The organism is Flavonifractor sp. AGMB03687 (assembly GCF_017811815.1).
Taxonomy (GTDB): Bacteria; Bacillota; Clostridia; order Oscillospirales; family Oscillospiraceae; genus Flavonifractor.
The window spans coordinates 1-55,291 of sequence record NZ_JADKZI010000002.1 but is presented as its reverse complement, the minus strand read 5'-3'; the positions used below and the strand labels follow the sequence as shown (position 1 = coordinate 55,291).

58 protein-coding genes, 4 tRNA genes and 2 rRNA genes (1 of these 64 cut by a window edge) are annotated in these 55,291 nt (G+C 60.4%); 30 read left to right on the top strand and 34 right to left on the bottom strand.

Features of this window, described 5'->3' with window-relative positions; genetic code table 11:
• From J9789_RS03525 to J9789_RS03505, 5 genes are all read left to right on the top strand, one after another.
• On the top strand, positions 1 to 511 hold the 3' portion of the coding sequence (locus J9789_RS03525) for a CTP synthase (protein ID WP_209342423.1). Its footprint begins 1,097 nt before the window's first position; the window shows 511 of its 1,608 coding nt (coding positions 1,098–1,608); its start codon lies off the left edge, out of view; the stop codon is at positions 509 to 511.
• Between the two features lie 235 nt (positions 512 to 746).
• On the top strand, positions 747 to 2,078 hold the full coding sequence (gene glnA, locus J9789_RS03520) for a type I glutamate--ammonia ligase (protein ID WP_209342421.1): 1,332 nt from the start codon (positions 747 to 749) through the stop codon (positions 2,076 to 2,078).
• Positions 2,079 to 2,119: 41 nt separating this feature from the next.
• Positions 2,120 to 2,656, top strand: a complete 537-nt coding sequence (locus J9789_RS03515) for an ANTAR domain-containing protein (RefSeq protein ID WP_209342419.1) — start codon at positions 2,120 to 2,122, stop codon at positions 2,654 to 2,656.
• Positions 2,657 to 2,771: 115 nt separating this feature from the next.
• A complete protein-coding gene (gene gltB / locus J9789_RS03510) occupies positions 2,772 to 7,310 on the top strand; it encodes a glutamate synthase large subunit (protein ID WP_209342417.1) in 4,539 nt (1,512 codons plus the stop codon).
• A 2-nt stretch (positions 7,311 to 7,312) separates the two neighbouring features.
• Positions 7,313 to 8,770, top strand: coding sequence for a glutamate synthase subunit beta (locus J9789_RS03505; RefSeq protein ID WP_209342415.1), 1,458 nt, complete (start codon positions 7,313 to 7,315; stop codon positions 8,768 to 8,770).
• Between the two features lie 41 nt (positions 8,771 to 8,811).
• On the opposite strand, the gene J9789_RS03500 is transcribed toward J9789_RS03505, so the two are convergent.
• From J9789_RS03500 to J9789_RS03480, 5 genes are all read right to left on the bottom strand, one after another.
• Positions 8,812 to 9,561, bottom strand: coding sequence for a hemolysin III family protein (locus J9789_RS03500; protein WP_209342410.1), 750 nt, complete (start codon positions 9,559 to 9,561; stop codon positions 8,812 to 8,814).
• Positions 9,562 to 9,812: 251 nt separating this feature from the next.
• Positions 9,813 to 11,252 (bottom strand): DUF4340 domain-containing protein, encoded by a 1,440-nt coding sequence (locus J9789_RS03495; RefSeq protein WP_209342409.1) that lies wholly within the window; start codon positions 11,250 to 11,252, stop codon positions 9,813 to 9,815.
• Entirely contained in the window at positions 11,252 to 12,703 is a 1,452-nt protein-coding gene (locus J9789_RS03490) for a GldG family protein (RefSeq protein ID WP_209342407.1), read from the bottom strand. Before J9789_RS03490 ends, J9789_RS03495 begins: the two co-directional genes overlap by 1 nt.
• On the bottom strand, positions 12,703 to 13,521 hold the full coding sequence (locus J9789_RS03485; RefSeq protein WP_209342405.1) for an ABC transporter permease subunit: 819 nt from the start codon (positions 13,519 to 13,521) through the stop codon (positions 12,703 to 12,705). Before J9789_RS03485 ends, J9789_RS03490 begins: the two co-directional genes overlap by 1 nt.
• Positions 13,518 to 14,588, bottom strand: a complete 1,071-nt coding sequence (locus tag J9789_RS03480; RefSeq protein ID WP_209342403.1) for an ABC transporter ATP-binding protein — start codon at positions 14,586 to 14,588, stop codon at positions 13,518 to 13,520. The genes J9789_RS03485 and J9789_RS03480 overlap by 4 nt, the downstream gene beginning before the upstream one ends.
• A gap of 190 nt (positions 14,589 to 14,778) precedes the next feature.
• Here J9789_RS03480 and J9789_RS03475 point away from each other — a divergent pair, with 190 nt between their 5' ends.
• The 4 genes from J9789_RS03475 to J9789_RS03465 all read left to right on the top strand — a co-directional run bounded on the left by J9789_RS03475 (position 14,779) and on the right by J9789_RS03465 (position 17,446).
• Entirely contained in the window at positions 14,779 to 15,246 is a 468-nt protein-coding gene (locus tag J9789_RS03475) for a response regulator (RefSeq protein ID WP_348633626.1), read from the top strand.
• Positions 15,247 to 15,453 (top strand): winged helix-turn-helix domain-containing protein, encoded by a 207-nt coding sequence (locus J9789_RS17370; RefSeq protein WP_348633642.1) that lies wholly within the window; start codon positions 15,247 to 15,249, stop codon positions 15,451 to 15,453.
• Complete coding sequence (locus J9789_RS03470) at positions 15,450 to 16,679, top strand: HAMP domain-containing sensor histidine kinase (RefSeq protein ID WP_209342401.1); 1,230 nt, start codon at positions 15,450 to 15,452, stop codon at positions 16,677 to 16,679. The genes J9789_RS17370 and J9789_RS03470 overlap by 4 nt, the downstream gene beginning before the upstream one ends.
• 101 nt (positions 16,680 to 16,780) lie before the next feature.
• Positions 16,781 to 17,446: a zinc ribbon domain-containing protein gene (locus J9789_RS03465; RefSeq protein WP_209342399.1), complete on the top strand. Its 666-nt coding sequence runs from the start codon at positions 16,781 to 16,783 to the stop codon at positions 17,444 to 17,446.
• Positions 17,447 to 17,503: 57 nt separating this feature from the next.
• Here the strand turns inward: J9789_RS03465 and J9789_RS03460 are convergent, their stop codons facing one another.
• The 4 genes from J9789_RS03460 to J9789_RS03445 are packed head-to-tail and all read right to left on the bottom strand — an operon-like array spanning position 17,504 to position 21,289.
• Positions 17,504 to 18,508 (bottom strand): ABC transporter substrate-binding protein, encoded by a 1,005-nt coding sequence (locus J9789_RS03460; protein ID WP_209342397.1) that lies wholly within the window; start codon positions 18,506 to 18,508, stop codon positions 17,504 to 17,506.
• 38 nt (positions 18,509 to 18,546) lie between these two features.
• Positions 18,547 to 19,299: an ATP-binding cassette domain-containing protein gene (locus J9789_RS03455; RefSeq protein WP_209342395.1), complete on the bottom strand. Its 753-nt coding sequence runs from the start codon at positions 19,297 to 19,299 to the stop codon at positions 18,547 to 18,549.
• Between the two features lie 2 nt (positions 19,300 to 19,301).
• A complete protein-coding gene (locus J9789_RS03450) occupies positions 19,302 to 20,279 on the bottom strand; it encodes an iron chelate uptake ABC transporter family permease subunit (protein WP_348633625.1) in 978 nt (325 codons plus the stop codon).
• Positions 20,276 to 21,289 carry an iron chelate uptake ABC transporter family permease subunit gene (locus J9789_RS03445; RefSeq protein WP_245185053.1) on the bottom strand — a complete coding sequence of 338 codons (1,014 nt, stop codon included), beginning with the start codon at positions 21,287 to 21,289 and terminating at the stop codon, positions 20,276 to 20,278. The genes J9789_RS03450 and J9789_RS03445 overlap by 4 nt, the downstream gene beginning before the upstream one ends.
• A gap of 360 nt (positions 21,290 to 21,649) precedes the next feature.
• Here J9789_RS03445 and yaaA point away from each other — a divergent pair, with 360 nt between their 5' ends.
• Complete coding sequence (gene yaaA / locus J9789_RS03440; RefSeq protein WP_209342394.1) at positions 21,650 to 22,399, top strand: peroxide stress protein YaaA; 750 nt, start codon at positions 21,650 to 21,652, stop codon at positions 22,397 to 22,399.
• A 1-nt stretch (position 22,400) separates the two neighbouring features.
• Complete coding sequence (gene bcp, locus J9789_RS03435) at positions 22,401 to 22,859, top strand: thioredoxin-dependent thiol peroxidase (protein ID WP_209342393.1); 459 nt, start codon at positions 22,401 to 22,403, stop codon at positions 22,857 to 22,859.
• Between the two features lie 34 nt (positions 22,860 to 22,893).
• Here bcp and J9789_RS03430 read toward each other — a convergent pair whose 3' ends face one another.
• The 3 genes from J9789_RS03430 to cysE form a co-directional block, all read right to left on the bottom strand.
• Complete coding sequence (locus tag J9789_RS03430) at positions 22,894 to 23,466, bottom strand: ECF transporter S component (RefSeq protein ID WP_209342392.1); 573 nt, start codon at positions 23,464 to 23,466, stop codon at positions 22,894 to 22,896.
• A 151-nt stretch (positions 23,467 to 23,617) separates the two neighbouring features.
• Complete coding sequence (cysS, locus tag J9789_RS03425) at positions 23,618 to 25,030, bottom strand: cysteine--tRNA ligase (protein ID WP_209342390.1); 1,413 nt, start codon at positions 25,028 to 25,030, stop codon at positions 23,618 to 23,620.
• A 13-nt stretch (positions 25,031 to 25,043) separates the two neighbouring features.
• Positions 25,044 to 25,730, bottom strand: coding sequence for a serine O-acetyltransferase (gene cysE, locus J9789_RS03420; protein ID WP_209343697.1), 687 nt, complete (start codon positions 25,728 to 25,730; stop codon positions 25,044 to 25,046).
• A 341-nt stretch (positions 25,731 to 26,071) separates the two neighbouring features.
• Between cysE and J9789_RS03415 the strand changes: the two genes are divergently transcribed.
• Positions 26,072 to 26,419: a PadR family transcriptional regulator gene (locus tag J9789_RS03415; protein WP_209342388.1), complete on the top strand. Its 348-nt coding sequence runs from the start codon at positions 26,072 to 26,074 to the stop codon at positions 26,417 to 26,419.
• Positions 26,406 to 27,764: an FtsW/RodA/SpoVE family cell cycle protein gene (locus J9789_RS03410; protein ID WP_209342386.1), complete on the top strand. Its 1,359-nt coding sequence runs from the start codon at positions 26,406 to 26,408 to the stop codon at positions 27,762 to 27,764. The genes J9789_RS03415 and J9789_RS03410 overlap by 14 nt, the downstream gene beginning before the upstream one ends.
• A 140-nt stretch (positions 27,765 to 27,904) precedes the next feature.
• On the opposite strand, the gene J9789_RS03405 is transcribed toward J9789_RS03410, so the two are convergent.
• The 7 genes from J9789_RS03405 to J9789_RS03375 all read right to left on the bottom strand — a co-directional run bounded on the left by J9789_RS03405 (position 27,905) and on the right by J9789_RS03375 (position 33,359).
• Positions 27,905 to 27,981 (bottom strand) — tRNA-Pro (locus J9789_RS03405).
• A 101-nt stretch (positions 27,982 to 28,082) separates the two neighbouring features.
• Positions 28,083 to 29,084: an NAD(P)H-dependent glycerol-3-phosphate dehydrogenase gene (locus J9789_RS03400; RefSeq protein ID WP_209342384.1), complete on the bottom strand. Its 1,002-nt coding sequence runs from the start codon at positions 29,082 to 29,084 to the stop codon at positions 28,083 to 28,085.
• Positions 29,081 to 29,770: a glycerol-3-phosphate acyltransferase gene (locus tag J9789_RS03395; protein ID WP_209342382.1), complete on the bottom strand. Its 690-nt coding sequence runs from the start codon at positions 29,768 to 29,770 to the stop codon at positions 29,081 to 29,083. Before J9789_RS03395 ends, J9789_RS03400 begins: the two co-directional genes overlap by 4 nt.
• A 5-nt stretch (positions 29,771 to 29,775) precedes the next feature.
• Complete coding sequence (gene der, locus J9789_RS03390; RefSeq protein WP_209342380.1) at positions 29,776 to 31,098, bottom strand: ribosome biogenesis GTPase Der; 1,323 nt, start codon at positions 31,096 to 31,098, stop codon at positions 29,776 to 29,778.
• 16 nt (positions 31,099 to 31,114) lie between these two features.
• Positions 31,115 to 32,482 carry a DUF512 domain-containing protein gene (locus J9789_RS03385; RefSeq protein WP_209342371.1) on the bottom strand — a complete coding sequence of 456 codons (1,368 nt, stop codon included), beginning with the start codon at positions 32,480 to 32,482 and terminating at the stop codon, positions 31,115 to 31,117.
• Between the two features lie 137 nt (positions 32,483 to 32,619).
• Positions 32,620 to 32,817 carry a 50S ribosomal protein L32 gene (gene rpmF, locus J9789_RS03380; protein WP_209342370.1) on the bottom strand — a complete coding sequence of 66 codons (198 nt, stop codon included), beginning with the start codon at positions 32,815 to 32,817 and terminating at the stop codon, positions 32,620 to 32,622.
• 41 nt (positions 32,818 to 32,858) lie between these two features.
• A complete protein-coding gene (locus tag J9789_RS03375) occupies positions 32,859 to 33,359 on the bottom strand; it encodes a DUF177 domain-containing protein (protein WP_209342364.1) in 501 nt (166 codons plus the stop codon).
• A 187-nt stretch (positions 33,360 to 33,546) separates the two neighbouring features.
• Here J9789_RS03375 and J9789_RS03370 point away from each other — a divergent pair, with 187 nt between their 5' ends.
• The 8 genes from J9789_RS03370 (at position 33,547) to J9789_RS03335 (ending at position 40,294) form a co-directional block, all read left to right on the top strand.
• Positions 33,547 to 34,509 carry an RluA family pseudouridine synthase gene (locus tag J9789_RS03370; RefSeq protein WP_209342361.1) on the top strand — a complete coding sequence of 321 codons (963 nt, stop codon included), beginning with the start codon at positions 33,547 to 33,549 and terminating at the stop codon, positions 34,507 to 34,509.
• Between the two features lie 163 nt (positions 34,510 to 34,672).
• The gene (locus tag J9789_RS03365) at positions 34,673 to 35,842 is read left to right on the top strand and encodes an ABC transporter ATP-binding protein (RefSeq protein ID WP_209342359.1); all 1,170 of its coding nucleotides are present in this window, start codon (positions 34,673 to 34,675) and stop codon (positions 35,840 to 35,842) included.
• Positions 35,832 to 36,680 (top strand): ABC transporter permease, encoded by an 849-nt coding sequence (locus tag J9789_RS03360; RefSeq protein WP_209342357.1) that lies wholly within the window; start codon positions 35,832 to 35,834, stop codon positions 36,678 to 36,680. Before J9789_RS03365 ends, J9789_RS03360 begins: the two co-directional genes overlap by 11 nt.
• Positions 36,677 to 37,537, top strand: a complete 861-nt coding sequence (locus J9789_RS03355) for an ABC transporter permease (protein WP_209342356.1) — start codon at positions 36,677 to 36,679, stop codon at positions 37,535 to 37,537. Before J9789_RS03360 ends, J9789_RS03355 begins: the two co-directional genes overlap by 4 nt.
• A 75-nt stretch (positions 37,538 to 37,612) precedes the next feature.
• Entirely contained in the window at positions 37,613 to 38,692 is a 1,080-nt protein-coding gene (locus J9789_RS03350; protein WP_209342355.1) for a spermidine/putrescine ABC transporter substrate-binding protein, read from the top strand.
• Positions 38,693 to 38,803: 111 nt separating this feature from the next.
• The gene (locus J9789_RS03345) at positions 38,804 to 39,199 is read left to right on the top strand and encodes a thioesterase family protein (protein WP_209342354.1); all 396 of its coding nucleotides are present in this window, start codon (positions 38,804 to 38,806) and stop codon (positions 39,197 to 39,199) included.
• 1 nt (position 39,200) lies between these two features.
• On the top strand, positions 39,201 to 39,686 hold the full coding sequence (locus J9789_RS03340; protein ID WP_209342352.1) for a YbaK/EbsC family protein: 486 nt from the start codon (positions 39,201 to 39,203) through the stop codon (positions 39,684 to 39,686).
• Between the two features lie 23 nt (positions 39,687 to 39,709).
• Positions 39,710 to 40,294, top strand: coding sequence for a DUF308 domain-containing protein (locus J9789_RS03335; protein WP_209342350.1), 585 nt, complete (start codon positions 39,710 to 39,712; stop codon positions 40,292 to 40,294).
• Positions 40,295 to 40,328: 34 nt separating this feature from the next.
• Here the strand turns inward: J9789_RS03335 and J9789_RS03330 are convergent, their stop codons facing one another.
• The 7 genes from J9789_RS03330 to J9789_RS03305 form a co-directional block, all read right to left on the bottom strand.
• Positions 40,329 to 41,009 carry an LrgB family protein gene (locus J9789_RS03330; protein ID WP_209342348.1) on the bottom strand — a complete coding sequence of 227 codons (681 nt, stop codon included), beginning with the start codon at positions 41,007 to 41,009 and terminating at the stop codon, positions 40,329 to 40,331.
• Entirely contained in the window at positions 41,002 to 41,367 is a 366-nt protein-coding gene (locus J9789_RS03325; RefSeq protein ID WP_209342346.1) for a CidA/LrgA family protein, read from the bottom strand. The genes J9789_RS03330 and J9789_RS03325 overlap by 8 nt, the downstream gene beginning before the upstream one ends.
• A gap of 170 nt (positions 41,368 to 41,537) precedes the next feature.
• Entirely contained in the window at positions 41,538 to 42,197 is a 660-nt protein-coding gene (locus J9789_RS03320) for a TIGR03936 family radical SAM-associated protein (RefSeq protein ID WP_209343695.1), read from the bottom strand.
• Complete coding sequence (locus tag J9789_RS03315; protein ID WP_209342344.1) at positions 42,190 to 44,025, bottom strand: TIGR03960 family B12-binding radical SAM protein; 1,836 nt, start codon at positions 44,023 to 44,025, stop codon at positions 42,190 to 42,192. The genes J9789_RS03320 and J9789_RS03315 overlap by 8 nt, the downstream gene beginning before the upstream one ends.
• 174 nt (positions 44,026 to 44,199) lie before the next feature.
• Positions 44,200 to 45,198, bottom strand: coding sequence for an SLC13 family permease (locus J9789_RS03310; RefSeq protein WP_348633624.1), 999 nt, complete (start codon positions 45,196 to 45,198; stop codon positions 44,200 to 44,202).
• A 3-nt stretch (positions 45,199 to 45,201) separates the two neighbouring features.
• On the bottom strand, positions 45,202 to 45,324 hold the full coding sequence (locus J9789_RS17365) for a hypothetical protein (protein ID WP_348633623.1): 123 nt from the start codon (positions 45,322 to 45,324) through the stop codon (positions 45,202 to 45,204).
• A gap of 141 nt (positions 45,325 to 45,465) precedes the next feature.
• The gene (locus tag J9789_RS03305) at positions 45,466 to 45,672 is read right to left on the bottom strand and encodes a DUF6514 family protein (protein ID WP_209342342.1); all 207 of its coding nucleotides are present in this window, start codon (positions 45,670 to 45,672) and stop codon (positions 45,466 to 45,468) included.
• Positions 45,673 to 45,942: 270 nt separating this feature from the next.
• Here J9789_RS03305 and J9789_RS03300 point away from each other — a divergent pair, with 270 nt between their 5' ends.
• The 7 genes from J9789_RS03300 (at position 45,943) to J9789_RS03275 (ending at position 49,785) form a co-directional block, all read left to right on the top strand.
• On the top strand, positions 45,943 to 46,698 hold the full coding sequence (locus J9789_RS03300) for a S24 family peptidase (RefSeq protein ID WP_209342340.1): 756 nt from the start codon (positions 45,943 to 45,945) through the stop codon (positions 46,696 to 46,698).
• Positions 46,699 to 46,829: 131 nt separating this feature from the next.
• Positions 46,830 to 47,126, top strand: coding sequence for a helix-turn-helix transcriptional regulator (locus J9789_RS16945; protein WP_245185052.1), 297 nt, complete (start codon positions 46,830 to 46,832; stop codon positions 47,124 to 47,126).
• Positions 47,081 to 47,320, top strand: coding sequence for a hypothetical protein (locus J9789_RS16940; protein ID WP_245185051.1), 240 nt, complete (start codon positions 47,081 to 47,083; stop codon positions 47,318 to 47,320). Before J9789_RS16945 ends, J9789_RS16940 begins: the two co-directional genes overlap by 46 nt.
• A complete protein-coding gene (locus J9789_RS03290) occupies positions 47,321 to 47,560 on the top strand; it encodes a hypothetical protein (RefSeq protein WP_209342338.1) in 240 nt (79 codons plus the stop codon).
• Positions 47,561 to 47,698: 138 nt separating this feature from the next.
• A complete protein-coding gene (locus tag J9789_RS03285; protein ID WP_209342336.1) occupies positions 47,699 to 48,541 on the top strand; it encodes a stalk domain-containing protein in 843 nt (280 codons plus the stop codon).
• A 43-nt stretch (positions 48,542 to 48,584) separates the two neighbouring features.
• Positions 48,585 to 49,172 carry a sigma-70 family RNA polymerase sigma factor gene (locus tag J9789_RS03280; protein ID WP_209342334.1) on the top strand — a complete coding sequence of 196 codons (588 nt, stop codon included), beginning with the start codon at positions 48,585 to 48,587 and terminating at the stop codon, positions 49,170 to 49,172.
• A complete protein-coding gene (locus J9789_RS03275) occupies positions 49,156 to 49,785 on the top strand; it encodes a hypothetical protein (RefSeq protein WP_209342332.1) in 630 nt (209 codons plus the stop codon). The genes J9789_RS03280 and J9789_RS03275 overlap by 17 nt, the downstream gene beginning before the upstream one ends.
• A gap of 40 nt (positions 49,786 to 49,825) precedes the next feature.
• Here J9789_RS03275 and J9789_RS03270 read toward each other — a convergent pair whose 3' ends face one another.
• The 3 genes from J9789_RS03270 to sfsA form a co-directional block, all read right to left on the bottom strand.
• The gene (locus J9789_RS03270; protein ID WP_209342330.1) at positions 49,826 to 50,521 is read right to left on the bottom strand and encodes a GNAT family N-acetyltransferase; all 696 of its coding nucleotides are present in this window, start codon (positions 50,519 to 50,521) and stop codon (positions 49,826 to 49,828) included.
• Between the two features lie 82 nt (positions 50,522 to 50,603).
• Entirely contained in the window at positions 50,604 to 52,325 is a 1,722-nt protein-coding gene (locus J9789_RS03265; protein ID WP_209342329.1) for an ammonium transporter, read from the bottom strand.
• Between the two features lie 193 nt (positions 52,326 to 52,518).
• Positions 52,519 to 53,199, bottom strand: coding sequence for a DNA/RNA nuclease SfsA (gene sfsA / locus J9789_RS03260; RefSeq protein WP_209342328.1), 681 nt, complete (start codon positions 53,197 to 53,199; stop codon positions 52,519 to 52,521).
• An 85-nt stretch (positions 53,200 to 53,284) separates the two neighbouring features.
• Here sfsA and J9789_RS03255 point away from each other — a divergent pair, with 85 nt between their 5' ends.
• Positions 53,285 to 53,914, top strand: coding sequence for a DUF1643 domain-containing protein (locus J9789_RS03255; protein ID WP_209342327.1), 630 nt, complete (start codon positions 53,285 to 53,287; stop codon positions 53,912 to 53,914).
• Between the two features lie 9 nt (positions 53,915 to 53,923).
• The gene (locus J9789_RS03250) at positions 53,924 to 54,676 is read left to right on the top strand and encodes an aminoglycoside adenylyltransferase domain-containing protein (RefSeq protein WP_209342325.1); all 753 of its coding nucleotides are present in this window, start codon (positions 53,924 to 53,926) and stop codon (positions 54,674 to 54,676) included.
• Between the two features lie 34 nt (positions 54,677 to 54,710).
• Here J9789_RS03250 and rrf read toward each other — a convergent pair.
• The 5 genes from rrf to J9789_RS03225 all read right to left on the bottom strand — a co-directional run.
• Positions 54,711 to 54,826, bottom strand: a 5S ribosomal RNA gene (gene rrf / locus J9789_RS03245).
• 72 nt (positions 54,827 to 54,898) lie between these two features.
• A tRNA-Lys gene (locus J9789_RS03240) sits at positions 54,899 to 54,974 on the bottom strand.
• 3 nt (positions 54,975 to 54,977) lie between these two features.
• Positions 54,978 to 55,052, bottom strand: a tRNA-Glu gene (locus J9789_RS03235).
• 2 nt (positions 55,053 to 55,054) lie between these two features.
• Positions 55,055 to 55,130: transfer RNA gene (locus J9789_RS03230), tRNA-Lys, on the bottom strand.
• 82 nt (positions 55,131 to 55,212) lie between these two features.
• Positions 55,213 to 55,291, bottom strand: a 23S ribosomal RNA gene (locus tag J9789_RS03225); the annotation flags it as partial.

The window sequence follows — 55,291 nt, the reverse complement described above, 5'->3', positions numbered from 1 at the left end:
GGCCGCCCGGTACGCCCGGGAGCACCAGGTCCCCTATCTGGGCATCTGCCTGGGCATGCAGGTGGCGGTCATTGAATTTGCCCGCCACGTGGCCGCACTGGCCGACGCCCACTCCGGCGAGTTCGTCCCCGATTGCCCCCACAAGGTCATCGACTTCATGCCCGGCCAGAGCGACGAGATCGACAAGGGCGGCACTTTGCGTCTGGGGGCTTATCCCTGTGCCGTCCAGCCCGGCACCATGCTGGCCCGCTGCTACGGCGCCCCCCTGATCCGGGAACGGCACCGCCACCGCTATGAGTTCAACAACCAGTTCCGGGATACCCTGACCGGAGCCGGTCTGGTACTCAGCGGCCTGTCCCCCGACGGGCGTCTGGTGGAGGCAGTGGAGCTGCCCGATTCCCCCTTCTACGTGGGGGTGCAGTACCATCCCGAGTTTAAGAGCCGTCCCAACCGGCCCCATCCCCTCTTCCGGGGCTTCGTGGAGGCGGCCGCCCGGCTGCGCGTCCGCTGATCTCGATTTATGCAAGTCTATTTATCGCTAGTTGCATAAAATTCTTGCTCTTCAAACTTCCGCTTTCCAGTCATCTTTCCAAAATCCTGCTGATTTTCAATTTTCTATTGACAAATAATCCTGATGTGTCTATACTTGCACCATCAGTTGAGAACGAAGGCGTTCCAACCCGGCCAGGGTGGGAGCGCCTTCTTCTTTTTCTTTCAATATGAAAGAACGAAAGGAGATACCTGCAATGTCATACACCAAGGAAGATATCATCCGCATCGTCCATGAGGAGGATATTGAGTTTATCCGCCTCCAGTTCACCGACATCTTCGGTCAGCTGAAAAACGTTGCCATCACCGCCTCCCAGATTGAGAAGGCGGTCAACAACCAGATCATGTTCGACGGCTCCTCCATTGAGGGCTTCGTGCGGATCGACGAGTCCGACCAGTATCTCTACCCCGATCTCAATTCCTTCGTGGTTTTCCCCTGGCGGCCCAGCCACGGTAAGGTGGCCCGCCTGATCTGCGATGTGTATAACCCCGACGGCACCCCCTTTGTGGGCGATCCCAGAGGCACCCTGAAGCGAGTGCTCCAGCGTGCCAAGGACATGGGCTATGACGCCTTCAACGTGGGCCCCGAGGCCGAGTTCTTCCTGTTCCAGACCGATGACGAGGGCCGTCCCACCACCAAGACCAACGACGAGGCCGGTTACTTCGACCTGGGCCCCCTGGATCACGGCGAGGGCACCCGCCGGGAGATCTGCATGGCACTGGAGCAGATGGGCTTCGAGATCGAGGCCAGCCACCACGAGGTAGCCGTGGGCCAGCACGAGATCGACTTCAAGTACGAGGAGGCCCTCCACGCCGCCGATAACATCATGACCTTTAAGCTGGCGGTCAAGACCCTGGCTCAGAAGAACGGCCTCCACGCCACCTTCATGCCCAAGCCCATCTTCGGCATCAACGGCTCCGGCATGCACACCAACATGTCTCTGTTCCGCAACGGCAAGAACGTGTTCTATGATCCCGACGGAGAGAAGGGGCTGTCCAAGGAGGCCTATTCCTTCATCGCCGGTCTGCTGGCCCACGTGAAGGGCATGGCCGCCGTCACCAATCCCCTGGTCAACTCCTACAAGCGTCTTGTGCCCGGCTACGAGGCCCCCTGCTACCTGGCCTGGTCCGCCTCCAACCGTTCCGCTCTGATTCGCATTCCCGCCTCCCGCGGTCAGTCCACCCGCGTGGAGCTCCGCTCCCCCGACCCCGCCTGCAACCCCTACCTGGAGCTGGCCGTCTGCCTGGCCGCCGGCCTGGACGGCATTGAGAAGGGCATGGTCCCCCCTGCCGAGGTCACCGAGAACATCTTTGTGATGGATCAGGCCACCCGTGAGGCCAACGGCATCGACTCCCTGCCCGGCTCCCTGGAGGAGGCCATCGAGGCCATGAAGGCCGATCCCCTCATCCTGGACACCCTGGGAGAGCACATCGCCGGCAACTACATCGCTGGCAAGGAGAAGGAGTGGGACGAGTACCGCACCCGCGTCTCCTCCTGGGAGCGGGAGAAGTATATCATCAACTATTGATCCCCAAGCAACAGCCTCCTCACAGTTGGGAGTGAACAACCATGGAACAGGTGATCGTTGCCTTTGAAAACACCAAAAATGCCAGCCGCATCAAGGAGATCCTGGAGAGTTCCGGCACTGCCTCCTGCGTCCTCTGCAAAACGGCTGACCAGGTCCGCCGTACGGTAAACAAGATCCATATCACCGCTGTCATCTGCGGCTTCAAGCTGGCTGATCAGAGCGCCGAGGCCCTGGCAGGCGACCTTCCCCCCTCTTGCGCCGTGCTGGTCCTGGCCTCCCAGAATCTGCTGGATCTGCTGCAGGATGACGACCTCTTCCGGCTGCCCGCCCCGGTCTCCAAAGGCGACCTGACCGCCTCCGTGCGGATGCTCCTCCAGATGGGGCGGCGGCTGGAGCGGGCCCTGCGGCCCCGCCGCTCCCCGGAGGAGCTGGAGCTCATTCGTCAGGCCAAGGCCCTGCTGATGGACCGCAACGGCATGACCGAGGAGCAGGCCCACCGCTTTTTGCAGAAAACCAGCATGGACAACGGAACAAAACTGCTCCAGACGGCCCAAATGGTACTGGAGAGCGCAGAATAGGGCAAACTAAACAGCATTGAGACAATGCAGTCTCACGGCGGCAGTCGGGGACATACTGCCGCCGTTTTTTACTACCGTCCCACCGCCCAAACTCACCCGGAAAGGGGAATGAACCATGAAAACAGAAGGCTATCCGCCCCGCGGGCTCTATCATCCCGCCTTTGAACACGACAGCTGCGGCATCGGGGCTGTCGTGGATATTCAGGGCAAACCCAGCCACCGGACGGTGGACGACGCGCTGAAGATCGTGGAAAAACTGGAACACCGGGCCGGCAAGGACGCAGAGGGAAAGACCGGCGACGGCGTTGGCATCCTGGTCCAGATCTCTCACCGCTTCTTTGCCAAGGCCGCCCAGGCGGCGGGCATCGACCTGCCCGGCCCCCGGGACTACGGCATTGGCATGTTCTTCTTCCCCCAGGACACCCTGAAGCGCAGCCAGGCCAAGAAGATGTTTGAGGTAATTGCCGAAAAGGAGGGCCTGACCTTCCTAGGCTGGCGGTCCGTGCCGGTGTGCCCGGAGATTTTAGGGCAGAAGGCCCTGGACAAGATGCCCGTCATTGAGCAGGCCTTTGTGTCCCGCCCGGAGGACACCGATCCGGGCCTGCCCTTCGACCGTAGGCTCTACATTGTCCGCCGGGTGTTTGAGCAGTCCAACGACAACACCTATGTTCCCTCCCTGTCCAGCCGTACCATCGTCTACAAGGGCATGTTCCTGGTGGGACAGCTGCGTCAGTTTTATCCCGACCTGCAAAGCAAGGATTACCAGTCCGCCATTGCGCTGGTCCACTCCCGGTTCTCCACCAACACCAATCCCTCCTGGGAGCGGGCTCACCCCAACCGGCTCATGGCCCACAACGGCGAGATCAACACCATCCGGGGCAACGTAGACCGTATGCTGGCCCGTGAGGAGACCATGTCTTCCCCCCTGCTGGCCGATCAGATGGACAAAGTACTGCCGGTGGTCAACGTGTCCGGCTCCGACTCCGCCATGCTGGACAACACCCTGGAGTTCCTTATGATGGCCGGCATGGACCTGCCTCTGGCTGTCATGGCCTGCATTCCCGAGCCCTGGATGGAGGACAAGGCCATCTCCCGTTCCAAGCGGGACCTGTACCAGTATTACGCCACCCTGATGGAGCCCTGGGACGGCCCGGCCTCCATCCTCTTCTCCGACGGCGACGTGGTGGGCGCCGTGCTGGACCGCAACGGCCTGCGCCCCTCCCGGTATTACGTCACCTGGGACGGCAGACTCATTCTGTCCTCTGAGGTGGGCGTGCTGGATATTCCCACCGAGCAGATCGTGGAAAAATCCCGCCTCCAGCCCGGCCGTATGCTGCTGGTGGACACCAACCAGGGCCGCATCATCGGCGACGACGAACTGAAGGAATCCTATGCCGCCCGCCAGCCCTACGGCGAGTGGCTGGACCGCAACCTGCTCCATCTGAAGGACCTGCCCATTCCCAACCACCGGGTAGAGCGCAACACCAGAAACCGTCTGCACCGGCTGCAGAAGGCCTTCGGCTATACCTATGAGGACGTGCGCAACACCATCCTCCCCATGGCCCGCACTGGTGCGGAGCCCACCGCCGCCATGGGCACCGATATCCCCCTGGCGGTGCTGGACGACCGGGATCAGCCCCTGTTCAGCTACTTCAAGCAGCTCTTCGCCCAGGTAACCAACCCGCCCATCGACGCCATCCGTGAGGAGATCGTCACCGACACCACCGTCTACGTGGGCGACGACGGCAACCTGCTGGAGGAGAGGCCGGAAAACTGCCGGGTCCTCCAGATCCACAACCCCATCCTCACCTCCACCGACATGATGAAGATCAAGGCCATGAAGCAGCCCGGCTTCCAGGTGGAGACCGTGTCCATCCTCTACTACAAGAACACTCCCCTGGACCGGGCCCTGGACCACCTGGCCCTGGCTGTGGACCGTGCCTGGCGGAAGGGCGCCAACATCATCATTCTCTCCGACCGGGGCGTGGATGAAAACCACGTGGCCATCCCCTCTCTGCTGGCGGTGTCCGCCATGGAGCAGCACCTGATCCGCACCAAGAAGCGCACCGCTGTCTCCATTCTGCTGGAGTCCGCCGAGCCCCGGGACGTGCACCACTTCGCCACCCTGCTGGGCTACGGCGCCCGGGCCATCAACCCCTATCTGGCAGAGGACACCATTGTGGAGCTCATCGAGGAAGGCCTGCTGGACAAGGACTACCACACCGCCGTGGCCGACTACAACTCCGCCATCCTCCACGGCATCGTGAAGATCGCCTCCAAAATGGGCATCTCCACCCTACAGTCCTACCAGTCTGCCCAGATCTTTGAGGCCATCGGCATCCAGCGGGATGTGATCGACAAGTACTTTACCAACACCGTGTCCCGGGTGGGCGGCATCGGTCTCCAGGAGATCGCCGACATGGTGGACCGCAACCACTCCAAGGCCTACGATCCTCTGGGGCTGGGCTGCGATCCCACCCTGGACTCGCTGGGCTCCCACAAGGCCCGTTCCGGCGGCGAGGACCACATGTACAATCCCCAGACCATCCACCTGCTTCAGCAGGCCACCCGCCGGGGCGACTACGACCTGTTCAAGCAGTATACCGCCCTGGTGGACGACGAGACCCGTCCCCACACGCTCCGCGGTCTGCTGGACATGAAGTACGCCAACACCCCCCTGCCTCTGGACGAGGTGGAGAGCGTGGACTCCATTGTCAAGCGCTTCAAGACGGGCGCCATGAGCTACGGCTCCATCTCCCGGGAGGCCCACGAGTGTCTGGCCCAGGCCATGAACCTGCTGGGCGGCAAGTCCAACTCCGGCGAGGGCGGCGAGGAACCGGACCGTCTGGCCGATCCTACCCGCAACTCCGCCATCAAGCAGGTGGCCTCCGGCCGCTTCGGCGTCACCAGTGAATATCTGGTCAGTGCCAAGGAGATCCAGATCAAAATGGCCCAGGGCGCCAAGCCCGGCGAAGGCGGACACCTGCCCGCCGGCAAGGTCTATCCCTGGATCGCCCGGTGCCGTCACTCCACCCCCGGCGTTTCCCTGATTTCTCCCCCGCCCCACCACGATATCTACTCCATCGAGGACCTGGCCCAGCTGATTTACGATCTGAAGTGCGCCAACCGGCAGGCCCGCATCTCGGTGAAGCTGGTCAGCGAGGCGGGCGTGGGCACCATCGCCGCCGGCGTGGCCAAGGCAGGCGCCCAGGTGGTGCTGGTGTCCGGCTATGACGGCGGCACCGGCGCCGCTCCCCGCACCTCCATCCACAACGCCGGTCTGCCCTGGGAGCTGGGCCTGGCGGAGACCCACCAGACTCTGATCCAGAACGGCCTGCGCTCCCGTGTGGTGGTGGAGACCGACGGCAAGCTGATGAGCGGTCGGGACGTGGCCATCGCCTGTATGCTGGGCGCCGAGGAGTTCGGCTTTGCCACCGCTCCCCTGGTGACCATGGGCTGCGTCATGATGCGGGTGTGCAACCTGGACACCTGTCCCGTGGGCGTGGCTACCCAGAACCCGGAGCTGCGCAAGCGGTTCCAGGGCAAGCCGGAATATGTGGTCAATTTCATGCGCTTCATCGCCCAGGAACTGCGGGAGCACATGGCTCGTCTGGGTGTGCGTACCGTGGAGGAGCTGGTGGGCCGCACCGACCTGCTGGCCGTCCGCACCCCGGCGGTCAACCACCGTGCCGCCACGGTGGACCTGTCCGCCATCCTGGACAACCCCTATGTGGGCCAGGAGAAGACCCACTTCGATCCCGCCGACGTCTATGACTTCCATCTGGAGGACACGGTGGACCTGAAGGTGCTGGAGCGCAAGCTGGGCAGCGCCCTGACCCAGGGCTCTCCCAAGCGGCTGGAGGTGGCGGTCTCCTCCACCGACCGTGCCGTGGGCACCATTCTGGGCTCCGACATCACCCGCCTCCACGGCGACTGCCTGCCCGGCGGCACCTTTACCGTCAAGTGCATCGGCGGCGGCGGCCAGTCCTTCGGCGCTTTCCTACCCAAGGGCCTGACCCTGGAGTTGGAGGGCGATGCCAACGACTATCTGGGCAAGGGCCTCTCCGGCGGCCGCCTGGTGGTCTATCCCCCCAAGGACAGCACCTTTGACCCGGCGGAAAACATTCTGGTGGGCAACGTGGCCCTCTACGGCGCCACCAGCGGCCAGGCCTTCCTCAACGGCGTGGCCGGCGAGCGGTTCTGTGTCCGCAACTCGGGCGCCACCGCCGTCGTAGAGGGCGTAGGCGACCACGGCTGCGAGTATATGACCGGCGGCCGGGTAGTGGTCCTGGGCCGCACCGGCAAGAACTTTGCCGCCGGTATGAGCGGAGGCGTGGCCTATGTGCTGGATGAGGACCGTGACCTGTATCTGCGGCTGAATAAAGCCCTGGTGTCCATGGAGCCGGTCACCGAGAAGCACGACGCCGCTGAGCTGAAGGACATGATCCAGGCCCACACCGACGCCACCGGCTCGGCCAGAGCCAAACACATCCTGGAGCACTTCGACGACTATCTGCCTCTGTTCAAGAAGATCCTGCCCCACGACTATGACCGGATGCTGCGCACCATCGCCCAGTACGAAGAGAAGGGCATGAGCCGGGAGGAGGCCCAGGTAGAGGCCTTCTACGTCAACACCCACCAGAAGGGGGAATAACCATGGGAAAGCCCACCGGATTTTTGGAATATCAGCGCAAGGGGAATCCCTCCGAGTCCCCCCAGGCGCGCATCAAACACTATAACGAGTTTCATCCCCGGCTCAGCCGGGATGATCGCCGGCGGCAGGGCGCCCGCTGCATGGAGTGCGGCGTGCCCTTCTGCCAGTCGGGCGCGGTGCTGAACGGCATGGTGTCCGGCTGTCCCCTCCACAACCTGATCCCCGAGTGGAACGACCTGGTCTACACCGGCAACTTCACCCACGCTCTGGAGCGGCTTTTAAAGACCAACAACTTCCCCGAGTTTACCGGCCGGGTGTGCCCCGCCCTGTGTGAGGCGGCCTGCACCTGCGGGCTCCACGGGGACCCCGTCACCGTCAGGGACAACGAGCTGGGCATCATCGAGGATGCCTGGGAGCGTGGCCTCATGAGCCCCTGTCCCCCCAAGGCCCGCACCGGCAAGCGGGTGGCGGTGGTAGGCTCCGGCCCTGCCGGTCTGGCCTGCGCCGACCAGCTCAACCACCGGGGCCACTCCGTCACCGTGTTCGAGCGGGAGGACCGGCCCGGCGGCCTGCTGATGTACGGCATCCCCAACATGAAGCTGGAGAAGTCTGTGGTCCAGCGGCGGCTGGGCAAAATGACCGCCGAGGGCGTGGAGTTCCGCACCGGCGCTGATGTAGGCAAGACCCTCCCAGCCCAGGACCTGCTGAAGGAGTTTGACGCGGTGGTGCTGTGCTGCGGCGCCGCCCAGCCCCGTGACCTGGCTGTCCCCGGCCGGGAGCTGGACGGGGTGTGGTTTGCCGTGGACTTTTTGAAGGAGACCACCCGCGCCCTGCTGGATTCCGGCCTGGCCGAGGGTACCTACCCCTCCGCCAAGGGCAAGCATGTGGTCATCGTGGGCGGCGGCGACACCGGCAACGACTGCGTGGGTACCTGCATCCGCCACGGCTGTGCCAGCGTGACCCAGCTGGAGATGATGCCCAAGGCCCCCGACCAGCGGGCCGAAAACAACCCCTGGCCGGAGTGGCCAAGGGTGTGCAAGACCGATTACGGTCAGGAGGAGGCCATCGCCTGCTTCGGTCATGATCCCCGGGTCTATGAGACCACCGTGGTTGAGCTGATGGGCGACAAGGACGGCAAACTGAAGGCGGTTAAGACCGTCCGGCTGGGCCCGGACCACCAGCCCATCCCCGGCACCGAGGAGGTACACGACTGCGAGCTGCTCCTCATCGCCGCCGGTTTCCTGGGCCCCCAGGACTACGTGCCTCAGGTGTTCGGTCTGGAACGTACCCCCCGCTCCTGCGTCAAGACGGCGGAAGGCGGTTACGCCACCGGCGTGCCCGGCGTCTTTGCCGCCGGTGATATGCGCCGGGGCCAGTCCCTGGTGGTATGGGCCATCCGGGAAGGCCGGGAGGCCGCCCGTGAGGTGGACCAGTACCTGATGGGATACACCAATCTATAACAAAAGCCCCCCGGCAAAGCCGGGGGGCTTTTCATCTTCGTTTACAGTGCGGCGATCACCTGATACATCAGCATGAAGTGGAACAGGGAGCCCGCCAGGATGAATACATGGAAAATCTCATGGCAGCCAAACTTGGGGTTGTTGCGGCCGGGCCACTTGACGGCGTAGAGCACACCGCCGATGGTGTAGAGGATACCGCCGCCCAGCACCCAGAACATACCTGCGGCAGGCAGCACCTGCATCAGGGGCACCAGTGCGGTCACGGCCAGCCAGCCCATGGCGATATAGATGCCGGCGGTGAGCCAGCGAGGGGCGGAAAGCCACACCAGGGTGAGCACCAGCCCGGCCACCGCCAGGCCCCAGATCACACCGAAGAGGCCCCAGCCCCAGGCGCCCACTTCCCGCAGCGCCACCAGGCACACCGGCGTATAGCTGCCGGCAATCAGGAAATAGATAGACGCATGGTCGTACTTCCGCAGGGCGATACGCCCGGCCACGCTGGTATTGATGCAGTGGTACAGGGTGCTGGCGGTATACAGGCACACCATGCTGATCCCGTAGATCAGGAAGGAAACCAGGTGCCAAACGCTCAGTCCCTCCAGCAGGCAGCGGGCCACCAAAAGCACCGTACCCACCGCAGCCAGGGCCGCACCCGCGCCGTGGGTAATGGCCGACCAGGGCCGCAGTCCGTCATAGGGGTCCCGCTTCTGCTTGACCTTTTTGACCGGGCGGGCTTTGGGATGATAATAAAGGGCGGAAGGATTGCCTCTTAAAATGTTTTCCTGATTCATAATATCACCTGACGATTCAAAACCGTAGTTTGTCGTTTCTCATCTTCTTCTATAGTATAGTCTCAATCTCATTATATTGTCAACATTAAAAGATAATATAATTTTAAATATTATATTACAATTTCTGTGAAAGGTGTGTCCACCCTCTCAGTATGCCCGATCCTTTCATTTTCATGTAAATGTGGAGACCGGCGCACCATACTTGTGCGGTGCGCCGGTCTCAGGAGAAAGGAAAGATGAAGAAAGCGTTTTTATTCCTCCGTAAAGAGGTTGTCCAGCGCGTCCGTCAGGGTGGTGACCGCGCTGCGGTCCACCAGTCTGGGCGTACCGCCGTTAAAGACGGCCAGACAGGAACTGGTATCGTAGGCGTACAGCTCCAGGGTCAGTTCGGTGAAGTAGGTGCTGTCCCGGTAGATGGTGAAGCTGGCCAGCAGCTCGCCCTGGTTTTCGCCGTTAAAGTCGCCGGTGGCCGTCAGGGCATCCATGGCATCCAGCATACTTTCCACACTGGTGGTGTCCATCTCTGTACCATTCCAGGTGTAGAGCGGCACCGTCTCCGTCACAGTGTCTCCGCCGTCAGCAGTGGTCTCCTGCTCCTGCTCATCAAAGGAAATGGTGTTGGTGGTTCCGTCAACAGTCACTTCCAGCCGGTCCACGGTGTTCCAGTCCACACTGCAGATCTCCGCCGAGCGCAGGGAGGAATAAGAGGTATAGCGCAGGCTGTCCGCCGTGCTGCTGTCAATCAGATAGACCATGCGGGAATCCGCCAGTCGTGCGTAGGTTCCCTCGTCGGTATCATTACCCAGGTAGAGGACAAAGGTCTGAGGCTCGGCTTCGGTGTCGCTCTCCTCCTCGTCGTCCTCACTGCTGGCAGGCTGGTAGGTGAGCACCACCTTGACCGCCGTATCCTCGTCCAGGCCCCAGGCGGCCAGTTCCTGGTCGTCGGCGTCATAGTTGACGCAGGAGATCCAGGTAAGGCCCGTCACGCTGGAGGTCAGCGAGGTCACCTTTCCGGTGTCCAGGGCCAGCTGTGTGCCGTCCTCCTGCTCCAGGAACCAGTGTACGCTGCTGTCATAGTAAAGGCTCTCGCTGTCCTCCACATAGGACACGCTGACACTGCCGCCGGGCTGGGTAACGGAGAGTCCGGTCACCGTGCCGAACATGGGCAGGCTCTCCATCTGGACCATGTCGTACAGGCCCAAAGAGAAGGTATCCTGCAGTGTGGAGTCCACCATATAGACCTTGCTGGAGTCCCCGTTGTACAGCAGGTAATACTCCTGGGTCACCTCATTCTGGTCTCCAATGGAAAAGGTATAGGCGGTGCCGTCGGCGTCGGTGGCCGTGATGGTAAGGGCCGGTTCATCCAGCCCGTAGTCGGCCAGCTCCTCCGGCGCATCCAGCACCCGGCTGGCGGTCAGGCCGGACAGGACGCTGGTCATGTCCTCGGGCACACTCTGGTCCAGCGGGAATGCGTCGTCATCGGCATAGCTCCAGCTGTCCTCTTCCTTCACCAGGGCCAGGGTGGTACCGTCGCGGGTCCACTCCAGCCGGGCGGTATCCTCCGGCACGGTCAGAGCAACGCCCTCGTCCTCTTCGGTGGGGTCGGCGTAGACGGTGCGGGCCACGGCATATCCCGCGCCCAGCACCACCAGGGCACAGCCCAGGATAATCAGTTTTTTCCCTCGGTTCATCAGCGTCTCCTCCTTCGGATGGTCACCACAGCGCCGCCCACCAGGAAGGCCAGAGGCACCACGGCCACCAGGATCAGGCTCCAGGTGGAGGCCGAGGAGGAAGACACCGTCAGATACTCCGTGGACAGATCCTTGGCACGGATGGAGATGGCGCTCTCCCGCTGACACATCCAGTCCAGCGCGTTGAGGAACAGGTCGTTGTTGGCGCCCGCCACCCGCATGTTGTTGTCGCTGTCAAACATATAGCTGGTGGTCAGCCACACGATACCGGTCTGGCCCCCTTCCACCTCTTCGGCGATGGCCACACCCAGGGCGAAGGGGCCGTCCACATCGCCATCCTCTTTTTCAAAGGTAGTGATGTTGTAGCCATCCGCCTTGGCATAGGCCGAATCGGAGGTGGTGAGCAGCTCAGTCACCGTCAGGCCGTCCCGCAGCTCGTCGGAGACCGTGATCCCCTGGGCCAGGGGCATGAGGATATAATAGCCGCCATCCACCAGGGGCTGGGTGATATCGTGGCTGCTGATATCGGGCAGCAGGTAGTAGTTATACCCACGCATGTGATGGTCACTGTCACCCTCCAGCACCAGGCCGTCCATCAGAGCGGTGCCGTAGTATTCCATCAGCTCCGCCAGATTGGGCATGTCCGTATCGGTGTAATCGGTAACCAGCAGCAGCTTGCCGCCGCCCTGGAGATAGGTCAGCAGCGCATCCTTCTCGTCAGAGGAAATATTCCGCTGGGGAGAGTAGAGAATGATGGCATCCGCGTCCTCGGGAACGGCCTCGCCGTTGACCAGGGACAACTCCTCCAGCAGCAGGTTCTCATCCTCCGCGCCCTCGCTCAGCTCGCTGGGCAGCTCGCTCTCGCCGTGGCCGGTGAGGGTATACACCGTGGGCAGGTCCTCGTTGGTCACATAGTCGATGGCGGAGGTCAGCTCGCTCTCACCGGCAAACTGGGTGGAGGTGGTGCCGGTGGTATAGTAAGAGGAGTAGTCAGTCACATAGATGTCATAGTAGCTGATGTACCGGCTCCGGTCTCCGCACACCACGATCAGCGAGTTGTTATAGAGGGTGGAATCGGTGTACTGCTGGGCAAAGCTGGGGTAGACCACCGGGTCCTTTTCTTCCACCTTCAGGTGCTTGGAAAGGCTCTTGTACCGCTCCAGCAGCTGCTCCATGGTGGAGTCCTGGCTGCCGTCCTGGACGATCCAGTATACCGTGACGTCCTCCTCCAGTTCAGCCACCAGCTGTTCGGTCTGGCTGGACAGGGAGTACAGACCGGTGTCGGTCAGGTCCACCTTGGTCCAGGAGGCCGGCAGGGCGCCCACCATCAGGTTAAGGGCTACCGCAATGGCAATGACAATGGCGGCAGCGGCCAGGCTGTAGCCGCCCGCCCGAAATGCGCGGCTGCGGAAGGAATTCCGCGCACCGCTCCAGTCGATCTTCCGCTTCATCAGCTCCACCTCCGCTTTTCCATGGACTGCACCGCCAGAAACAGCGATACAGCAATGACAGACAGGAAGTAAAGAGCTGCGGTCAGATCAAACACTCCGTCTGCAAAGGCATAAAACCGTTCAAAGACCGACAGGCCGTCCACCAAATTGCTGAACAGGTTGGAAAACGAATCGGGTACCAGCAGGTAGGCCACAAACAGTCCCGCCTCACCTGCAATGGCCACCACCAGCGCCGCAGGGGTGGACCGGGTAAAGATGCGCACCAGTCCGGCCACCACCAGCACCGTCACCAGCAGCGCGGCCAGGGAGGCCCCGGTGGAGTCAGGCACCATGGAGGACAGGTCGGACATGAAGTAGAGCATCAGCATCACGCCGAAGCACAGACCGGCAGCCACCGCCTGGTTCTCCGTCAGGGAGGAGATAAACAGACCGATGGCAGCCAGGGTGGCGGACAGCAGGAAGAAGCCCACCAGGGTTCCGTAGGCGGTGGGGAGAAACACGCTGCCGAAGGTAGACAGCAGCAGCGGGTAGAGTCCCATGATCGCACAGGGGATAGCCACCACGGTGAGCATGGCCAGATACTTGCCCAGCACCACCCGGGTCATGCCCAGGGGCAGGGCGTAGAGCAGCTGGTCGGTCTTCTGCCGCCGCTCCTCTGCGATCACACGCATGGTCAGAATGGGAATGGCGATGAGGAAAATGATGGTCATCGCCTGCAAGACATATTCAAAGTTGGGATAACCGGCGTCCAGGTTGTACACCATGGTGTAGATGCCGGCAAAGACCAGCAGAAAGGCAATAAATACATAGGCGGTCATGCCCTGAAAGTAGGAGCGCAGTTCCCGCCGATAGATGGCTGTCTCGGCTCCTCACCCCCCTCTTCCTCCGTCTCAGTCTCCGGCAGGTCCTGGGCGCCGTCCGCTTCCTCCTGCTGCTGGGGCAGCGCTTCCGCCCCGTCGGCGGCGGTGAGCTCCAGGAATACGTCCTCCAGGCTGGCTTTCTTCCGGTCCATCCGGAGGATGGGCAGTCCGGCTCCGGCACAGGCATAGAACACCCGCTCGCTCACCTCGTCGGTGGCCTCCGTCTCCAGAGACACCTGCAGGCGGCCCTCTCCACCCGGCGTACAGGTGAGCCCCTGCACCCCGGGCAGCTTTGCCAATGCCCCGCGGACCGCGTCCTCGCCGCCCTTGAGGGTCAGCTCCAGGGTCGTAGCACCCGCAAAGAGCTTTTCCAGGTTGTCCGGGGTGTCGCTGGCCACCAGCCGCCCCTTGGACAGGATCATGATCTGGCGGCAGACCGCCCGGACCTCAGACAGAATGTGGCTGCTGAGGATGACGGTGTGGTCCTTCCCCAGCTCCTGGATCAGGTCCCGGATCTCAATGATCTGAATGGGGTCCAGACCTACGGTAGGTTCGTCCAGAATGATGACATGTGGATCCCCCAGCAGGGCCTGGGCAATGCCCACACGCTGCTTGTAGCCCTTGGACAGGTTTTTGATCAGTCGGTCCCGGACGCCGTGGATCTGGGTCACCTCCATGGCCCGGTCCAGCTGGGCGGCCCGGGCGCTCCGGTCCACACCCTTGGCCTGGGCCACAAACTCCAGGTACTCCCGGGGCGTCATATCCGGGTAGACTGGCGGCTGCTCGGGCAGATAGCCGATGAGTGCCTTTGCCTTAGCCGGCTCCTCGAAGATGTCGTAGCCGTCGATGCGGACAGTCCCCTCCGTGACCGCCAGGCAGCCCGTCATGATGTTCATAGTGGTGGACTTGCCCGCACCGTTGGGGCCCAGGAAGCCGTAGATCTGTCCCGGTTCCACCGTCAGATTCAGGTCGGACAATGCCGTATGGCTGCCGTACCGCTTGGTGAGATGGTCGATCTCAATCAAATGCGTTCCCTCCTTACGCGTGCCGCGGTAACACGGACGCTGCCCCAAATTATAGGACGCTTACTTAAAAGCAACCTGAAAAAGACTGGGGTAAGGGGAAAAATTTGCAGTTTGTTCAAAAACAAGCCATATTCCCGGCACAGCTTCCTATTACACTGGAGTCACTTTGCAGACAGAGGTGGACATAGCAATGAAGATCCTGGTAGCAGACGACGAGCGGGACATGGCTGACGCACTGGAGGCCATGCTCCGGCGGGAGCACTACTCCGTGGAGACGGTATACAACGGGCGGGACGCCCTGGACTACGGCCTGTCCGGCCTGTACGACTGCCTGGTCCTGGACCTGATGATGCCCGGTATGGACGGTCTGGAGGTGCTGACCACCCTGCGGGAGCACGGTGTGGACACCCCCGTCCTTCTGCTCACCGCCCGCGGGGAGATCCCCGACCGCATCCGGGGACTGGATGCCGGTGCGGACGACTATCTCACCAAGCCCTTCGCCATGGGAGAGCTGACCGCCCGGGTCCGGGCCCTGACCCGCCGGAAGGGCAGCTTCATCCCCGACCGGCTGACGGTGGGAGACCTGACGCTGGACCGGGCCACCTTTGAGCTCTCCGCCCACGGTTCCTCCCTCCGGCTGGCCAGCAAGGAGTACTAGCTGCTGGAGCTGCTCATGCGCCAGCCCGGCCTCCGGCTGTCCACCGAGCAGCTGATGGAGCGGATCTGGGGCTGTGACAGCGAGGCCGACGTCAGCGTGGTATGGGCCTACATCTCCTTCCTCCGCCGCAAGCTGGAGCGGCTCCACGCGCAGGTGAAGATCACCGCCAGCCGGAGCCTGGGCTATGCCCTGGAGGTAGCCCGTTGATCTCCTCCCTGCGGCGCCGGTTTCTGGTGATCGCCATGCTCTCTTTGGCAGGAACCCTCTTCCTGCTCTGTCTGGCCATCAATGTAGGCTACCGGCTCATCAACACCCACCGGGCGGACACGGTGATCCATACCCTCTATCAGAACGCCGGTTCTTTTCCCAGCCCGGAGGAGGGGCCGCTGGACCCCGGAGCCTACAGCGGCTTTCAGATCACCCAGGAGACCCCCTTTGAGACCCGCTATTTTATGGTCCACATCGACGACGGGCAGGATGTGCTGGAGGTAAACGCCGAACACATTGCGGCGCTGGACTCCAAGATGGTGGTGGACCGGGTGGATGAGATCCTGGACAGCTGCAAGACCTCCGGCTATCTGGGCTACTACCGCTACGGGGTATTTCAGGATGAGGACGGCATCTCCATCATCGGCCTGGACTGCTTTTTACAGCTTCAGGCAGTGGGCAGCGTGCTGCGCATCACTGTGCTGGCTTCGCTGACCTGCATCGCCATCGTCTTTGTGCTGCTGGTACTGCTCTCCCGGCGGGTGGTCCGTCCCTTTGCGGAAAACCTGGAAAAGCAGCGGCAGTTTGTCACCGACGCCTCCCATGAGCTGAAGACCCCACTGGCCATCATCTCAGCCAACACCGGACTGTTGGAGGCCACCGTGGGCAGCAACCGCTGGCTGGAGAGCACCCAGACCCAGATCACCCGATTGGACCGGCTGATCCACCACCTGATCGAGCTGGCCCGCACCGAGGAGGCCCTGCCCGAGGGGGAGCTGGAGCCCGTGGATCTGAGCCAGCTGGTGGAGGATGCCGTCCAGGACTTCCAGCCCTTGGCGGAGGCCGCTGGTGAGACCCTGAGTGCCTCCATACAGCCCGGACTGGTGCTCCAGGCCTCCGGGGAGAACCTGGCCCGGCTGTGCGGCCTGCTGCTGGACAACAGCGTCAAATACTGCGATCCCGGCGGCCATATCTACCTGACCCTGGCCCGGCGGGGTCGGGGCGTGCAGCTCACCCTGTCCAATCCCTGTGCCGGTCTGGACCCGGCGGTCATTCCCAAGCTGTTTGACCGCTTCTATCGGGCAGACGGCTCCCGGGCCAGGGACAGCGGAGGCAGCGGCATCGGGCTGTCCACCGCCCGGGCCATCGTCCGACGCCACAAGGGTAAGCTGGCTGCCCGGAGCACCGGCGGCGGCATTCAGTTCACTGCCTTCTTCCCCCTCTGAGCCAGCGCCTTTACAACCTGCGCTTTTCCATGCTAAAATAGATGCATTCTATGAAACTGCGCGGGCAGGGCGCTCTGCCCGCTGGACTTGGAGGTGCAGCCATGTTTTGCAGATTCTGCGGCAGCCCGGTACCGGATGACGCCCGGTTCTGCTCAACCTGCGGGAAGCCGCTGGACGTGCCGTCGGCATCGGAACCGCCCAGATATCAGCCCGGCAGCTACTCCGGAAGGGACCACGCTCCCGCGGACAAGCCTGCCGCCCCACCGGCTCCCACCGTCTACCAGCCCCAGCCCGATGAGCCGCCCACAGACTGCGCGGAGCCGTCCATTCCCATGAAGTGGTACCGCTTTCAGGTCTGCTTCGGCCTGTTCGCCGGGGCCGCCATCGCCTGCCTGGCCGCTGTGGCTCTGTTTCTGGGGCTTTGCTATGACAGCACTATGCGGATCTTCTACGCCCACCACAAGGCGCTGCGGCTGCTGGATCTGGTCATGGGCGGGATGCTGCTGGTATACGGTGGGGTAGCCATTGCCGCCCGCTTCAAGCTGGCCCATTTCCGGCAGACCGCCCCGCTGTGGCTCATCTGCTTCTATGTATCCGGCACGGCCATAGCCGCTGTGTATGGGCTCATTGCCATCGCCATTGTGGGCGAGCTGCTCTTCACCACCCGGTTTATCGGCGATCTATCCGTCTGTGTGATACTCAACTGTATCCTGCTGGCCCTCAACGCCATCTACTTTAAGAAGCGGGCGTTTCTCTTTACCAACTAAGAAGCAAGGACCCTGTGACCGATTTTGGTCACAGGGTCCTTTTATTTACTCATGGGCTCAGGCCAGCAGTGTAGTCTCCAGGTCGCTGAGCATGGTGTCCAGAGCGGTGATACCGCCCTCCGCAGTGTACCACACTGCCGGATGGGCCAGGTAGACGATGTGTCCCTCCTGATAGGCACGGGTGCCCATCACCAGCTCGTTCTCCATGATCTCCTGGGCCAGCTTGGCACCGTCGGTGCCGATGGCTGCGTCACGGTCCATTACAAAGATGTAGTCCGGGTCCTTGTCCACAATAAACTCGAAGGAGGCCTCATTGCCGTGGGTGGAGGTGTCGATCTGGGCGTCCACCCCGATATTCTCAAAGCCCACTTCCACACCAATGATGGAGCAGCGGCCGTCGTTGCCCAGCACATTGAAGCTGCCGCTGGTGCACATACCCACAATGGCGGTCTTGCCAGCGGCAGCCTCCTGCAGCGCAGCAATGCGGGCGTCAAAGCCGGCCATCAGCTCCTCCACCTTCTCCTCCAGGCCGAAGAGAGATGCGATGGTGGATGCATTCTTGCGCACGCTCTCCACCACACCGATCTCGGTATCGGTGGACAGATAGACCACAGGAGCGATCTCACTGAGGGCGTCGTAAGAGGAGGCCAGCCGCCCGCTGATGAAGATCACGTCGGGCTCCGCAGCCATGACAGCCTCCAGATCGGCCTCCTTGATGGTGCCCAGGTTGGCAATATCGTCATTGATGTAGCTCTGGAGATACTCCAGGCTGGTGTCCGCAGTGCCCACTACCCGGTCGCCCACACCCAGGGCGTCCAGAATGTCCAGGGAGGCCATATCCAGAATGGCGATCCGCTGAGGATTATAGGGCACTTCCAGCTCCACCGTCTCCTTGCTGCCGTTGAGGGACGCAATGGTCACAGTGGACGGGGTCTCGGTCTGGACAGCCGCCTGGCTGGTGGCGGGGCTGTCGGCCTGACCGGCAACGGTGGTGCCGCCGGCACATCCGAAGAGACTGAGGGACAGGGCGGCAGCCAGGGCAAGGGGCAGGATCTTTTTCATGTTCATTCTCCTTTTCTCAAAAAGTACTGAAAATGGGGTCAATAGTAGATGGAAAGCGGACGGCCCGCAATGTTCAAAATCTCAAAATCCACACGGTAGATCTCCGACAAGTTTTCCTTGGTCATCACCTCCTCCACCGTTCCGAATTTGGCGATCTTTCCATCCTTGAAGGCGCAGATATAGTCAGAATAAAAAGCCGCATAATTGATCTCATGGAGCACCAGGATCACGGTCTTGCCCAGCTCGTCGCACAGGCGGCGGACGGTCTTCATCATATTGGTGGCATGGTAGATGTCCAGATTGTTGGTGGGCTCGTCCAGCAGCACATACTCCGTGTCCTGGGCAATGGCCATGGCGATCATGGCCCGCTGCCGCTGGCCGCCGGACAACTCATCAATGAAGCGATCCTGAAACTCCTCCAGCTCCATGTAGGCGATGGCCCGGTCAATGATCTCCTGGTCCTCCGGAGTGGTGCGTCCTCCTGAGTAGGGGAAGCGTCCAAAGGTCACCAGCTCCCGGACGGTGAGCTTCATCTGGATGTTATTGGACTGAGTGAGGATGGCCAGCCGCTTGGCCAACTCCTTGCTTTTCCACTTGCCGATGTCCTTTCCTTCAAAGTCCACCAGGCCGCTGTCATGGGCGATGAGCCGGGAGATCATCCCCATCACCGTGGACTTGCCCGCCCCGTTGGGGCCGATCAGGGAAATCACCTTTCCCTTGGGGATCTGAAAGGACACCCCGTCTACTACGGTCTTGCCGTCATATTGCTTGGTCAGTTGCTGGATGCGCATGGTCAAACCTTCTTTCTGGTCAACAGGAGATAGAGGAAATAGAGTCCGCCGCCCACGGTGATAAACACACTGACGGGCACGGCGTAGGAATATACGTGCTCCACAATGAGCTGCCCGCCCACCAGCACGATCATGCCGAACAGAGCGGAGCCTAGAATGAGCTGGGTGTGGCGGTAGGTTTTGAGCAGCTGCCGGGACAGGTTGGCAATGATAAGACCCAGGAAGGAGATTGGGCCCACCATGGCGGTGGCCACGGCAATGCACAGAGTCACGCCCAGCAGCAGCCGCCGGATGCACCGGTCATAGTCCACACCCAGATTGATGGCCTGAGCCTTGCCCAGGGTGAGCACATCCAGCAGGGCCAGGTCCTTCCGCAGCACAAAGTTGATGGCTGCCAGCAGCACGACGGAAAAGAGGATGATCTCCGAATTGATGTTGCTGAAGCTGGCCACCAGCGTGGTCAGCAGGGTGTCATATTCATTGGGGTCCATGACTCGGGTGAGAGTGGTCTGAATGCTGCCGAAAAAGGAGGTGAGCACCGTGCCCACCAGCAGCACATAGAGTACGTTGTGCTTGGTCTTTTTAAAGATCCAGCTGTAGATGACCGTGGCCACCACACCCATCAGCACCACATCCACCCCGAAGGACAGATTGGCGTTGGTGGCGATCACACTGCCCGAGCCCAGGACAAAGACCACCGCCGTATGAATGAGCGTATACAGGGAGTTCAGGCCCAGCAGGCACGGCGTGACGATCGTATTGTTGATCACCGACTGGAACACCAGAGAGGCCCCGCCGATGGCAAAGGCGGTGATAAGCATAGCGATCAGCTTGGGGGTGCGGATCTTCATGGCGTACTGCAGCAGCTTGGCGTTTTCAAACGGAACGCCCACCAGCAGATAGGCCGCCGCGCACAGCAGCACCAGAGCACCCATCATCAGCAGCTTGCGCCGGTTAGCCCGGACTGCGGTCAGATTCACGCTTCCTCCCCCCTCTCTGCTGCGCTCACTGTTCCGGCGCAGCCGCCCTGGCCGCCGCCCAGACGGACCGCTTTCCGGCCGTTCTTCAGCCGATAAAACAGTAGGCCGATAAAGATCAGGCTGCCCAGAATACCCACGATCAGCTCAATGGGCAGCTCATAGGGGTAGATGACCACCCGTCCGATCATGTCGCAGGCCAGCACAAAGATGGCGCCGAAGAGGGCGGTATCTACCAAGGTGCCCCGGATCTTGTCTCCCTTGAACATGGCCACCACGTTTGGCACGATAAGCCCGATGTAGGAGATAGACCCTACCACCACCACAATGCTGGCGGTGATCATAGCCGCAATGGTCAGTCCCAGAAAGAGCACCACGTTGTAGGGCACGCCCAGGTTCTGAGCAAAATTGCGACCCATACCCACAATGTTAAAGTAGTTGGCAAACACAAAGGCCAGTATCACCAGCGGAACGGTGAGCCACACGATCTCATACCGTCCCCGCAGCACCAGGGAGAAATGCCCCACCAGCCAGGAGGACAGGGCCTGGGTCATCTCATACTGATAGGCCAGGTAGCTGGTAATGCCGCCGATCACATTGCCGAACATAATACCCACCAAGGGGACCATGACCGCATCCTTGAACTGGATGCGCTGAATGAACCACACAAAGACCCAGGTACCTAGAATAGCCGCGCCGAAGGCAAAGATCGCCCGACTCCACAGAGTGGACTGGGGCATAAAAAGCAGCGCCAGCAGAATACCGAACTGGGCCGAAGAGATGGTGGTGCCGGTGGTGGGCGAAACAAACTTATTCATGCACAGCTGCTGCATGATCAGGCCAGCCACACTCATGCCCACACCGGTGCAGAGAATGGCCAGCAGCCGGGGCAAGCGGGAAATCAGAAAAATCTCCGCCGCCTCCAGATCACCGGCCAACAGCTTGCCCGGTTCTACGTTGATTACCCCTACAAACAGGGATGCAGCTGACAGTATCAGCAGTACAAGCCCCAACAGGATGGATAGCCGATGTTTTTTGATAGTGGTTCCCTCCCTCTCTTCTTAGTTGGTTTTAGCTAACTTATACCCATAAAAATACCTATCTTCTGATTTCGGACAGGTACAAAACGGCGCTCTTTGGTTAGCTATAACTAACGTCGACTCATACTTTAGCATTTGACCCTCAAAAATGCAAGTGATTTTTCCTCCCACCTGGAAGAAAACAGAAAATCATACAGTTTTTGTAATGTATTTTTGTTCCTTTTTGTCTTATCTGCCCAGCGCCCTCTCCTCTGGCTATTGCTTCCCATTGCCAGAATGCAAAACCATGGTATAATACCATCAGAAACCAACTCTTAACTCGGAGGTAGCGCCATGCGCATCCTGATATCCCCCGCCAAAAAAATGCGGGTGGATACCGACAGCTTCGCCGCCCCGTCTCTTCCCGCCTTTCTTTCCGAGACCGAGCGGCTGCTGACCGCTCTGCGGGCTATGACCCCCGCCCAGCTGCAAAAGCTTTGGAAGTGCAACGACTCCATTGCCGCCCTCAACCAGGCCCGGCTGGATACCATGGACCTGCACCGGCAACTCACCCCCGCCATCCTGTCCTACGAAGGCATCCAGTACCAGTACATGGCCCCCGGTGTCTTTGACCGGCAGGCTCTGGACTATGTGAGTACGCACCTGCGCATTCTCTCCGGCTTTTACGGCGTGCTGCGGCCCTTTGACGGGGTCACCCCATACCGGCTGGAGATGGCCGCCCCCCTGTCGGTGGACGGAGCCAAGGACCTGTATACCTTCTGGGGAGACAAGCTGGCCCGCGCCCTGGCGGCTGAGACCGACCTGGTGGTCAACCTGGCCTCCAAGGAATACAGCAAGGCGGTACTCCCCCATCTGCCCACCCATGTCCAGGTGCTGACCTGCACCTTCGGCGAGTTGAAGGGGGATAAAGTGGTGGAAAAGGGCACCATGTGCAAGATGGCCCGGGGCGAGATGGTGCGCTGGATGGCAGAACACAACGTGCAGCAGGCGGAAGCCCTTCAGGCCTTTGACCGGTTGGGCTACCGCTTCTCCCCCGCCCACTCCCGGGCGGAACACTATGTCTACTTGAAGGAGGACGTTTGATATGTTGGAAGTTGGAACCAAGGCGCCGGACTTTACCCTGCCGGACAAAGAGGGCAATCCCGTCACTCTGTCCAGTTTTCTGGGCAAGCGGGTGGTGGTCTATTTCTACCCTCGGGACAACACCCCCGGCTGCACCCGCCAGGCCTGCGGCTATGCCGCTGCCTATGACGAGTTCCAGGCCCTGGACACGGTGGTCATCGGCATCAGCAAGGATTCCGTGGCCTCCCACCAGAAGTTTGCTCAGAAGCACGAGCTGCCCTTTATCCTGCTGTCCGACCCGGAGCTCACCGCCATTCAGGCCTACGGCGTCTGGCAGGAAAAGAAGAACTACGGCAAGGTCAGCATGGGCGTGGTCCGCTCCACCTTCGTCATCGACGCCAACGGCGTCATTGAAAAGGTGATGCCCAAGGTCAAGCCGGACACCAACGCCGCCGACATCCTTGCCTACCTGCGCGGATAAAAAAGGTGCCCTCCTATGGAGGGCACCTTTTTCATTAGCAACTGTGGCGTTTCCGCCCGTCCGTACCGAGTCCCGCTCGGGCTTCCGCATGGCTGAGCACCGGCAGCAGCACCGCGCACACCACGACACCGGTCAGACCCTGTACCACATTGAAGGGCACGCCCGCCAGCACTGCCGCCGCTGCGGCCGCCAGGCTGCTGCCTGCCAGCACCATCATCCCCACCTCATAGAGGAAATAGCCGCTAACCATGACCGCCTCAGCGGGGAGTCCGCACAGAAGCACACCCAGCGGGGTGGAGATATGGGCTCTCTTCCGGCAGAGCCGATACAGGCACCCGCCCACCAGCGCCGTCAGCGCCTTGATGGCAAAGGTCCCCGGCACCCACGCTGTGTAGCCGCCGAACAGATCGGCCAGCATGGACCCGATTCCTGCTGCCGCCGCGCCCAGTCCCGGCCCCAGCAGAATGCCGCAGATCAGCACCATGCCGTCCCCCAGATGTATATACCCCAAGGTAGGGGTGGGGATCCGGATCACCATGGTGGCCGCCGTGGTCAGCGCCGCAAGCAGGGCCGCCATGACCATACGTCTGGTTTTGAGGTTCGCCATACAAAAACGCCTTCCTTCCGTTTTTTCTCTGTGCCCCCAGTATAGGTCCGATCTGATCTTTTTAAAAGTATCAAATCTAATCTATTTTATAAGGTCAGATTTCAGAAACAACAGCGCCCGCCGATGCTGCCGGCGGGCGCTGTTTTCCTTGTTACACACGGGTCCAGGTGGTGCCGTCCTTGCTGTCCTTGATCTCCACGCCCATCTCCTTGAGTTGATCGCGGATAGCGTCGGCGGTGGCCCAGTCCTTGGCCTTCTTGGCCTCCAGACGCTTGGCAATGAGGGCCTCGATCTCCTCGGCGCCCTCCACCGGGGCGGCCTCTTTTTCCCGGAGGGCGGCGGCCTTCTCCAGCAGGCTCAGGCCCAGCACCTGGTCAAAGCTGCCGATGAGGGCCCGCTTGGTGGCATCGTTAATGTCCGCCTTGAGCACGTCGTACAGGGCGGTGACACCCAGGGAGGTGTTCAGGTCGTTGCCCACAGCCTCGATGAAAGCGGCCTTGTACCGGGCGGCGGCCTCCTCATCCACCGGGGCGGGGTCGTCGGACAGAGCGGCCACACGGGCCACCAGTTTGTCGTAGGCCACCTTGGCGTTGTCCAGGTTCTCCCAGGAGAACACCAGACCCTTGCGGTAGTGGGACTGGAGGCAGAAGAAGCGGTAGACCAGAGGATCATAGCCCTTCTCCTCCAGCAGGGAGACGGTGAGGAACTCGCCCTTGGACTTGCTCATCTTGCCGCTGTTGGTGTTCAGGTGATGGACGTGCATCCAGTATTTGCACCAGGGGTGGCCCAGATAGGCCTCCGACTGGGCGATCTCGTTGGTGTGGTGGGGGAAGGCGTTGTCAATGCCGCCGCAGTGGATGTCCAGGTACTCGCCGGCGTACTTCATGGAGATGCAGGAGCACTCGATGTGCCAGCCGGGATAGCCCACGCCCCAGGGAGAATCCCACTTCAGGGCCTGATCCTCAAACTTGGACTTGGTGAACCACAGCACAAAGTCGTTCTTATTGCGCTTGTTGGTATCCTCCTCCACGCCCTCACGGACGCCCACAGCCAGGTCCTCCTCGTCGTGGTCGTTGAACACGTAGTACTTCTCCAGCTTGGAGGTGTCAAAGTACACGTTGCCGCCGGCCACATAGGCATAGCCGGTATCCAGCAGCTTGGTGATGACCTTGATATAGTCGTCGATCATGCCGGTGGCGGGCTGCACCACCTCTGGGTACTTGATGTTCAGCTTCTTGCAATCGGCAAAGAAGGCGTCGGTGTAGAACTTGGCGATCTCCATCACGCTCTTGTGCTCGCGCTTGGCGCCCTTCACCATCTTGTCCTCGCCGGTGTCGGCGTCGGAGGCCAGGTGGCCCACGTCGGTGATGTTCATGATGCGCTTGACGTCGTAGCCCTCGTAGCGGAGGAATTTCTCCAGCACGTCCTCCATCAGGTAGCTGCGCAGGTTGCCGATGTGGGCAAAGTGATACACGGTGGGGCCGCAGGTGTACATGGTCACCTTACCGGGCTCGTGGGGGACAAACTCTTCTTTCTTGTGGCTTGCGGAGTTATACAGTTTCATGGTAATTCGCTCCTTATTGATTTTGGCTTCTTGCCTGTTCATCCATCAGCTTTTCCAGCCACTCCAGCCGGGAACTGATGGCCTGCAGTTCTTTCTGTACCGGGTCAGTCACGTGGATCTGATCCACGGAGGAGGCGTAGTCCACCTTCTCTCCGGCAATGCGTACCACCCGGGCGGGCACGCCCACGGCGGTGGCGTCGGGTGGGATCTCGCTGAGCACCACCGCATTGGCGGCGATGCGGGCGTTGTCCCCCACCTTGAAGGGGCCCAGCACCTTGGCGCCGGTGGACACCATCACGTTGTTGCCCAGGGTGGGGTGGCGCTTGCCCTGGTCCTTACCGGTACCGCCCAGGGTGACTCCGTGGTAGATGAGGCAGTCGTCGCCGATCTCGGCGGTCTCACCGATGACGATGCCCATGCCGTGGTCGATGACGAACCGGCGGCCGATCTTGGCACCGGGGTGGATCTCAATGCCCGTCCAGAAGCGGCTCCACTGACTGACAAAGCGGGCCAGGAATTTCAGCTTGTGACAGTAGAGGAAATGGGCAAGGCGGTGGTAGATGATGGCGTGTACGCCGGGATAGAGCAAAAAGATTTCCAGACGGCTCCGTGCCGCCGGGTCGCGGGCCTGGTAGGCCCGCAGGGTCTCGCCGAGTCGGGTCAGGGAAAACACCTCCAAAGAAAAACGCCTCTTATGCATCTGCATAAGAGGCGACAAAATCGCGGTCCCACTCTCATTTCTCACTCAATGGCCGATGACGGGGCCAGCCGGGGGGCATCCACATCCCCCGCGCTCCCGGACGCACATTCTCCAGTTACTCCCTGGGACCGCTCTCAGCCGGTGACGTTCCCTCTCTGGCGGGTACTCGCTGGGTACTATTTCCGTTCTTCGCGCTATTTAATTACCATAGTATACTACCACGTTTCCCATTTGGTGTCAAGCAACGGGGCAGCGCCATTTCTCTGAAGCAAAACCGGCTTGACATATATAGATCATCTATATATAATCAGATATATAGATAACCTATATAGGAGGTGCCTATGGAACTGGAAAAGAGTCTGGTCAGCGGCAGCATGGCCCTGCTGGTGATGAAGCTGTTGGAGGACCGGGACATGTACGGCTATCAGATGATCGAGGAGCTGAAAAAGAGGTCGGACGACACCTTCCACCTGAAGGCCGGCTCTCTGTACCCCCTGCTCCACGGCCTGGAGGAGAAGGATTACGTCTCCGCCTATGAGCAGGAGGCCACCGCTGGGAAGCCCAGGCGCTACTATCATCTGACCGGCCTGGGCCACAAGGTCCTGCACGAAAAAGAGGCTTCCTGGAATCTGTACGCCCGTGCGGTCAAACAGGTGTTGGGAGGGGGTGCCTGCTGTGCAGGAGCATAAAACCATTGAAAGCTACCTGGAGATGGTATCCGAACAAATCCGGTGGAAGCGGGCTCGGTCCGTGGTGGTGCCGGAGCTGAAACGGCACCTGGAGGACCAGCGGGATGCCTTCGCCGCAGAGGGCCGCCAGAACGCCGAGGAGCTGGCAGTGGAGGAGATGGGGGACCCGGTAACCGTGGGCACGGAACTGGACGCCATACACCGCCCCAGGCCCCAGTGGGGGCTGCTGGCCCTCACCATGCTGCTGGCCCTGTGCGGCGCCCTTCTCCAGATCTGGCTGACCGCCCCTTGGTCCTATTGCTACAAGGATGTGGACCCCTTCCGCACCCTGACCGCCTTTGTTTTGGGCTGCGGGGTTCTGCTGCTGTGCTACTTCCTGGATTACACCTGGCTGGGCCGCCACGGCAGAGCCATCTATCTCTGTGCGGTGGCGGCAAGTCTCCTGGCGCTGCTTGTCTCACCCCGGCCTCAGTCGTTCTCCTTTTACGCTGCCTATCTCACCCTGTGCTATCCTGTGGTATACGCCCTCTGGCTCTACACCTACCGGAGAAGCGGCTGGACAGGCCTACTGCTGGCAATCGCGGGCGGTATCCCGCTGGCGGCAATATGCATGCTGGTGCCCCGTACGTCCAGCCTCCTGACTCTGATGTTTACAGGCTTCGTCCTGCTGATGGCAGCAGGCTGGAAGGACTGGTTTGGGATCGGCAGACGAAAGACCATGGTTTTCGTGCTGCTCTGCGGGGCCGTACTGGTGTTTTCTGCTCTCCTGCTCCTGTGGCCCTCCCTGTTCGCCAACAGGCGGCTGGCGGCCGCCCTGCACCCCGAGCTGGACCCCACAGGGGCCGGATACCAGGCCAATATCATCCGCAAGGTGCTAGATGCCTCCCAATGGCTGGGCCAGGGCACGTGGAGCACCGATGTCTCCGCCCACCCCTTTGAAATGACCGTGCCCAGCTGCAGCTCCGACGCCTTTCTGACCACCATCATTTACAAATTGGGCTGGGCGCCTTTTCTGGCCGTTGTGCTGGCCTTTGCGCTCCTGGCGGCCTGGCTGCTGCGCCGCTGCCTGAAGCATAAGAGCCAGCTGGGGAGCGTGGTGTCCCTAGCGGTGGTGATGGCTCTATGCGCCCAGGCGCTGTATAATATGGTGTGGAATCTGGGCTATCCTCTGTTTGCCGCTGAGTTCCCACTGATCGTCGGCAACACGAATACCATCATCAACATGGGTCTGATCGGACTGGCTCTGTCGGTCTTTCGCGGAGAGAGCATCGCCCGGGATGACCGACGCGGAGAGCCGCTGCCCCAGCCCCGTTACCGCATCAAGATTTCCATTCAGAAATACTAAGAAAAAAGAAAGCACGGACAACGCTTCCACAGCGGTTGTCCGTGCTTTTTTCTATTCTGCTTCAGGGAGCAGATTGCTTGCCCAAACCAGGGCATTCTGAGAAAAAGGAAAAAGTCCGTATTCCTTTCGGAATACGGACTTGGTCCGAGTGACTGGATTCGAACCAGCGGCCTCTTGAACCCCATTCAAGCGCGATACCAAACTTCGCCACACCCGGAGATCGCCGCCGTGTTTCAGACGGCTTGATTATAATAGCACAGGTCTTAGAAGAATGCAAGCCTTTTTTCAAGTTTTTTTATTTTTTTTGAAAACGGCCATTTACACCCAGCTGTCCTCCAATTCGTGCTTCCGTTCCCGGGTCATCAGGTCCACAATCACACGGTGAGGATCCTTGCCCTCATAGAGCACCTGATAGGCCGCCTCGGTGATGGGCATCTCCACCCCCACCTTCTGGGCCAGAGTACGGGCATTGGCAGCAGCATAGTAGCCCTCCACCACGGCGCCGATCTCCTTCACCGCCTGGTCGGTGGGCGTACCCTTACCGATCAGAATGCCGCAGCGGCGGTTGCGGGAGTGCATGGAGGTACAGGTCACAATCAGGTCGCCTACGCCGGACAGGCCTGCAAAGGTCTCCCGGCGGCCGCCCATAGCCACGCCCAGCCGGGCGATCTCGGTCAGGCCACGGGTCATCAGGGCCGCCTTGGTGTTGTCGCCATAGCCCATACCGTCACTGATACCGGCACACAGGGCGATGACGTTCTTCAGAGCTGCGCCCAGCTCCACGCCCACCACATCGTCGGAGGCATACACCCGGAAGCGCTCATTCATAAACAGGTCCTGGACCTGCTCCGCGGCGGAACGGTCCTTGGAGGCGGACACCACCACGGTAGGCACATGGCGGCCCACCTCCTCCGCATGGGAGGGGCCGGACAGAGCCACGATGGGATGGGCGTCCCCCACCTCCTGCTCGATAGCGTCGGTGAGGGTCAGAGAGGTGTCCTTCTCAATACCCTTGGACACGGACACCAGCACCGCGCCGGGGTCCAGCATGGGGGCTGCGGCCCGGGCGGTGGTGCGCACGGCAAAGGACGGGGTAGCCAGTACCACCGCGCCGCAGCCCTTTACGCAGGCCAGGTCGGAGGTCAGCTTCAGTTCCTTGGGCAGAGGGACACCCTTCAGCATGGGGTTCTCCCCTGTCTCCTGCAGCACAGCGGACTCCTCCGCCGTATAGGACCACAGGGTCACATCATGTCCATTTTCCAGCAGCACCAGGGCCAGAGCCGTGCCCCAGCCGCCGCTGCCCAATACCGCGATTTTCACTTTGACGTACCCCCGTTCAATTTATGATGCAGGCTGAACTTGGATTCGGTGCCGCTGAGGATGCGCTTCAGGTTGCCCCGATGCTTCCACACGATCAGACCGCCCAGAACGATGGACAGGATCAATACCAGCCACGCGTGAGCCGACCACACCGGATCAAGCAGGTAGCTGCGGTAAACAAACCCCGTTGCAAAGGGAAAGGATGCGCCCGCCCAGATGGAGCCCAGGGAGACCCACTTGGTGATGATGGCCAGGATCAGGAATCCGCCCCACACCACCAGGGCAATGCGCCAGTCCATCATGATGGCAATGGTACCTCCGGACAGGATGCCCTTGCCCCCCTTGAAGTGGAACATGCAGGGGAACATGTGGCCCAGCAGGCAGAAGGTACCGGCCCAGTACTTGCCCACGACCACCATGAATGCCCCCTCGCCGCCAAACAGCCAGGAGGCCACCAGGATGGCAACCACCGCTTTAAGCACGTCGGTCAGGATCACCACCAGGGTGAGGGGGCCGCCGAAGGTGCGGTAAAAGTTGGTCAGGCCCGCGTTGCCGCTGCCGTGCTTGCGCACGTCATCCCGGAGAATATACTTGGAAACGATGACCGCTCCGTTGAAGCAGCCCAGGAAATAGGAGAGCAGCGCCACGCCAGCATAGAGCAGAACAGTAAGCGTCGTCCAATTCATTTCCGTCACTCCTTGTCGCTCTTCTGGCGGATGGTAAGCCGCACCGGGGTACCTTCCAGACCAAAGGTAGAGCGGATCTGATTTTCCAGGTATCGCTGATAGGAGAAATGGAACAGCTTGGCATCGTTGCAGAAGCACACAAAGTGGGGCGGCTTGATGCCAATCTGGGTCATATAGTAGATCTTCAGCCGGCGGCCCTTGTCCGTGGGGGGCTGCACCCGGGCGGTGGCGTCGGCCAGCACCGAGTTGAGCATGCCGGTGGTGATGCGCAGGGAGGCCTGGTCGTTGACATAGTTGATCAGGTCAAAGAGCCGGTCCACACGCTGGCCGGTCAGGGCGGAGATAAAGACGATGGGGGCGTAGGTCATATAGGACAGGTCACGGCGCACATCCTGGCGCATCCGGTCCATGGTCTTGTCGTCCTTTTCGATGGAGTCCCACTTGTTGACTACTATGATGCAGGCCTTGCCCGCCTCATGGGCCAGGCCGGCCACCTTGGTGTCCTGCTCGGTGACGCCCTCGTTGGCGTCGATGAGGATCAGGCATACATCGGCCCGCTCGATGGCCATGGTAGCCCGGAGCACGGAGAACTTCTCAATGGGGTCGTCCACCTTGGACTTCTTCCGCATACCGGCGGTATCAATGAGCAGATACTTGCCCTTCTGGTTCTCAAAGTAGCTGTCCACCGCGTCACGTGTGGTGCCCGCCATATCGCTGACGATGACCCGCTTCTCCCCCAGGATCTTGTTCACCAGGGAGGACTTGCCCACGTTGGGCTTGCCGATGATGGCCACCTTGATGACGTCGTCATCCACTTCCTCCTCGTCCTCGGGGGGGAAGTACTTGAAGCACTCGTCCAGCAGGTCGCCGGTGCCGTGGCCGTGGACGGCGGACACGGCGATGGGATCGCCCAGACCCAGGTTGTAGAATTCATAGATGTCCGGGTTGGTGTGACCCACCTGGTCCATCTTGTTGACCGCCAGCACCACCGGCTTGCCGGAGCGCAGCAACATGTTGGCCACCTCCTGGTCGGAAGCGGTAAGACCGGTCTTCACGTCGCACAGGAAGATGATAACGGTGGCGTTCTGAATGGCGATCTCCGCCTGCTGGCGCATGAAGGCCAGAATCTCGCTGTCGGTGCCCGGCTCGATGCCGCCGGTGTCCACCAGGTCAAACTTCCGATTGAGCCACTCAGCCTCGGCATACAGCCGGTCCCGGGTCACACCGGGAGTGTCCTCCACGATGGAGAGCCGCTGGCCCACCAGCTTATTAAAGAGCATGGACTTGCCCACATTGGGGCGGCCCACAATAGCAATTAAGGGTTTCATGGCACATTCCCTCCCTTTACGGATTATATCGATAATACTCCGCCTCCGGCGGGAGTACGGGGCATTGGGCCGTCACTTCCCGGCCCAGGATGGCGTCCGCCAGATCAAATCCGCTGTCGGCAGGCACCGGGACTACCGTCACACCCAGAGCCTGCTCCACCTGCTCCACCGTCACATCATCCAGGAACACCTGCTCCCCGGCCCGGAACATATTGTCCGGGATGAGCAGCCGTCCGCCCAGGTCTTTTCCCCTGAGCTGCTCGATGAGATCGGTTCCGGTAATGAGGCCGGAGACCGTAATGGTCTCTCCAAAGAAGCGGTTGACAATGGGATAGACGGTTCCTTTTATATTACCACACTGCTTCCGGGCGTTGTCAACAATTTCCTGCACAAAAGGAGCAGCAGACAGGCCGGTGGCGATAGAAAAAGGCTCAACCTGCTCCGGCTCTTCCTCCTCCATGCCCATAGCAGCCTGATGAAGAAGCAGCCGCAGCATCCCTACGCCGTTTTCCAGCTGGTCCAGATCCTCATAATAGGCCTTTTCCGGCAGCTTCCGTCCGGCCATGAGGTAAAATTCATCGGAGCACCACACCAGGCTGGTACCGTGTTCCTGCAGAAAGGTATGGGCAAAGGTTTCCACCTGGTCGATAAGGGCGGCCGCCTGCTCCTTGGTGTAGGGCTCGATGCGGCAAAGCCCCTCCCGGAATTTGGTGACGCCCACCGGCACCACGGCCACGCTGGTCACCGCGGGGTGGAGCTTGCCCAGATCCTCCATGGTCCGGGTCAGGGCGGGGCCGTCGTTGACGCCGGGGCAGGCCACCACCTGGCAGTTCATCTCAATACCCGCCTTGGCAAACCGCTCCATAATGGAGAGGCACTCCCCTGCCCGGGGATTCTTCAGCATGGCGGTGCGCAGTTCGGGGTCGGTGGCGTGGACCGAAATGTTGATGGGGCTGATCCGCAGGTCGATGATCCGCTGGATCTCCCGCTGGGACAGGTTGGTCAGGGTCATATAGTTGCCCATCAGGAAGGACAGCCGGGCATCGTCATCCTTAAAATAAAGGGTCTCCCGCATACCGGGAGGCATCTGGTCCACAAAGCAGAAGATGCACTTGTTGGCGCAGGACCGGGCTCGGTCCATCAGATAGGTCTCAAAGTTCAGGCCCAGGTCCTCTCCCTCCTCTTTTTTGATGCGGAGGGTGCGGCTGCCGCCGTTTTCCTCGGTGAGGGTGAGCTCCAGCCTGGGATCGTAGGCGTAAAACTTATAGTCCAGCACATCCACAATGGGATGGCCGTTGATGTGGGTCAGGGTCTCCCCCGGCCTGACGCCCGCCTTCCGGGCCGGACTGTGGGGGTCCACCGATGCGATTTTGGTCAGGCTCATGGGCGAGCTCCTTTCCGGAATGGTATGGCATGTGAGCGGCTCCAAAAGCCGCCCCTACAAGCTCCATGACACTTATTGTACCCGAATTCCGGGCAAAAAGAAAGAGGGGCTTCTCTCCCCTCTTCTTTTTCGGCTATTTAGTTCGCCTCAGCAGTGGTCTCCACCTTACCGAACTCATGGCCCTTGTAGGTCATGCAGCTCTTGCACATCCGGTGGGGCAGACGGAACGCACCGCACTTGGGGCAGGTGGTGACGCCGGGAGTCTCCAGCTTCCACACGGAGCTGCGGCGCTTATTCCGGCGCTGCTTGGACACTTTACTCTTAGGGACTGCCATCTATGACACCTCCTTAGGTTCATGCCCTGGCCGGGCAAATCTTACTCATCTTTATCCAACAGCTGCGCAAGTGCAGCCAAACGTGGATCGATCTCTTTTCTGCATCCGCAGGGTCCCTCGTTCAGGTTGGCGCCGCAGGTGGCGCACAGACCTTTACAATCCTCGGAGCAGACGTGCTTGGAGTCCATGGACAGCACCAAAGCCGTGGTGAACACCTCGTCCAGATCCACGGCGCCGTCCTCCAGGAGCACGATCTCGTCGTTCTCCTCATCCTCCAGGGTCTCTGCCAGCAGAGTGCTGACGGGCAGACGCAATTCCTGCTGGAACGGCTTGAGGCAGCGGTCACACACCAGTTCCAAAGTGGTGTCCGCGCTTCCTTCCAGCACAAGTGCACCCGCCATGTTGCGTACCGTCCCATGGATCACAATGGGATGGGCAAAGGGCCGCTCCCCGTAAAAATCCAAATCGGACAGGTCCAACTGGGACTCAAAGGGCAGAGACGCGCCCGGTACGTGAAGTATCTCCTTCAGATTAAAGCGCATGATACCCTCCTCATAATGGTACGCGGAATATTATAGCGAAAATACTTCCGGTTGTCAAATCTTTTTTTCAACTTTTTTCTACCACTTTTTCCTGCCCTTTCTCCCGGCCCTTCTTGCGCCCAAAGGGAGAATTCAGTATAATATATAGTTACTGAAAAAATCGCGCTTCGGCGCGCCGGAGGTCACTATGCGGGAATTCACCATTGGAAAAAATGACGCCGGGCAGCGGCTGGACCGGTGGCTGGGCAAGACCCTGCCTCTCCTCCCCGCCCCCCTGGCCCAGAAGTACATCCGCCTGAAGCGGGTGAAGGTCAACGGCAAGGGGTCCCAGCGGGATGTGCGGCTCCAGGTGGGAGACCTGTTACAATTATACATCAATGACGAGTTTTTTGACCAGCCCCGGGAGGACAATGCGTTTCTTGCGGTGTTCAAGCCCAAGCTGGACATTGTGTATGAGGACGAGAACCTGATGCTTCTCAATAAGCGCCCCGGCCTGCTGTGCCACGCCGACGAGCATGAGAAGGTCAACACCCTCATCACCCACATCCAGGCCTACCTTTATCAAAAGAAGGAGTGGAATCCCCGGGACGAGCACTCCTTCACCCCTGCCCTGTGCAACCGCATCGACCGCAACACCGGCGGCATCGTCATGGCGGCCAAGAATGCCGAGACCCTGCGCATCCTGAATCAGAAGATCAAGGACCGGGAGATCGCCAAGTTCTACCTGGCCATCATCCACGGCAAAATGACCCCTCCCCAGGGCAAGCTGGAGGGCTTTCTGCTGAAGGACGAGAACAAGGCCCAGGTGAAGGTCTTCCACAAGCCGGTGCCCGGTGGCAAGAGCGCCGCTACCTTATATAAGACACTGAAGGTCAACCGGGGCCTGTCCCTGGTAGAGTGTGAGCTGCTCACCGGCCGCACCCACCAGATCCGGGCCCAGTTCGCCGCCTCCGGCCACCCCCTGCTGGGAGACGGCAAGTACGGCCGGGAGCGGGACAACAAGCAGTACGGCCGCTCCTTCCAGGCCCTCTATTCCTATAAGCTGGAGTTCACCTTCCCCACCGACGCCGGTATTCTGGAGTACCTGCGGGGGCGGGTATTTACCGTGGAAAACGTGGATTTTGTGGAGGAGTATTTCCCCCAGCCTTGAGTGGAATGGCCCCCTGAGGGCGCGGGCGTAAAATCCGCGAAAAAAAGCCGTTTTATTATTGACATTTTTCGCAATTCCATATATATTTGTTTCGTCATAAGGGCGTACCCAACCGCCGGTTTGGGTACGCCCTTTACTACCGTTTAGAAATGGGGGAGGATACATGTCCAAGGAACTGATCCGCCTGTCGGATTGCTTCATGAAATTTGATGACGACGTCATCCTGGACCATATCAATCTGTATATTAACGATAAGGAGTTCCTCACGCTGCTCGGTCCTTCCGGGTGCGGCAAAACCACGACGCTTCGTATTATCGGCGGCTTCCAGAAGCCTACCTCCGGCGACGTTTATTTTGACGGCGTGAGGATTAATGACGTTCCCCCACATAAGCGGAAGGTCAATACCGTCTTTCAGAAGTACGCCCTGTTCACCCACATGAACATTTTTGAGAATGTGGCCTTCGGCCTGCGGGTGAACAAGGTCCCCGATCCCAAGGATCCCAAGAAGATGATCAAGGTCCCTGAGTCCGAGATCAAGGAGCGGGTGGAGGAGGCTCTGGCCCTGGTGAACCTGGCCGGCTACGGCAAGCGTTCGGTGAACTCCCTCTCCGGCGGTCAGCAGCAGCGTGTGGCCATTGCCCGCGCCATCGTCAACCGGCCCCAGGTGCTGCTTCTGGACGAGCCTCTGGGCGCCCTGGACCTGAAGCTGCGCAAGGACATGCAGATCGAGCTGAAGCGGATCCAGCAGCAGGTGGGTATTACCTTTATTTATGTTACCCACGATCAGGAAGAGGCCCTGACCATGTCCGACACCATCGTGGTGATGAACGAGGGCAAGATCCAGCAGATCGGCACCCCCGAGGACATTTACAACGAGCCCAAGAACGCCTTCGTGGCCGACTTCATCGGTGAGTCCAACATCATCGACGGCATCATGCATGAGGACTACGTGGTGGGTATGTACGGCCGCAAGTTCAAGTGCCTGGATAAGGGCTTTTCCCCCGGCGAGGCGGTGGACGTGGTCATCCGCCCCGAGGACATCGACATCGTGCCCGAATCCGAGGGCCAGCTCACCGGTACCGTCACCGAGGTCACCTTCAAGGGCATCCACTATGACATCATCGTGGACTTCCGGGGCTTCAAGTGGCTGATCCAGACCACCGACTATTCTCCCGTGGGAGCAAAGATTGGGGTGAAGATCGACCCCGACGGCTTCCACATCATGAAGAAGAGCCAGTACTCCGGCACCTTCGGCGACTACAGCTCCTACTCCTCCGAGTATGACGAGCTCAACGAGGACCGGCTGGAGGAGGAGCACGACGATGAGGAATAAATGGCTGGCCGCGCCCTACGTGGTATGGATGGCCCTCTTCGTGGTGGCCCCCCTGATTCTGGTCGTGATCTTCGCCTTTACCGGCCAGGACGGCAGCGTCACCCTGGATAACTTCAGCAACATGGGGACCTATATCCCCGCCTTTCAGCACTCCTTCGCCCTGGCCTTTATCGCCACACTGATCTGCATCCTGATCGGCTATCCCCTGGCTTACTTCCTGTCCCGGGAAGGGGTGATGGTGCGCAAGGTGGCTATGATGCTCATCATGCTGCCCATGTGGATGAACTTCCTGCTGCGGACCTACGCCTGGATGTCCATTCTGGACGACAACGGTCTCATTAACCAGTTCCTGTCCGCCATCGGCTTCTTCGATCTGTGGAACACCATCTTCGGCACCAACATCCAGTTTTTCCACATGATCAACACCCCCGGCGCCATTGTGCTGGGTATGGTGTATAACTTCCTGCCCTTTATGGTGCTGCCCATCTTCTCGGTCATCGAAAAGATCGACCCCAAGGTGGTGGAGGCCGCCCAGGACCTGGGCGCCAACAGCTCCATGGTGTTCCGGAAGGTGATCTTCCCCCTGTCTCTCCCCGGCGTGCTGTCGGGCGTGACCATGGTGTTCATCCCCTCCGTGTCCACCTTTGCCCTGTCCCGCCTGCTGGGCGGCGGCAAGACCCTGCTGCTGGGCGATCTCATTGAGATGCAGTTCCTGGGCAACGCCTACAACCCCCACCTGGGCTCCGCCATCGCCCTGGTGATGATGGTAATCGTACTGGTGCTGATGGCCATCATGAATCGCTTCGGCGAAGGTGAAGAGGGGGTGGCTGTGCTGTGAGAAAGCATCGAATCCCTTCCCGCCTCTTCTCCCTGCTGGTGTATATCTTCCTGTACGCCCCCATTGTGCTGCTCATCGTCTTCTCCTTCAACGCCACCAAGAGCAACCGTGTCTGGGGCGGCTTCTCCCTGGACTGGTACGTGGAGCTCTTCCACAACACCCGTCTGCTGGGCGCCCTGCGCACCACCATTATTCTGTCGGTGCTGGCCGCCTTTATCGCCACCATCCTGGGCACCGCTGCCGCCATCGGCTTCTACTCCATGCGCCGCCGGTCCCGCAGCATCTGCCTGTCCGTCAACAACATCCCCCTGACCAACGCGGATATCATCACCGGCGTGTCCATGATGCTGCTCTTCGTGTTCGCCATCGGGGTGTTCAACGGCAGCTTCCTCAGCGAGGCTCTGGGTATCCGCTGGAAGATGGGCTTTGGTACCCTGCTCATCGCCCACATCACCTTCAATGCCCCCTACGTGATCCTGTCGGTGATGCCCAAGCTGCGGCAGCTGGACCCCAACGTGTATGAGGCGGCTCAGGATCTGGGCGCCTCCGGCTGGTACGCCTTCCGGAAGGTCATCCTGCCCGAGATCATGCCCGGCGTGCTCAACGGCCTGATCATCGCCTTTACCATGTCCATCGACGACTTCGTCATCAGCTACTTTACCAAGGGCTCCGGCGTCACCACCCTGGCGGTGGAGATCTACACCATGGTGAAAAAGCCGGTGACTCCAGAGATCAACGCTTTGTCTACCCTGATGTTTGTGTGTGTGTTTGCTCTGCTGCTGACCGTCAACATCCGGCAGGCCCGGCAGGAAACTGCCTCCCTCCGGCGGAAAGCCAAGCTCAATCCGGGCCGGTAAGGTCCACGCTTTGTGGTAACATGCCCTGACGGGCTTGTTATAAAATTGATTTCCGAAAGGGGATAAAGAAAGAAATTGAAAAAGTCTCTCGCACTTCTGACCACCTCCGCACTCTCTCTCAGCCTGGTGCTGGCCGGCTGCGGCGGCAACTCCGGCGAGTCCAAGGACCCCGGCTCCGCTGACAAGGGCGTCGTCAACGTCTACAACTGGGGCGTCTATATCGACGAGTCCGTCCTGGAAGACTTTACCGCCGAGACCGGTATCAAGGTGAACTACGACACCTTTGAGAGCAATGAGTCCATGTACGGCGTACTGAAGAACGACGGCGCCAGCTACGACGTGGTCATCCCTTCCGACTATATGATCTCCCGTATGATCGAAGAGGATATGCTGGAGCCTTTGAACTTCGACAACATTCCCAATTTCGAGGATGTGGACCCCGCTCTGAAGAATCCCGACTACGATCCTGAGAACCTGTACAGCGTGCCCTATATGTGGGGTCTGCTGGGCATCATCTACAACACCACCATGGTGGATGAGACTCCCACCAGTTGGGCCACCATGTTTGATGAGGACTATGCCGGCCAGATCCTGATGTTCAACAACTCCCGTGACGCCATCGGCGTGGCCCTGAAGTACCTGGGCTACTCCTACAACACCACCGATGAGGCCCAGATCAAGGAGGCCGTTGACCTGCTGATCAAGCAGAAGCCCCTGGTGCAGTCCTACGTCATGGACGAGATCTTTGAGAAGATGCAGGGCGGCTCCGCCGCCATCGGCGCCTACTACTACGGTGACTACCTGACCATGGCTGAGGTCAACCCCGACCTGGCCTTCTGCATCCCCGAGGAGGGCACCAACCTGTACGTGGACGCCATGTGCATCCCCAAGAGCGCTGAGAACAAGGAGAACGCCGAGATCTTCATCAACTATATGTGCTCCACTCAGGCTGGCCTGAAGAACTGTGAGGAGATCTGGTACTCCTCCCCCCTGCTCTCCGTCCGTGAGGAGCTGGACCCCGAGGTGGCCAACGATCCCTACGCCTACCCCGATGAGTCCATCCTGGCCAACTGCGAGAGCTTCAAGAACCTGCCCGATGAGATCCTGGCCCTCTACGATTCCGAGTGGACCCGTCTCATGCTGGCCTCCAACTAAATCACACCAAGAAAGCCGCACCGCTGTGTGCGGCTTTCTTATTGCCTTCTTTGGGCAGATGATGTAAAATGATACTCGCACGAACCAATTTCCAGAAAAGGAGCCTTATCTATGTCCATTACTGTAGGAATGAAGGGCCGGGCCGAGACCATGGTCACCCCTGAAAATACAGCCGCCGCCGTGGGCAGCGGTCTGGTCCCCGTATTTGCCACCCCCGCTATGATCGCCCTGATGGAGAATGCCGCCGTCAACGCGGTGCAGGAGGCCCTGGAGGAAGGCCAGGGCACCGTGGGCATCCTGCTCAACGTCAGCCACGACGCCGCCACTCCCGTTGGGATGAAGGTGTGGGCTGAGGCGGAGGTCACCGCTGTGGAGGGCCGCAAGCTCACCTATACCGTAACCGCATTCGACGAGGCCGGCCCCATCGGCAAGGGAGAGCACCAGCGCTTCATCATCCAGGCGGACCGCTTCCTGGCCAAGGCCCAGGCCAAGAAAGAGGGTAAGTAACATGTCCATCGAGAAAGGCCGCGCCTACCTGCGTCAGCGGGGCTATGAGGACCGCATCCGGGAGTTTGACGTATCCAGCGCCACCGTGGAGCTGGCCGCTCAGGCCGTGGGATGCGAGCCTGCCCGCATTGCCAAGACCCTCTCCTTCGTCCACGAGGACGGCGCGGTGCTCATTGTCTGCGCCGGCGACGCCAAGATCGACAATTCCAAATTCAAGGCCCAGTTCCACCACAAGGCCACCATGCTTACCCCGGAGCAGGTGGTGACCTTCACCGGCCATGAGATCGGCGGCGTGTGCCCCTTCGGCATCGAGCACCCCAACACCGTCACCTATCTGGATATCTCCCTCCAGCGGTTCGACATCATCTATCCCGCCGCCGGCAACGCCGCGTCGGCGGTGGAGCTCAACTGCGAGGAGCTGGCCCAGCTGTCCAACAGCGCCGGCTGGATCGACGTGTGCAAGGGCTGGCAGGCCCCCGAGGCATAAGGGGCCGGAAAGGTGGTTATACCATGAAAGAGCGTCTGAAAAACATGACGGTCAGCTTTGTATTCCTCTCCGTTCTCTATCTGCTGCTGGGCATTGTGCTGCTGGTGTGGCCCACCCTGGTGATGGACATCATCTCCTATGCCTTCGGCGCCATTCTGCTTCTCTACGGACTTTTCGCCATCGTTGGCTTTTACCGCAGCGAGGACCGCAGGGGCGGCGCCTTCCTGGGGCTCTTCCTGGGCATTGTGGCGGCGGCTGTGGGTGCCATTATGGTCCTCTATCCCCCGCTGATCCAGAGCATCATTCCGGTGATCCTGGGCCTGTATATCGCCATTGACGGCCTGCTCAGCGTCAAGCGCACCCTGGAGCTCCACCGGATGGATTACGCCCGCTGGAACGTCAATCTGATCCTCTCCCTGGTCTCCGCCGGGCTGGGCATCTTCATTGTGTTCCATCCCCTGCTGACCCAGGCATCTCTCTTCCGGGTCATCGGCGTGGTGCTGATCTACGCCGGCGGCTCCGACCTGTGGACCCTCCTCCAGCTGTCCCGATGGACCAAGGAGTACCGCAAGACCCACCCGGTGGACATCGATCCCATCGACCTGTAAAAAAAGACGTGCTGCATAAGCAGCACGTCTTTTTTTACATTAGAACCAGAGAGAAGATCACGGTGACCAGGCCGCACACACCGATGGCCAGGCCGCTCATGGCGCCCTCCGTCTCCCCCAGCTCCAGGGCCTTGGAGGTACCCACCGCGTGGGAGCAGGCCCCGATGGCCAGGCCCGCCGTAATGGGGTCCTTGACCCGGAATAGCCGGATGAGCATGGGCGCCAAAATGCTGCCCATGATGCCGGTGAGGATAACCGCCACCACGGTGATGGAGGGGATGCCGCCGTGGGCCTGGGACACACTGACGGCGATGGGGGTGGTCACCGACTTGGGCAGCAGGGAGGCCGTCATGGCCTCGTCCAGCCGGAAGAGGCGGCACAGGCCCAGCACGCTGCCCATGGACACCAGGGAACCCACCACACATCCCACCAAGATGGGCAGCCAGTTCTCCTTCAGCAGCCGTACCTTGCTGTAGATGGCTACCGCCAGACAAGCTGTGGCCGGAGACAAGAACAGGTTGATGAGGCTGCCGCCCTGGTCGTAGTTCTCATAGGGAATGCGCAGCGCCAGCAGAACGCCAATGACTAGGATTACCGACACCAGCAGCGGGTTGCAGGCCACCAGCCCCGTCTTTTTCTGCAGCTGAACACCGATCCAGAAGGCGACCACACTGAGGGCCACCCCGAAGAAGGGCGAATTGGTCCACTCAGCCATGTTTCTTCCCCCTCTCCATCAGACGCAGGGTAAACTTGATGCTCAGGGCAGTGGCGCCGAACACCAGCACCGTAGTCACCAGGCAGATGACCAGCAGGGGCACAAAGGCGCTGCCCAGCACATCAAAATAGTTCATCACGCTGACGCCGGCCGGCAAAAAGAAGAATGCCATGTTGGCCAGCAGGAAGTCCGCCTTTTCCCGTACGTGCTCCAACTTGAGCACACCGGTGGCCAGCAGGATAAAGAGCAGCACCATGCCGATGACGCTGGCCGGGAAGGGGATGGGCAGCAGGCTCTCCAGGATCTGGCTGATCCAGCACACCCCGAAGATCACGCCCACTTGACAGAGTAGTTTCATTGTGTATCGCCTCGCTCAAGGGTTTCCGGGCTGACTTCTGTCAGCCCAACAGACCTCATTTTAGTCCCATGCCCTTTCCTTGTCAATCAATGATTCTCCCAAAATACGCCGCCTCTCGCCATAAAAAACAGACCTTCCGCCAAAGGCGAAAGGTCTGTTTCCAGGATTTCTTATTCCCAGGGCTGGAACTGCTCGTCCAGCACCGCCCGGCGGTGGAACACCGCGTAATCAGGGGCAGCATCCGGGCAGTAGGTGCGGATGGCCGCCACAATGAGTTCCGGGTTGAGGCCGGGGTTCTGGGCCTTCAGGATCAGATCCAGAGCGATGGTATCCCGCCGCTCCTCCACGGTGGCCCGGGCAATGAGGGGGATGAGATCCACCTCCACCTTGCCGGTCTTGGCCTTCTTGCTCCGCTTCTCCATCACCAGGCTGTCCCGGCTCAGCAGGCCCCGGATGGCAGACTCGGCTCCAAAGGGGGCCCCTGCCTCATACTCCAGGGTCACAATATAATTGACGTAGCACAGCTCCTTCACCGGCCGCACACCCTCATAGCACCGCTGCACGGTGATTCCGGCGGGCAGGGCCGCGTTCATGCGCGCGGGCACCTCCTCCAGCGGGGTGTCCAGCACCTGGCACTCCAGCACCTCGCAGCTGCTGGAGTAACCCACCGACAGAGGCAGCGGAATGGACACGAAGGCGTGAGGATTAAAGCCCTCGGTGTGCTTGATGTGGATGCCTGCCCGCAGGAAGGAGCGCTGGAAGGTGCGCATCAGGTCCAGGTGGGAAATAAATTTGGCGGTATCCGCCTTGGAAAAGGCCAGTCTATGCATCACACTTTCCTCCCGGATACAGCTTGTTGGCACCGCAGCCGGTGCACTGGACCCGGCAGTCCGGCGTAATGACTGCCTCATAGGCCCGCTCCCGCTCCCGCCACAGGAAGTTCTTGGTCACGCCCACGCTGGTCACGTCCCAGGGCAGCAGCTCGTCCCGCTCCCGGGTCCGGTTGGCGTAGAAGGTCGGGTCCACGCCGCAGGCCTCAAAGGCCGCCATCCAGCGATCAAAGTCAAAATACTCGCTCCAGGCATCAAACTTGGCACCCTGCCGCCAGGCCGTTTCAATGACGTCGGCCACCTTCCGGTCACCCCGAGCAAAGACCGCCTCCAGGAAGCTGGTCTGGGAGTCGTGCCAGTTATACTTGATGGACCGGCCCTTCATGTGCTCCCGCAGCAGCTTGACCCGCCGCTGATACTCCTCCATGGTGATCTGGGGCTCCCACTGGAAGGCAGTGTGGGGCTTGGGCACAAACCAGGCGGTGGACACGGTGATGGTCACGCCCCGTTTGGGGTTGGGGGTGACCTCCTTCCAGGCCTTGTATACCTTCTCCGCCAGATCGGCGATACCCAGCACATCCTCGTCGGTCTCGGTTGGCAGGCCCAGCATGAAGTAGAGCTTCACGCTGCTCCAGCCGCCGGAAAAGGCGGTGCGGCAGGAGCGGAGGAGGTCCTCCTCGGTGACATTCTTGTTGATGGCGTCCCGCAGTCGCTGGGTGCCAGCCTCGGGAGCGAAGGTCAGGCCGGACTTGCGGACGTGCTGCACCCGCTCCATCAGGCCCAGGGAGAAGTTGTCCGCCCGCAGGGAGGGCAGGGACAGGGAAACCCGGTTGGGCTCGCACCAGTCCAGCAGCCCGTCGCACAGGTGCTCCAGGGGCCGGTAATCGCTGGTGGACAGAGAGGACAGGGTCATCTCCTGATAGCCGGAATCCTTGCAGGCCTCAATGCCCTGCTGCAGCAGCAGCTCGGGGTCACGGGACCGGACCGGCCGGTAGGCGTAGCCCGCCTGGCAGAACCGGCAGCCCCGGATGCAGCCCCGGAAGAGCTCCAGCATCACCCGGTCATGGACAATCTCGGTGGAGGGCACAATGGTCTTCACCGGGAAGTAGCTCTTGTCAAAATCCTGCACGATGCGCTTGGTCACCACGGCAGGAGCCCCCTCCTTAGGAGTCACCTGCTCCAGGGTACCGTCGGCACGGTAGGTCACATCATAGAGGGCGGGCACATACAGACCGGGGATCTGGGCAGCAGCAGCCAGGAACTCATCCTTGCTCCAGCACTCCTCCCGGGCCTTGCGGTAGAGCTGAATGATCTCCACGCTCACATCCTCGCCCTCGCCCAGGACGAAGATATCCACAAAGGGAGCCAGGGGCTCGGGATTGTAGGCGCAGGTACCGCCGGCGATCACAATGGGAGACAGGCCGTACCGCTCCTCCGAGCGCAGGGGAAGCCCGGCCAGGTCCAGCATATTGAGCACATTGGTATATGCCATCTCATAGCCCAGGGAGAACCCGATCAGGTCAAAATCCGCGATGGAGTCGCCGCTCTCCAGGCCGTAGAGCAGGATGCCCTCCCGGCGCATCTCCTCCTCCATATCGCCCCAGGGCGCGAACACCCGCTCGCACCAGACGCCATCCATCTCATTCATGACGCCGTAAAGGATACGCATGCCCAGATTGGACATGCCGATCTCATAGGTATCGGGGAAGCAGAGCGCATAGCGCACATCCACCTCGCGCCGGTCCTTCACCACCGCATTGTACTCCCCGCCGGTGTAGCGGGCAGGCTTCTGCACCCGGGGAAGGATATGTTCCAACGTACGATTCATGTCATGCCGAACCCTCTCTAATGGAATATCGGCCGGGTCCGCTGATCCGGCCAACACAGCTGCCGGACACACCCGGCCCGCTGTTTTACGCAAAAGAAGCAGTATATTATTATACTATGGTTGATTCCTAAATACAAGCTGTAATCCCATCATATTTGTACCAAAATACACCGCTCAGGCCGAAATCAGCCCCATCAGCATCACGCTGCCCACCAAAATGGCCAGGGCAACCACGTTTGCCACGGTGAAGACCAGCAGATAGCGGCCCAGCCGGGCGCCGGGGGACTTCAGATAGGCCTTCATAGAGATGAGACTGGCCAGGGAGGCAATGGGGGTGCCCAGTCCGCCGATGTTGGTACCCAGCAGCAGGCCGTGCCAGTCGGTGGTAAAGCCGGAGAGCAGCACTGCCGCCGGCACATTGCTGATGATCTGGCTGGAAACGCCCGACGCCAGGGCGGTGTTCTGCTCCATGATCTGGGTCAGCACCTCCCGCACCGGGCCGCAGGCGCCCACGTTACCCGCAAAGAGGAAGAAGCAGAAGAAGGTGGCCAGCAGTCCGTAATCCACCTTGCGGAACAGGCCACGGTCAAAGATGAGCATACCGGCCAGCACCACCGGCAGCAGGGCCAGATAGGGCAGCACCCGGAAAACCGACAGTAGGCAGAGTACAAAGAGCAGGGTCATCAGGAGCAGATGGCCGGGGCTGCGGATCTCCGCCTTCTCGGCAAAGGTGACCCGGATGCCCTCCGGCTTGACGCACAGGGAGGCAATCACCAGCCCCACCAGGCTGATAATGGTAAGAGGCGCCATGGCGGAGAAGAACTGCCCGGCACTCAGCTCGTAATTGGCGTAGATATACAGGTTCTGGGGGTTGCCCACCGGGGTAGCCATGCTGCCCAGGTTGGCGGCAATGGTCTGGAGCACCACAATATAAATCAGCCGCTCCATCCGCCCGATCAGCCCCAGCACCAGCACCGCGAAAGGCACAAAGGTAATGAGGGCCACATCGTTGGTCACCAGCATGGATACGAAAAAGGGCAGCAGCACCAGGGCCAGGGTCACAAAGCGCATTCTGCGCTCCCCCGCCAGCAGCCGCTGCGCCAGCACCGCGAAGACGCCGCACTCCTGCAGACCGGCCACCACCGCCATAAGACAGAACAGCAGGGTAAGCACCCGCTAGTCAATATAATTCAGATAGGCCGCCGAGGGTAGATTGAGGGCCATAGAGGCCGCGGCACACACCGCCGCGATGCACAGCACCGGCTCCCGTTTCCAGAATGGGCGCTTCGTTTGCTCCATAACTGGTTGCCTCCTTTGAACACGACGAAAAAGCCACCCGGGCGGGTGGCTTTTCCTTTCCATGACTTGATCGCCTTTTGCCGGTTTCAGTTTACCTGATTCCATGGCTTCGGTCAAGTAGCTATGTCTATTTTCCGCTCCTCAGGAGCGCCGAAAATCTTCCACGACGTCGGCAAGATGGATGGGGGACAATCCCGCGCTGTTGCAGCACTCCGCCAGGCGATTGACTTCCTGGAAGTCTGTGGAGATCCGCCCCACGCAGATTCCGTTATGTCCCCGAATGCCGTACATCTGAGGCCGGGAAGCCCTGTCCAGATATACATGGTACGTCATGTGGTGGTTGCTCATGGTTTCCTCTCTCCTCAAGTTTTCTGGATTTGGTTTTGATTTCGCTGTTTCGCGACAAATTTCGCCCTTTTTCCTCTCAAAAAGGTGCTATACTATCTGTCACAAAAAATCCCCTCTTTACCGCGCCCCCTTTCAACATCTTGTATTTTCCCCCTCCGCATACTCTATATAATGTATTCCCTGGAAAATGTCAATGCTCACAGGCCATTTTGTCCACCGACCGCGGTCTTTTAACCGCATCCGGTCGGCGGTCTTTCTGGAGGTGCGCCCATGTCACTGATGGTGGAAAAGCTGGCATATATGAAAAAACTGCGCCATTTAACGTCGGAGGATATCTCCCGGCTGTCCGGCGTCCCCCTGGGGACCCTGAACAAGATCCTGTCCGGGCAGACCAAGAATCCGGCAGTGGGCCCCATGGACCGCATCACCCGGGTCCTGCGGGTCCCCATCCGCTACCTGCTGGACGATGAACTGCCGCCGGAGTGCTGTGTCACTGCCAACAGCCAGGACGGCGTGGTCCTCCTCTCCCCCGAGGAGCTGCGCCTGCTGCTGGAGCTGCGGCGGATGGAGCCCCGGCGGCGGCGGACCGCCGGGGTGATGCTGGCCCTGATGAGCGCCGCCTGCGCCAAGTCCATCGGCACCGTATCGGTCAAGCGCACCTTCTGCTACAGCACCGGTGCCTCGGGCACCCCGCCCCTCCGGGCCATCCTCATCCCGGAGGTGGACGCCGCTGCCCGGGAGGCCGACTTCGCCGTACTTCTCAACGACAGCAGCATGGAGCCGGTTTATCCCTCCGGCGCTGTCCTGCTGTGCGCCCAGCGTCCCCCCACACCTCAGGAATACGGTGTGTACATCCTCAATCATGAGGTCATGCTCCGCCGTCTGTGCCGCCGCCGTGGTGTCACCAAGCTGCTGGCGCCCAGCCTGGCCTACCCCGATTTACAGGTAGGCGAGGAGGACGCTCTGGACTGCATGGGCGCCATCACCGGCCAGGCCCGGGGCTGCCGCTGGGAGCAGACGCCCTGACAGAATCCAACCGCCGGTTGTGCTCCTTTTCTACTGTCAGTTGTGCAGGACAACCACCTTTCCCTTCCCTTTTTTCTGCAGAACCCATATAATAACCTCTGACCAATGACCTGCAGAAAGAAGGAAACCTTATGAAAGCATCCATCGGCAGCCGCATTCAGGAGCTCCGCAAACGGGAGGAACTTACCCAGGAGGCGCTGGCAGCGCAGATGGGCGTCTCGCCTCAGGCCGTCAGCAAGTGGGAAACGGATCTGAGTACGCCGGACCTGTCTGTCCTGATCGCCCTGTCCGATTATTTTCATGTCTCCCTGGACGAACTGGTGCGCGGAGCCCGTACCGACGTGCGCTATGTGCCGCCCGAGGCCCGCAAAATGCAGACCAGATGTTTCTCCGCGTCCGGGTCCACACAGAGCAGGGCGACACGGTAAAAGTCAATCTTCCCCTTGCCCTGGTCCGCATGGCCGCTCAGCTGAAGCTGGATCTCCCCCAATTCCGGGGCAGTGAAATCCTCCGGCAGCTGGACCTGAACGCCCTGCTGGAGCTGATCGAGGGCGGGGCCTGCGGCAAGCTGGTAGAGGTGGAGAGCAGCAACGGCGATACGGTGGAAGTTGTGGTGGAATAAATGCGTCTTAAAATCAAGACCGGCCACCTTCATTTATATGTGATCCTCCCCACCTGTCTGGTTCTGAATCGTCTGGCCCTGGCCATCGCACTGCGTGCCCTCCGCCCCTATGTGACGCTACCCCCGGAAAGTCAGCCGGCCCTGCTCCGCCAGCTGCGGCAGCTGCGCAGACAGTGCCGTCATCTGACCCTGGTGGAAGTCCATACTGCTTCCGGGGAGGAAATTCTGCTGCGCCTGTGACCCCAAGTGAAAAGACCGCTGCAAAAAAGCAGCGGTCTTTTTTTGCCTTTTCTGCAACATTTCCAAGTCCCCGGCTGTATCTAAAGTGTCACAGCAAACGAGCACGACGAAAACCATCAATGGAAAGGACGATTTCTTATGAAAAAACTGGCTCCCGCTCTGCTGTCCCTTGCTCTGGCCGGTACCCTGTGTCTGCCCGCTATGGCCGCGCCTCTGGCCATCGATTCTGCCAACGACGCCGATGCCGCCTCCGGCTACACCCTGCAGGTCAACGGTACCTCCACCGACATTGACGTCTGTGTCATGGTCCCCCTCCGGGCTCTGGCCGAGGAGCTGGGCTTCACCGTAACCTGGAACGGCAGCAGCGTCCGGGTGGATACCGGTGACGTCCACACCGACGTGACCATCGGCGTGGACCGCTATGTGATCACCACCAGCCATGAGGACATGGTGGGCATGAGCGCCCCCTTCTCCCTGGGCTGCGCCCCTTATGCCACCAACGGTGTCACCTATGTTCCTCTGTCTCTCTTTGATGCCCTGCTGGGCAACCAGGAGGACGCCATCACCGGCGACACCGGCGTGATCTCCATCCAAACCGACACTTCTGCCCAGATCCCCAATCCCTTTGTGGACTGCGATACCCTGGCCCAGGCCGAAGATCTGGCCGGGTTCTCTCTGACCCTCCCCGCCGACGTCAAGACCGACGGCATCTCTGTGCTGTCCGGCAACATGATCCAGGTTCTGTGTGAGGACGGTCTCTCCATCCGCAAGGCTCTGGGCGACGAGGACATCAGCGGCGACTACAATTCCTATCCCCAGGTGGAAACCGTCACCGTGGAGGGGCATGCGGTCACGCTGAAGGGCACCGGCGATCAGGTAACGGTTGCGGTCTGGACAGCGGACGGCTATACTTATGCTGTCCACAGTGAGACCGGCCTGAGCCGGGACGCTGCCCTCTCCCTGGCTTCCCAGGTAGCATGAGCCTGGAACCGGTTCTGTATTCCATCAAAAGGAGCCGATACCAATGACCGCCGTCTGTCCTCTGCGCCGTCCCAGGAGTTTCCGGTTCCTGCATGCGCTCCGGCTGCTGTTCGCCTCCGGGAAGGAAGAGCGCCCACAGGTCCGGGAAGTTAACGCCCAGGCCGCCCGTATGCTGGACACCTACGGCAACAGCATCCTGCGCCTGGCCTACTCCTACCTCCATAACTACAGCGACGCCGAGGAAGTGCTGCAGGACACCCTGCTGCAGGTCCTGCGCACCGCCCCTACACTGGAAAACCCCCGGCACGAAAAGGCCTGGCTGCTGCGGGTGGCCGCCAATCTGAGCAAAAACCGGCTGCAGTACAATCGCCTGCGGGAGACCGACGAACTCAGTGATACCCTGGCCGCGGAGCAGCGGGAGGACCTCTCCTTTGTCTGGGAGGCCGTCAAGGCCCTGCCGGAGCACGCCCGCGCCGCCATCCACCTCTTCTACCACGAAGGCTGCTCCACCGCCGAAATCGCATCCATTCTGGACCGGAAGGAGGCCACCGTCCGCTCGGACCTGCGGCGAGGCCGGATGCAGCTGAAAGAGATTCTGAAGGAGGCGTATGACTTTGGGCCGGAGCTATGATGAACTGATGTCCAGGATCCAGGTGACCGACGCCATGCGGGCCCGGGTGCTCCAGCGACTGGAGCAGGAAGCGCCGTCCGCCCCCCGTTCCCGCAGCAGGTCCCGGCTGCGGCCCGCCTTGGCGGCAGCCGCCTGTCTGGCCGTACTAATCGCCGGTGTCTCGGTGCTGCCCCGGATGTACACCCCGACGCCCCTTCCCACTCCCTCCGGGCCCCTGACTGTGATCCCTGGGTTCCAGGATGTTTCCTCTGCCGCTGAACTGGCGGAGACGGTGGGCTTTGCGGTGTCCGATCTCCAGGGCCTTCCCTTCCTGGTAGAGCAGAGCACCTACACTGCTTACGACAGCACCATGGCCCAGATCCGCTGTGAGGGCAGTGACCAATGGGCCCTGTTCCGCAAATCGGCAGGCACGGAGGACAACTCCGGCGACTACACCGCCTATGCCGCCCAGCTCTCCTACGATCTGGACGGGCTGTCCGTCACCCTGAAGGGGGACACGCAGGATTCCTACCTCCTGGCAGTCTGGACCGACGGGACCTATTCCTACTCCCTGAAACTCTCCGCCCCGCTGTCCCAGACCCAGTGGGATACTCTGATCACCGCCAACAGCTGAAAAAAGCGGGCGCCGCAGTTGTGGCGCCCGCTTTTTTGATTCAGTTGGGCAGCATTCGGAACCATTTGCTCTGGATGCCCGCCGCCTTGAAGCCGGTACGGCGGTAGAGGGAGAAAGCACCCTCGTTGTCGGTAGCCACCAGCAGCTTGCAGCATTGGAAGCCATCCTCGGCCAGCAGACCCATGGTGCCGTAGAGCAGCTCCCGGCCCAGCCCCTGCCCCCGTGCATCCTTATGTAAGGCGATGCCCTCAATCTCCGGCGGGTCCTGGGTCAGGTCCAGCTCGTACACTCCCACGGTCACCCCATCTACCAGGGCAAACCCGCAGCGGTGTCCATCTTCCAGCGCCCGCTCCAGGTCGGCGGGCCCATAGGTCGCAGAATTGGGCATTTCAAAAAAGCACTCGTTGTGCAGGGCCAGCCATGCCCCGCCCCGGGCACGGGTCAGCGGCTCCAGCGTGAGCCGCTCCGGTCGGCCAGGCAGTTGGGACAGGTCCCGCTGGAGGATTAAAATATCCCGCACAAATTCCAGCCGGCACTCACCCAGACAGCCCTCTTCCAGCGGCGCGCCAGGGTCCTTAGAGGCCACAAACAGCTCGGTGGCTCCCTGGTTCAGCAGCTCCTGACGCCCCCGGTTCACCAGTTCCTCCAGCTCCCCGGTCCGGCAGTGCTGGATGACCAGGTAGCCCTTTCCTTTGGCCGTGATCTCTCCGGCAAAGATTTGATAGGCCGATTCCATGCCCATTCCTCCCTGTGATGATTGCTACCACTATAACACAGCCCCCCGGACCTTGACAAGTCCGGGGGGCTGTTCCCTTTGGTTATTCCTCACCCTGGAGGGCATCATAGCCGTGCTCGCCGGTACGGACCTTGATCACATCCTCCACATCGTAGATAAAGATCTTACCGTCGCCGATGCTGCCGGTATAGAGGGCCGACTTGGCGGCGCTGACCACCTGAGACACAGGCACCTTGGACACCACAATGTCCACCTGTACCTTGGGCAGCAGGTTCATGGTCATGGCCACGCCCCGGTAATACTCCATCTTACCCTTCTGGATGCCGCAGCCCAGTACCTGGGTCACCGTCATACCAGTGACGCCGATCTCATTCATGGTGTTCTTCAGTTCCTCAAACTTGGCCTGGTTGCAGATGATGGTCACCTTGGACAGCTTCACATCAGAGGCAGGCGTACTGGAAGCGGATACCACCTGCACCGGTACCGCCTCGTCCGGCGTCACCGTTCTGGTTCCGCCCTCCGTGACAGGCTCGGGATAAGCATTGGCCTTGGCAACTGCCGTCATGCTGGTAGACTGGCTGAAGTCCGCGTAGGCAGTGGGCAGGCCGTGCTCGTGGATATCCAGGCCCTCCAGCTCCTCCACGGCAGAGGCACGCAGGCCAACGGTATGCTTAATGACATTGAAGATGATCAGCATAGCCACCGCAACCCAAACAATGACGCTGGCCACACCCAGACACTGAACCAGGAAGAAGTGGATACCGCCGCCATAGAACAGGCCGCCGTCCACCGCCAGCAAACCGGTCAGCAGGGTACCCATAGCGCCGCACACACCGTGGACGGAGATAGCGCCCACCGGATCGTCGATCTTGGCTACCTTATCAAAGAATTCCACCGCCAGGGGCAGTACGATACCGGCACAGATACCGATGATGGCAGCGCCCGCCACAGAAACCATATCACAGCCGGCGGTGATGGCCACCAGACCACCCAGGGCCGCGTTGAAGGTCATGGACACGTCGGGCTTACCGAAGCGGATCCAGGTAAACAGCATGGTGGTCACGCAGGCCACAGCAGCCGACATGTTGGTAGTCACAAAAATGCTGCCCGCTGCTACCAGCGTATCGTCGCCGGTCATGGACACGGTGGAACAGCCGTTGAAGCCGAACCAGCAGAACCACAGAACAAAGACACCCAGCGCCGCAATGGAGAGGTTATGGCCCAGAATAGCCCGGGGCTTTCCGTCCTTGTCGTACTTGCCGATGCGGGGCCCAAGGATCTTGGCGCCGATCAGAGACGCCACGCCGCCGACCATGTGGACTGCGGTAGAGCCGGCAAAATCGTGGAAGCCCAGCTGAGACAGCCAGCCGCCGCCCCAGATCCAGTGGCCGGAAATGGGATAGACCACGGCGGAAATGAGCAGAGAATAAATGCAGTAAGAGATAAACTTGGTGCGCTCGGCCATGGCGCCCGACACGATGGTGGCAGCGGTGGCACAGAACACCGTCTGGAAAATGAAGAACGCAAAGAAGGGAACGCCGTCCGGCAGGATGGCGGAATAGTCGCCCCGCACAAAGGGATCAAATCCGCCAATGATGGCCCCTGCGCCGCCGAACATCAAACCAAAGCCCAGCAGCCAGAAAATCGGTGTACCGATGCAGAAGTCCATCAAGTTTTTCATCAGAATGTTGCCGGTGTTCTTGGCCCGGGTAAATCCCGCCTCACACATGGCAAAGCCGGCCTGCATAAAAAAGACCAGCGCGGCGCCTAACAGCACCCAGATCGTGTTGACTGACGAATACATACACTCATTCCTCCCTGAAAACAAAAACGCCCGCTTCGCCTTCCGCGGCGAAACGAGCGTCTCTGCTTGATGGGTGCAGTGTATGCTCTTTTTCTGCATCTGTCAAGAGTCCTCTTGCACATTTGGAAATAAACCAGAAATTTTCCAGTTCTATTTTTAAATTTTTGCAAGTTTTAAATATATATCATTCATTTTAGAGGCGTACCGTTACCGGCCCCGCCATGGTCAGCGTCTCCGGTGTGACCATGCATTCCTGGGCCAACACCTTGACGCCCGCTGCCGCCGCCTTCCGCAGCGCCGCACCAAAGGCCGGATGGGTCACATCATTGGGGGCAAAATCCTTCATTCCCGCCATCTGGATCACAAAGCATACCGCCGCCTCGTAGCCCTCCTCCTGGCAGCGGATCAGCTCCTCCAGGTGCTTGACGCCCCGCTCCGTGGGTGCGTCAGGGAACCGTGCATGACCGTCATCCTCCAGGGTGACCCCCTTGACCTCCACAAAGCCCCGGCGCTCCCCCGCTTCCCAGTAAAAATCAAAGCGGGAGCTGCCCCAGGTGGTTTCCGGCCTCAGCAGAGTCAGGCCGGGCAGAAAGCCGCCTCCCTGTGCCCACTCCTGAAAGACCTTGTTGGGGGCCTGTGCGTCCATATTGACCAGCAGATCCCCTTTTTCCACCGCAATCAGGTCATACTTGGTCTTGCGGGCCGGATTGCGCCCTTCCTCCAGATAGACGGTAGCGCCCGGCACCAGCAGTTCCCGACAGCGGCCGGTATTTTTAACGTGGACCACTTCCATGGCTCCATCCACCTCCACATGGGCGATGAAGCGATTGGGTCTGGCATGAAAAATGCCCTTTTTGATCGAATGGTATTGCATTGTGTCTCTCCTGCCTGTATCCTGATAGGGAAAGTATAGCATCGGGCGGCTACCCATGCAAGCCGTTCTCTCAGGAGGTCATCTTATGCACATTCCCACCTGTGATACCGCTCAGCAGACCATAGTGCCATTCTCCCAGGCTCTGGAGGAGGCTCTGCAGCCCCAGTCGGACTACGACGTGTCCCGCTGGCTCTACGTCCCCAACCGCTACTGCGACTATCGTTACATTCTGGGTACCCGGGGCAGCCGTCCGCTGATCTGCGTGGGGATCAACCCCTCCACCGCCGCCCCCAACGCCTTGGACAACACCTTAAAATCGGTGGAGCGCATCGCCCTGGGCAATGGCTACGATAGCTTTATTATGTTCAACGTGTACGCCCAGCGGGCCACACGCCCTGACGATATGGAGAAGGCATGCAATCCCGCCCTGCATCAGGAAAATATGGCTGCCTTCCGCTGGGCCCTGGAGCAGACGAAAACCGGCTCTCCCGCCATCTGGGCTGCCTGGGGAGCCATCATTGAGAAGCGTGCCTATCTTTCCGATTGTCTCAGCGACATGATCCGCATTGGCCGGGAACTGGACGCTACCTGGTACTCCGCCGGTGCCCGCTCCAAGAAGGGTCACCCCCACCACCCCCTGTATCTGCGCAAGGACAGCGGACTGGATCCCTTTGACGCCGCGCTCTATGTGGAGCAGGTCCTTTCCAACCTTTGAGGCCATCCGATGAAATGTGATCTTCTCTTGCGGCAGATCTCCCTGCGGTATCAGCGGATTTTAGGTGTTGACCTGGTGGGGATCTCCGTCCACGGCTCCCTGGGCTTCGGCTGTTTCCACTGGCAGAGCAGCGATGTGGATTTTCTGGTGGTCACCCGCCGGGAACCTGCCCAGGCCCAAAAGGAGGCCATGATCCAGACTCTGCTGGAATTGTTACCTCTTTCTCCCCCCAAGGGGGTGGAAATGAGTGTGGTACTGCTGGAGCACTGCGCCCCCTTCCGCTATCCCACGCCCTTTTGTCTCCACTTTTCCCCCATGCATCTGGAAACCTGCCGGGCCGATCTGGCGTGCTATTGCCGCAGCATGCATGGAGAGGACCGGGACTTGGCGGCCCACTTCACGGTGGCACGACAGGTGGGCTTCTCCATCTACGGTCCGCCACCGGCCCAGCTCTTCGGGCCGGTACCCTGTGCCTGTTACTTGGACAGCATCCTTCGGGACATCGCCGATGCGGCGGAGGAAGCACCTGCAAATCCCACCTACTTTGTTCTGAATCAATGCCGGGTATTGGCCTATCTGCGGGACAGGCTGGTCTGCTCCAAGGAAGATGGCGCGCTCTGGGCTCTGGAGCATCTGGACCCTTGCTGGTCCTCCCTGATCCATACCTGCCTGAAAAACTACCAAACCGGCAGCAAATCCTGCCCGGACCCTAATATCCTGTCTGCCTTCTCCAGTATGGTTCAAAACGAAATTCAGACATAACAAAAGACGGACTTCAAAGAAGTCCGTCTTTTTGTGTTGGCGTTACCTATCTTCCCGGTCCGTCTCCAGACAAGTATTTTCGGCGCAGGTGAGCTTAACTTCCGTGTTCGGTATGGGAACGGGTGGACCCTCACCGCAATCAACACCAACTGCTTTCCTCCAAACGAGGCAAGCTAAATTTTAGGTTCTCTACGGAGCGCCGCATAGACGCTCCATAGAGAATGGTGCGCCTTCACGGATTCGAACCGGGGACCCACTGATTAAGAGTCAGTTGCTCTACCAGCTGAGCTAAAGGCGCAAATGGTGACCCGTGCGGGAATCGAACCCACGTTTGCGGCGTGAGAGGCCGCCGTCTTAGCCGCTTGACCAACGGGCCATTGGTGCGCCTTCACGGATTCGAACCGGGGACCCACTGATTAAGAGTCAGTTGCTCTACCAGCTGAGCTAAAGGCGCATCTCACAGTGCTTTTGTCAGCACCCTCAAAACCGAACAATGCAGTCTCCAGTATCAGGCAAGCGCCTGCAATCATCATGTTAAGGTCAAGCCCTCGGCTTATTAGTATCGGTCAGCTGCACGCGTTACCGCGCTTCCACCTCCGACCTATCAACGTCATA

Excerpts from the sequence above, each read along its gene's own strand:
- yaaA (WP_209342394.1), top strand. The coding sequence starts at position 21,650 with ATGCGCATCCTGATATCCCCCGCCAAAAAAATGCGGGTGGATACCGAC.
- J9789_RS03250 (WP_209342325.1), top strand. The coding sequence starts at position 53,924 with ATGAAATGTGATCTTCTCTTGCGGCAGATCTCCCTGCGGTATCAGCGG.
- bcp (WP_209342393.1), top strand. The coding sequence starts at position 22,401 with ATGTTGGAAGTTGGAACCAAGGCGCCGGACTTTACCCTGCCGGACAAA.
- J9789_RS03270 (WP_209342330.1), bottom strand. The coding sequence starts at position 50,521 with ATGGAATCGGCCTATCAAATCTTTGCCGGAGAGATCACGGCCAAAGGA.
- sfsA (WP_209342328.1), bottom strand. The coding sequence starts at position 53,199 with ATGCAATACCATTCGATCAAAAAGGGCATTTTTCATGCCAGACCCAAT.
- J9789_RS03315 (WP_209342344.1), bottom strand. The coding sequence starts at position 44,025 with ATGAATCGTACGTTGGAACATATCCTTCCCCGGGTGCAGAAGCCTGCC.
- der (WP_209342380.1), bottom strand. The coding sequence starts at position 31,098 with ATGAAACCCTTAATTGCTATTGTGGGCCGCCCCAATGTGGGCAAGTCC.
- J9789_RS03300 (WP_209342340.1), top strand. The coding sequence starts at position 45,943 with ATGTCACTGATGGTGGAAAAGCTGGCATATATGAAAAAACTGCGCCAT.
- J9789_RS03455 (WP_209342395.1), bottom strand. The coding sequence starts at position 19,299 with ATGCGCATCCAGCAACTGACCAAGCAATATGACGGCAAGACCGTAGTA.
- J9789_RS03485 (WP_209342405.1), bottom strand. The coding sequence starts at position 13,521 with ATGACCGCCTATGTATTTATTGCCTTTCTGCTGGTCTTTGCCGGCATC.
- J9789_RS03460 (WP_209342397.1), bottom strand. The coding sequence starts at position 18,508 with ATGAAAAAGATCCTGCCCCTTGCCCTGGCTGCCGCCCTGTCCCTCAGT.
- J9789_RS03430 (WP_209342392.1), bottom strand. The coding sequence starts at position 23,466 with ATGGCGAACCTCAAAACCAGACGTATGGTCATGGCGGCCCTGCTTGCG.
- J9789_RS03375 (WP_209342364.1), bottom strand. The coding sequence starts at position 33,359 with ATGCGCTTTAATCTGAAGGAGATACTTCACGTACCGGGCGCGTCTCTG.
- J9789_RS03335 (WP_209342350.1), top strand. The coding sequence starts at position 39,710 with ATGAAAGAGCGTCTGAAAAACATGACGGTCAGCTTTGTATTCCTCTCC.
- J9789_RS03495 (WP_209342409.1), bottom strand. The coding sequence starts at position 11,252 with ATGAACCGAGGGAAAAAACTGATTATCCTGGGCTGTGCCCTGGTGGTG.
- J9789_RS03415 (WP_209342388.1), top strand. The coding sequence starts at position 26,072 with ATGGAACTGGAAAAGAGTCTGGTCAGCGGCAGCATGGCCCTGCTGGTG.
- J9789_RS03290 (WP_209342338.1), top strand. The coding sequence starts at position 47,321 with ATGCGTCTTAAAATCAAGACCGGCCACCTTCATTTATATGTGATCCTC.
- gltB (WP_209342417.1), top strand. The coding sequence starts at position 2,772 with ATGAAAACAGAAGGCTATCCGCCCCGCGGGCTCTATCATCCCGCCTTT.
- J9789_RS03325 (WP_209342346.1), bottom strand. The coding sequence starts at position 41,367 with ATGAAACTACTCTGTCAAGTGGGCGTGATCTTCGGGGTGTGCTGGATC.
- J9789_RS03515 (WP_209342419.1), top strand. The coding sequence starts at position 2,120 with ATGGAACAGGTGATCGTTGCCTTTGAAAACACCAAAAATGCCAGCCGC.
- J9789_RS03395 (WP_209342382.1), bottom strand. The coding sequence starts at position 29,770 with ATGAATTGGACGACGCTTACTGTTCTGCTCTATGCTGGCGTGGCGCTG.
- J9789_RS03305 (WP_209342342.1), bottom strand. The coding sequence starts at position 45,672 with ATGAGCAACCACCACATGACGTACCATGTATATCTGGACAGGGCTTCC.
- J9789_RS03280 (WP_209342334.1), top strand. The coding sequence starts at position 48,585 with ATGACCGCCGTCTGTCCTCTGCGCCGTCCCAGGAGTTTCCGGTTCCTG.
- J9789_RS03385 (WP_209342371.1), bottom strand. The coding sequence starts at position 32,482 with ATGAGCCTGACCAAAATCGCATCGGTGGACCCCCACAGTCCGGCCCGG.
- J9789_RS03320 (WP_209343695.1), bottom strand. The coding sequence starts at position 42,197 with ATGCATAGACTGGCCTTTTCCAAGGCGGATACCGCCAAATTTATTTCC.
- J9789_RS03370 (WP_209342361.1), top strand. The coding sequence starts at position 33,547 with ATGCGGGAATTCACCATTGGAAAAAATGACGCCGGGCAGCGGCTGGAC.
- J9789_RS03465 (WP_209342399.1), top strand. The coding sequence starts at position 16,781 with ATGTTTTGCAGATTCTGCGGCAGCCCGGTACCGGATGACGCCCGGTTC.
- J9789_RS16940 (WP_245185051.1), top strand. The coding sequence starts at position 47,081 with ATGTTTCTCCGCGTCCGGGTCCACACAGAGCAGGGCGACACGGTAAAA.
- J9789_RS03490 (WP_209342407.1), bottom strand. The coding sequence starts at position 12,703 with ATGAAGCGGAAGATCGACTGGAGCGGTGCGCGGAATTCCTTCCGCAGC.
- J9789_RS03500 (WP_209342410.1), bottom strand. The coding sequence starts at position 9,561 with ATGAATCAGGAAAACATTTTAAGAGGCAATCCTTCCGCCCTTTATTAT.
- J9789_RS03345 (WP_209342354.1), top strand. The coding sequence starts at position 38,804 with ATGTCCATTACTGTAGGAATGAAGGGCCGGGCCGAGACCATGGTCACC.
- J9789_RS03330 (WP_209342348.1), bottom strand. The coding sequence starts at position 41,009 with ATGGCTGAGTGGACCAATTCGCCCTTCTTCGGGGTGGCCCTCAGTGTG.
- glnA (WP_209342421.1), top strand. The coding sequence starts at position 747 with ATGTCATACACCAAGGAAGATATCATCCGCATCGTCCATGAGGAGGAT.
- J9789_RS03340 (WP_209342352.1), top strand. The coding sequence starts at position 39,201 with ATGTCCATCGAGAAAGGCCGCGCCTACCTGCGTCAGCGGGGCTATGAG.
- J9789_RS03365 (WP_209342359.1), top strand. The coding sequence starts at position 34,673 with ATGTCCAAGGAACTGATCCGCCTGTCGGATTGCTTCATGAAATTTGAT.
- cysE (WP_209343697.1), bottom strand. The coding sequence starts at position 25,730 with ATGCATAAGAGGCGTTTTTCTTTGGAGGTGTTTTCCCTGACCCGACTC.
- J9789_RS03265 (WP_209342329.1), bottom strand. The coding sequence starts at position 52,325 with ATGTATTCGTCAGTCAACACGATCTGGGTGCTGTTAGGCGCCGCGCTG.
- J9789_RS03360 (WP_209342357.1), top strand. The coding sequence starts at position 35,832 with ATGAGGAATAAATGGCTGGCCGCGCCCTACGTGGTATGGATGGCCCTC.
- J9789_RS03475 (WP_348633626.1), top strand. The coding sequence starts at position 14,779 with ATGAAGATCCTGGTAGCAGACGACGAGCGGGACATGGCTGACGCACTG.
- J9789_RS03285 (WP_209342336.1), top strand. The coding sequence starts at position 47,699 with ATGAAAAAACTGGCTCCCGCTCTGCTGTCCCTTGCTCTGGCCGGTACC.
- J9789_RS03505 (WP_209342415.1), top strand. The coding sequence starts at position 7,313 with ATGGGAAAGCCCACCGGATTTTTGGAATATCAGCGCAAGGGGAATCCC.
- J9789_RS16945 (WP_245185052.1), top strand. The coding sequence starts at position 46,830 with ATGAAAGCATCCATCGGCAGCCGCATTCAGGAGCTCCGCAAACGGGAG.
- cysS (WP_209342390.1), bottom strand. The coding sequence starts at position 25,030 with ATGAAACTGTATAACTCCGCAAGCCACAAGAAAGAAGAGTTTGTCCCC.
- rpmF (WP_209342370.1), bottom strand. The coding sequence starts at position 32,817 with ATGGCAGTCCCTAAGAGTAAAGTGTCCAAGCAGCGCCGGAATAAGCGC.
- J9789_RS03255 (WP_209342327.1), top strand. The coding sequence starts at position 53,285 with ATGCACATTCCCACCTGTGATACCGCTCAGCAGACCATAGTGCCATTC.
- J9789_RS17365 (WP_348633623.1), bottom strand. The coding sequence starts at position 45,324 with ATGGAGCAAACGAAGCGCCCATTCTGGAAACGGGAGCCGGTGCTGTGC.